The organism is Streptomyces sp. NPDC020490, from assembly GCF_044335305.1.
Classification (GTDB): domain Bacteria; phylum Actinomycetota; class Actinomycetes; order Streptomycetales; family Streptomycetaceae; genus Streptomyces.
The window spans coordinates 55,836-113,506 of record NZ_JBIRUY010000029.1 but is presented as its reverse complement, the minus strand read 5'-3'; the positions used below and the strand labels follow the sequence as shown (position 1 = coordinate 113,506).

41 protein-coding genes, 1 tRNA gene and 1 pseudogene (2 of these 43 cut by a window edge) are annotated in these 57,671 nt (G+C 73.2%); 27 read left to right on the top strand and 16 right to left on the bottom strand.

From position 1 onward, the window contains the following. From ACH4ZX_RS27570 to ACH4ZX_RS27535, 8 genes are all read left to right on the top strand, one after another. Nucleotides 1-843, top strand: the 3' portion of a protein-coding gene (locus ACH4ZX_RS27570; protein WP_398278114.1) for a PfkB family carbohydrate kinase. It extends 72 nt beyond the left edge of the window; only the last 843 of its 915 coding nucleotides appear in the window; the start codon falls outside the window, past its left edge; its stop codon occupies nt 841-843. A 47-nt stretch (nt 844-890) separates the two neighbouring features. After that, nucleotides 891-1,928 carry a nucleoside hydrolase gene (locus ACH4ZX_RS27565; protein ID WP_398278111.1) on the top strand — a complete coding sequence of 346 codons (1,038 nt, stop codon included), beginning with the start codon at nt 891-893 and terminating at the stop codon, nt 1,926-1,928. Between the two features lie 14 nt (nt 1,929-1,942). After that, nucleotides 1,943-2,905 carry an adenosine deaminase gene (gene add / locus ACH4ZX_RS27560; RefSeq protein WP_398278108.1) on the top strand — a complete coding sequence of 321 codons (963 nt, stop codon included), beginning with the start codon at nt 1,943-1,945 and terminating at the stop codon, nt 2,903-2,905. 400 nt (nt 2,906-3,305) lie between these two features. Next, the gene (locus ACH4ZX_RS27555; RefSeq protein ID WP_398278105.1) at nt 3,306-6,383 is read left to right on the top strand and encodes a family 78 glycoside hydrolase catalytic domain; all 3,078 of its coding nucleotides are present in this window, start codon (nt 3,306-3,308) and stop codon (nt 6,381-6,383) included. A gap of 196 nt (nt 6,384-6,579) precedes the next feature. Further along, nucleotides 6,580-8,013 (top strand): hypothetical protein, encoded by a 1,434-nt coding sequence (locus ACH4ZX_RS27550; RefSeq protein ID WP_398278102.1) that lies wholly within the window; start codon nt 6,580-6,582, stop codon nt 8,011-8,013. Between the two features lie 78 nt (nt 8,014-8,091). Next, nucleotides 8,092-8,164: transfer RNA gene (locus ACH4ZX_RS27545), tRNA-Gln, on the top strand. A 417-nt stretch (nt 8,165-8,581) separates the two neighbouring features. Next, nucleotides 8,582-10,735, top strand: coding sequence for a glucose PTS transporter subunit IIA (locus ACH4ZX_RS27540; protein ID WP_398278099.1), 2,154 nt, complete (start codon nt 8,582-8,584; stop codon nt 10,733-10,735). Between the two features lie 122 nt (nt 10,736-10,857). Further along, nucleotides 10,858-11,709, top strand: coding sequence for a PRD domain-containing protein (locus ACH4ZX_RS27535; RefSeq protein ID WP_398278096.1), 852 nt, complete (start codon nt 10,858-10,860; stop codon nt 11,707-11,709). A 210-nt stretch (nt 11,710-11,919) separates the two neighbouring features. Here the strand turns inward: ACH4ZX_RS27535 and ACH4ZX_RS27530 are convergent, their stop codons facing one another. After that, a complete protein-coding gene (locus tag ACH4ZX_RS27530; protein ID WP_398278093.1) occupies nt 11,920-13,509 on the bottom strand; it encodes a cellulose binding domain-containing protein in 1,590 nt (529 codons plus the stop codon). 432 nt (nt 13,510-13,941) lie between these two features. Between ACH4ZX_RS27530 and ACH4ZX_RS27525 the strand changes: the two are divergent. Continuing rightward, nucleotides 13,942-14,628: pseudogene (locus ACH4ZX_RS27525) on the top strand (lytic polysaccharide monooxygenase); the annotation flags it as partial. A gap of 176 nt (nt 14,629-14,804) precedes the next feature. On the opposite strand, the gene ACH4ZX_RS27520 reads toward ACH4ZX_RS27525, so the two are convergent. Next, nucleotides 14,805-15,266 (bottom strand): pyridoxamine 5'-phosphate oxidase family protein, encoded by a 462-nt coding sequence (locus ACH4ZX_RS27520; protein WP_398278090.1) that lies wholly within the window; start codon nt 15,264-15,266, stop codon nt 14,805-14,807. Between the two features lie 337 nt (nt 15,267-15,603). On the opposite strand from ACH4ZX_RS27520, the gene ACH4ZX_RS27515 reads away from it, so the two are divergent. From ACH4ZX_RS27515 to ACH4ZX_RS27490, 6 genes are read left to right on the top strand one after another with little or no spacing between them, the layout of a single operon-like run. Continuing rightward, the gene (locus ACH4ZX_RS27515) at nt 15,604-16,470 is read left to right on the top strand and encodes a DUF4132 domain-containing protein (RefSeq protein WP_398278087.1); all 867 of its coding nucleotides are present in this window, start codon (nt 15,604-15,606) and stop codon (nt 16,468-16,470) included. A gap of 14 nt (nt 16,471-16,484) precedes the next feature. Next, the gene (locus ACH4ZX_RS27510) at nt 16,485-21,377 is read left to right on the top strand and encodes a DNA-binding protein (RefSeq protein WP_398278183.1); all 4,893 of its coding nucleotides are present in this window, start codon (nt 16,485-16,487) and stop codon (nt 21,375-21,377) included. Between the two features lie 13 nt (nt 21,378-21,390). Further along, nucleotides 21,391-21,633, top strand: a complete 243-nt coding sequence (locus ACH4ZX_RS27505; protein WP_398278084.1) for a hypothetical protein — start codon at nt 21,391-21,393, stop codon at nt 21,631-21,633. Between the two features lie 7 nt (nt 21,634-21,640). Next, complete coding sequence (locus tag ACH4ZX_RS27500; RefSeq protein ID WP_398278081.1) at nt 21,641-22,801, top strand: AAA family ATPase; 1,161 nt, start codon at nt 21,641-21,643, stop codon at nt 22,799-22,801. Then, nucleotides 22,798-26,664 carry a DUF5682 family protein gene (locus ACH4ZX_RS27495; RefSeq protein WP_398278078.1) on the top strand — a complete coding sequence of 1,289 codons (3,867 nt, stop codon included), beginning with the start codon at nt 22,798-22,800 and terminating at the stop codon, nt 26,662-26,664. The genes ACH4ZX_RS27500 and ACH4ZX_RS27495 overlap by 4 nt, the downstream gene beginning before the upstream one ends. Beyond that, nucleotides 26,661-28,559: a hypothetical protein gene (locus ACH4ZX_RS27490; protein WP_398278075.1), complete on the top strand. Its 1,899-nt coding sequence runs from the start codon at nt 26,661-26,663 to the stop codon at nt 28,557-28,559. The genes ACH4ZX_RS27495 and ACH4ZX_RS27490 overlap by 4 nt, the downstream gene beginning before the upstream one ends. A gap of 149 nt (nt 28,560-28,708) precedes the next feature. Here the strand turns inward: ACH4ZX_RS27490 and ACH4ZX_RS27485 are convergent, their stop codons facing one another. The 9 genes from ACH4ZX_RS27485 to ACH4ZX_RS27445 all read right to left on the bottom strand — a co-directional run bounded on the left by ACH4ZX_RS27485 (nt 28,709) and on the right by ACH4ZX_RS27445 (nt 38,406). After that, nucleotides 28,709-30,898 carry a SpoIIE family protein phosphatase gene (locus ACH4ZX_RS27485; protein ID WP_398278072.1) on the bottom strand — a complete coding sequence of 730 codons (2,190 nt, stop codon included), beginning with the start codon at nt 30,896-30,898 and terminating at the stop codon, nt 28,709-28,711. A 189-nt stretch (nt 30,899-31,087) separates the two neighbouring features. Continuing rightward, on the bottom strand, nt 31,088-32,011 hold the full coding sequence (locus ACH4ZX_RS27480; RefSeq protein ID WP_398278069.1) for an NAD-dependent epimerase/dehydratase family protein: 924 nt from the start codon (nt 32,009-32,011) through the stop codon (nt 31,088-31,090). Beyond that, nucleotides 32,008-33,186: a cytochrome P450 gene (locus ACH4ZX_RS27475; RefSeq protein ID WP_398278066.1), complete on the bottom strand. Its 1,179-nt coding sequence runs from the start codon at nt 33,184-33,186 to the stop codon at nt 32,008-32,010. Before ACH4ZX_RS27475 ends, ACH4ZX_RS27480 begins: the two co-directional genes overlap by 4 nt. Further along, nucleotides 33,183-33,956 carry a glycosyltransferase gene (locus ACH4ZX_RS27470; RefSeq protein WP_398278063.1) on the bottom strand — a complete coding sequence of 258 codons (774 nt, stop codon included), beginning with the start codon at nt 33,954-33,956 and terminating at the stop codon, nt 33,183-33,185. The genes ACH4ZX_RS27475 and ACH4ZX_RS27470 overlap by 4 nt, the downstream gene beginning before the upstream one ends. Beyond that, nucleotides 33,953-35,446: a class I adenylate-forming enzyme family protein gene (locus tag ACH4ZX_RS27465; RefSeq protein ID WP_398278060.1), complete on the bottom strand. Its 1,494-nt coding sequence runs from the start codon at nt 35,444-35,446 to the stop codon at nt 33,953-33,955. Before ACH4ZX_RS27465 ends, ACH4ZX_RS27470 begins: the two co-directional genes overlap by 4 nt. Continuing rightward, nucleotides 35,446-36,186 carry a glycosyltransferase family A protein gene (locus ACH4ZX_RS27460; protein ID WP_398278058.1) on the bottom strand — a complete coding sequence of 247 codons (741 nt, stop codon included), beginning with the start codon at nt 36,184-36,186 and terminating at the stop codon, nt 35,446-35,448. The genes ACH4ZX_RS27465 and ACH4ZX_RS27460 overlap by 1 nt, the downstream gene beginning before the upstream one ends. Further along, a complete protein-coding gene (locus tag ACH4ZX_RS27455) occupies nt 36,183-37,211 on the bottom strand; it encodes a 3-oxoacyl-ACP synthase III family protein (protein ID WP_398278055.1) in 1,029 nt (342 codons plus the stop codon). The genes ACH4ZX_RS27460 and ACH4ZX_RS27455 overlap by 4 nt, the downstream gene beginning before the upstream one ends. A 266-nt stretch (nt 37,212-37,477) precedes the next feature. Beyond that, on the bottom strand, nt 37,478-38,056 hold the full coding sequence (locus tag ACH4ZX_RS27450; protein WP_398278052.1) for a YceI family protein: 579 nt from the start codon (nt 38,054-38,056) through the stop codon (nt 37,478-37,480). Continuing rightward, nucleotides 38,053-38,406 carry a rhodanese-like domain-containing protein gene (locus tag ACH4ZX_RS27445; protein WP_398278049.1) on the bottom strand — a complete coding sequence of 118 codons (354 nt, stop codon included), beginning with the start codon at nt 38,404-38,406 and terminating at the stop codon, nt 38,053-38,055. The genes ACH4ZX_RS27450 and ACH4ZX_RS27445 overlap by 4 nt, the downstream gene beginning before the upstream one ends. A 127-nt stretch (nt 38,407-38,533) precedes the next feature. Here ACH4ZX_RS27445 and ACH4ZX_RS27440 point away from each other — a divergent pair, with 127 nt between their 5' ends. After that, on the top strand, nt 38,534-38,989 hold the full coding sequence (locus ACH4ZX_RS27440) for a MarR family winged helix-turn-helix transcriptional regulator (protein WP_398278046.1): 456 nt from the start codon (nt 38,534-38,536) through the stop codon (nt 38,987-38,989). Nucleotides 38,990-39,293: 304 nt separating this feature from the next. Here ACH4ZX_RS27440 and ACH4ZX_RS27435 read toward each other — a convergent pair whose 3' ends face one another. After that, nucleotides 39,294-40,130: a hypothetical protein gene (locus ACH4ZX_RS27435; protein ID WP_398278043.1), complete on the bottom strand. Its 837-nt coding sequence runs from the start codon at nt 40,128-40,130 to the stop codon at nt 39,294-39,296. Between the two features lie 157 nt (nt 40,131-40,287). Then, entirely contained in the window at nt 40,288-41,493 is a 1,206-nt protein-coding gene (locus tag ACH4ZX_RS27430; protein ID WP_398278040.1) for a cytochrome P450, read from the bottom strand. 385 nt (nt 41,494-41,878) lie between these two features. On the opposite strand from ACH4ZX_RS27430, the gene ACH4ZX_RS27425 reads away from it, so the two are divergent. From ACH4ZX_RS27425 to ACH4ZX_RS27415, 3 genes are all read left to right on the top strand, one after another. Further along, nucleotides 41,879-42,922 carry a zinc-binding dehydrogenase gene (locus ACH4ZX_RS27425; RefSeq protein ID WP_398278037.1) on the top strand — a complete coding sequence of 348 codons (1,044 nt, stop codon included), beginning with the start codon at nt 41,879-41,881 and terminating at the stop codon, nt 42,920-42,922. 36 nt (nt 42,923-42,958) lie between these two features. Continuing rightward, a complete protein-coding gene (locus ACH4ZX_RS27420; protein ID WP_398278035.1) occupies nt 42,959-43,471 on the top strand; it encodes a hypothetical protein in 513 nt (170 codons plus the stop codon). Between the two features lie 455 nt (nt 43,472-43,926). Then, a complete protein-coding gene (locus tag ACH4ZX_RS27415) occupies nt 43,927-44,664 on the top strand; it encodes a lysophospholipid acyltransferase family protein (RefSeq protein ID WP_398278032.1) in 738 nt (245 codons plus the stop codon). A gap of 843 nt (nt 44,665-45,507) precedes the next feature. On the opposite strand, the gene ACH4ZX_RS27410 is transcribed toward ACH4ZX_RS27415, so the two are convergent. From ACH4ZX_RS27410 to ACH4ZX_RS27400, 3 genes are all read right to left on the bottom strand, one after another. Further along, entirely contained in the window at nt 45,508-46,146 is a 639-nt protein-coding gene (locus tag ACH4ZX_RS27410) for an RICIN domain-containing protein (protein WP_398278030.1), read from the bottom strand. Nucleotides 46,147-46,393: 247 nt separating this feature from the next. Further along, nucleotides 46,394-49,663, bottom strand: coding sequence for a tetratricopeptide repeat protein (locus ACH4ZX_RS27405; protein ID WP_398278027.1), 3,270 nt, complete (start codon nt 49,661-49,663; stop codon nt 46,394-46,396). Then, nucleotides 49,660-51,039 (bottom strand): helix-turn-helix domain-containing protein, encoded by a 1,380-nt coding sequence (locus tag ACH4ZX_RS27400; RefSeq protein ID WP_398278024.1) that lies wholly within the window; start codon nt 51,037-51,039, stop codon nt 49,660-49,662. Before ACH4ZX_RS27400 ends, ACH4ZX_RS27405 begins: the two co-directional genes overlap by 4 nt. Nucleotides 51,040-51,232: 193 nt before the next feature. On the opposite strand from ACH4ZX_RS27400, the gene ACH4ZX_RS27395 reads away from it, so the two are divergent. From ACH4ZX_RS27395 to ACH4ZX_RS27360, 8 genes are all read left to right on the top strand, one after another. Continuing rightward, on the top strand, nt 51,233-52,225 hold the full coding sequence (locus ACH4ZX_RS27395) for a hypothetical protein (RefSeq protein WP_398278021.1): 993 nt from the start codon (nt 51,233-51,235) through the stop codon (nt 52,223-52,225). 80 nt (nt 52,226-52,305) lie between these two features. After that, nucleotides 52,306-52,860: a hypothetical protein gene (locus ACH4ZX_RS27390; RefSeq protein ID WP_398278018.1), complete on the top strand. Its 555-nt coding sequence runs from the start codon at nt 52,306-52,308 to the stop codon at nt 52,858-52,860. A gap of 169 nt (nt 52,861-53,029) precedes the next feature. After that, entirely contained in the window at nt 53,030-53,662 is a 633-nt protein-coding gene (locus ACH4ZX_RS27385) for a hypothetical protein (RefSeq protein WP_398278015.1), read from the top strand. 38 nt (nt 53,663-53,700) lie between these two features. Next, nucleotides 53,701-55,086: a hypothetical protein gene (locus tag ACH4ZX_RS27380; RefSeq protein ID WP_398278012.1), complete on the top strand. Its 1,386-nt coding sequence runs from the start codon at nt 53,701-53,703 to the stop codon at nt 55,084-55,086. Further along, the gene (locus tag ACH4ZX_RS27375) at nt 55,083-55,913 is read left to right on the top strand and encodes a hypothetical protein (protein WP_398278010.1); all 831 of its coding nucleotides are present in this window, start codon (nt 55,083-55,085) and stop codon (nt 55,911-55,913) included. Before ACH4ZX_RS27380 ends, ACH4ZX_RS27375 begins: the two co-directional genes overlap by 4 nt. Next, the gene (locus tag ACH4ZX_RS27370; protein ID WP_398278007.1) at nt 55,910-56,431 is read left to right on the top strand and encodes a Pycsar system effector family protein; all 522 of its coding nucleotides are present in this window, start codon (nt 55,910-55,912) and stop codon (nt 56,429-56,431) included. The genes ACH4ZX_RS27375 and ACH4ZX_RS27370 overlap by 4 nt, the downstream gene beginning before the upstream one ends. Before the next feature lie 636 nt (nt 56,432-57,067). Then, nucleotides 57,068-57,655 carry a restriction endonuclease gene (locus ACH4ZX_RS27365; RefSeq protein ID WP_398278004.1) on the top strand — a complete coding sequence of 196 codons (588 nt, stop codon included), beginning with the start codon at nt 57,068-57,070 and terminating at the stop codon, nt 57,653-57,655. A gap of 13 nt (nt 57,656-57,668) precedes the next feature. Next, a protein-coding gene (locus ACH4ZX_RS27360; protein ID WP_398278001.1) for an isochorismatase family protein crosses the window boundary here: on the top strand, nt 57,669-57,671 show its 5' portion. Its footprint extends 672 nt past the window's final position; 3 of the gene's 675 nt are visible here — the first part of the coding sequence; its start codon is at nt 57,669-57,671; the stop codon falls past the right edge of the window.

Sequence of the window (57,671 nt, the reverse complement as noted above, 5' to 3'; positions counted from 1 at the left end):
GTCCTTCCCTCCGCGGGTGAGACGGTGCTGGTGACCTCCACCGGGGAGGCTTTCGGAGGCAAGGAGGCCAACCAGGCCGTGGCCGCCGCCGCCCTGGGCGTCGTGACCCACTTGGTGGCCAAGGTCGGCGGCGACGCCGAGGGGCTGAAGGCCCTCGCCGACCTGCGGAGTGCCTCGGTCGGGGTCGACACGGTGATCATCGACGTGTCCGCGCCCACCGGCCAGGCGCTGGTCATGGTGGACCCGGACGGCGAGAACAGCATCGCCGTGATCGCCGGCGCCAACGCCCTGCTCTCAAGTGAGGACGTCACCGACGCGCTCACCGTGCTCCAGCCGCGGGCGAACGACGTGATCCTCACCAGCGGTGAGGTCCCCGCGTCCTGCCTGCCGACCGTCGCCGTCTGCCTCCCGCCCGGTGCGCGGTGGGTCCACAACGCCGCGCCGGCCGGGCCGCTGCCCGCATGGCCGGCGGATCGCAGGCCGCTGCTCGTGGTCAACGAAGTCGAGGCCCGGCAACTCACCGGAACGGCCGATGCGCGAGCCGCCGTCCAGGCCCTCGCGGAGGCGGCCGACGGCGCGGTGGTGACCCTGGGAGGCGACGGGGCGCTCGTGGCCGAGGAGGGGCACTGTGTGCACATCCCCGCCCCTGCCGTGACCGTCGTCGACACGACCGGTGCCGGGGACACCTTCTGCGGCACGCTCGCTGCCGAACTCGCCCACGGCCGGCCCCTGACCCTGGCGGCGGCCACCGCCGTCGACGCGGGCGCCTTCGCCGTCACCGCGCTCGGCGCCCGGGGCGCCCTGCCCCGCCCGCGCGATCTCGCCCGTATGCGGACCCGCTGACCCGCCCGCCCCCGCACCCCACACCCACTCATGAACGGATTACGGACATGCCTGCTCTTCCCTTGATCATCGACACCGACACCGGCTCCGACGATGCGGTCGCTCTGCTGCTCGCCGCCGCCAGTGGACTGGGCGACATCAGGGCGGTGACCACCGTGGCGGGCAACGTGCCAGTCGAAACCGGCACCCGCAACGCGCTGATCTCCCTCGAGACCGCCGGCCGCACCGACATCCCCGTCCATCCCGGTTGCAGCCGGCCGATGACGCGGCCCCTCTCCAGCGCCCAGCACGTGCACGGCGAGGACGGCATGGGCGACATCGGGCTGCCCGATCCGACCACCGCCTGCCAGAGCACGCACGCCGTCGAAGCCCTGCTGTCCTACCCCCGCGCGCACCCGGGAGAGCTGACGCTGGTCACACTCGCCCCGCTCACCAACGTCGCCGCCGCCCTGGTACGCGACCCCGAACTGTTCACCCGCTACCGGCACGTGTACTGCATGGCCGGCGCCGCCGACCTGCGCGGCAACATCTCACCCACCGCCGAGTTCAACGTCTGGGCCGACCCCGAGGCCGCCCGGATCGTCGCGCAGGCCGCCACACCGGAGAAGGTCACCTGGATCGGCTGGGACGTCTCCCGCAAGGACGCCGTCATGACCCCGGCCGACCAGCAGCGCCTGGAGCGGCTCGGCACCGCGATGGCGTCGTTCGCGCACCGCATCAACCGCACCGTGGCCGACTGGGCCCGTGACGTCACAGGACTGGCCGGCTACGACCTGCCCGACCCGGTCGCCATGGCCGTGGCACTCAACCCCGACCTGATCACCGAGCGGGAGCAGGCCTACGTCGAGATCTCCGTCGCCGAAGACACCCGCGGCCAGATGGTCATCGACCGACGTGTGTCCGCTCCCGCCCCCAACCTCACCCTGGTACGCCGCGTCGACGAGGCCGGCTTCAAGAAGCTGCTGTTCGACACCGTCGCCACACATGTCGATGCCGCCACACATGTCGATGTCGCCACACGCGGCGATGCGGTCACCCCTGTCGCCGACGGCTCGCCGTTCGCCGACGCGGACGCCGCCGTCTGAGCCGGGCCGACTCCATGACCATCGCCACCCCGCGGATTCCGCGCTACGAACTGCACTGCCACCTCGACGGGTCCGTCCGTCCAGGCACCGTCGCCGACCTCGCCCGCACACAGGGCCTCCTCCTCGACCGGCCGGTCGAGGAACTGGTCGTGGCCCCGGCCCACTGCGGCAGTCTGACCAGGTTCCTGACCTACATCGACCTGCCCCTGCAGGTCCTGCAGACGCCCGACGCCCTGACCCGCACCGCCCGGGAACTGGTCGAGGACTGGAAGGCCGATGGCGTCGTCCACGGCGAAGTACGCTTCGCTCCGCAACTGCACGGACGCCTCGGCATGAGCCTCGACGACGCCGTCGGCGCGGTGGCCGAAGGACTGGCCCAGGGTCGTACCGCCACCGGAGTCGGTACCGGGCTGCTGCTGTGCTGCCTGCGCCACCAGAGCCCGGACGACAGCCTCGCCGTCGCCGAGACCGCGCTGCGGCACCGGGACGTCGTCACCGGGCTCGACCTGGCCGGCGACGAGACCCTGTACACTGCCGAGCCCCATCGGGCCGCGTTCGACCTCGCCCGGAGTGCCGGCCTGCCGTGCACGGTGCACGCCGGAGAGGCCGCGGGTCCCGAGAGCGTGTGGGAGGCGATCGACGTCCTGGGCGCTCGCCGCATCGGCCACGGTGTGCGGTGCACGTCCGACACCGCGCTGCTGAACCGGCTGCGAACCGACAGGATCGCCCTGGAGATGTGCCCGACCAGTAATGTGCAGACCGGCGCCGTGCCCAGCCTCGCCGGTCACCCCGCCTTCCGACTGCTGGCAGCCGGGCTGCCGGTCACCATCAGCACCGACACCCGCACCACCTCCGCCACCACGCTGCAACGCGAGTTCGAGGCGCTGTCGCGGACCCCCGGATGGACCGGCCGGCATGAGGCCCTCGCCCAGCAGAACGCCGCCCAGGCGTACTTCACCCCGCGAAGCGAGCGGTAGGCAGGCACGGTCGCGGTGGGTGCGCGGCGACTCCGACGAGCCCGACCGCCGGAGCCGCCGCGCGTCGTGACGGCGGAGGCCGGGACCCGAGCCGGTGAGGTGCTGCACGGGGCGACCGGGCCGCTCGCCCGGCCAACGACCGCGTCCCGCGCGCCAACAGCGAATTGAACGTTTCAATTATCTGCATCCGCCTTTTCTTTCCCGCTTATTGACTGGCTGAATGTGCGGCCCTAGGCTCCCGGCAATCCAATTGAAACCTTTCATGAACTGCGAGAGCGCCATGGCTCCAGATCTGTCGCGCCGGAGACTTCTTCAGCTGGGCGGTGTCGCAGCCGCTTCGGTCGCCCTGACCCGGCCCTGGCCGGCCGTCGCCGCCCCGGGCGCTGTTGGGAACGCCGCATTGCCCGTACCCACCGGCATGCTGGCTGACCTGCTGCCCCAGGGGCTCGGTGCGAGTGCCGGACGGGACCTGCGTTTCAGCTGGCAGATGCCCGACTTCGGTGCTGGGACCGTGCAACGCGCCTACCAGCTTCAACTGGCCGCCACGCCTGACGGCTTCGACTGCGACCGCTTGGTGTGGGACTCGGGCAGGGTCACGTCCGCCGATTCCACCGCCGTCCCCTACGGCGGGCCGCCGCTCAAGCCCCGTACCGCTTACTGGTGGCGGGTGAGCAGTTGGGGGAAGAAGCGGTCCGCATGGTCACAACCGGCGCTGCTCGCCACGTCGGTGGAGAACGAGTGGGAGGCCGAGCCCATATGGGCCCCCGCCGGCAAGACCCTCACGGACGGCACGTTCACCACCCGGCTCAAGATCACGGCCGTGGCCGCCGGCCTGTGGTTCCGTGCCGCGAGCGTCAATGACAACTACCTGTGGCAGCTGCGGGCCGGAAGCCCCGGCGTACTGCGCAAGCACATCCGCGTGAACGGGACCTACACCGTGCTCGCCGAGGTCCAACTGCCCTTCGCCGTGGCCACGGGGGAGTGGCTGGACCTGGCCGTCACCATGGCCGGCTCCACCTTCACCACCTCCGTGAACGGTACCGTCGTCGACACCACCACCGACACCCGGCACACGGGCGGCAACATCGGACTGCGCAACGGCTCCACCGAGTCCCAGGTCTACGACCGGGTCACCTTCACCGCCGCGGACGGCGTCGTTCTGCTCGACGACGACTTCACGTCCGACAAGGGCACCTTCACCGCCGGCACCGTCGCGAACGGGGTGCTCACCTTCCCCGCCGGAGCCTCCTCTCTCTCCTCCTACAGCGACGACGACACCTGGGCTCTGCTGCGGAACGAGTACCAGCCGGGCGCGAAGAAGGTCGCGGCCGCGATCCTCTACGTCGCCGCCGCCTCACCCACTCCGGCCCGGCAGTACGCCGCCAAGGTGTGGAGCAACGGACACCTGGTGGGCTACGCATCGGCGCGCTCGGGCACCGGAGTCGCCTATCACGTATTCGACATCACCGACACCGTCCGCTCCGGCGAGGCCAACGCCCTGGCCGCGCTCTGCAACACCACCTCGTCCCAGAAGTTCCTGGCCCAACTGGAGATCACCTACGCTGACGGATCCCGCGCGACCATCAGCTCCGGCAGCGGATGGAAGGCCCGCCGGCACGCGGGCATGCTGCCCCCGAAGGGCAACGCGGGCAGCGGCTACTACACCGCCCCACAGGAGTACTGGGACCTGCGCCAGGAACCGGTCGGCTGGACCGAGCCGGGCTTCGACGACAGTGCATGGGAAACGCCGGCGTCCCGCGACGCTGTCGACGAACTCGTACCCGCGCGGATCGAGCCCGTCGGGCTTCACGACGTGGCGCCGGCATCCATCACCAAAACGGCCGAAGGGCGCTGGCTGGTGGACCTCGGCAGGGAGATCGTCGGAGGCCTGTCACTGCGGGTGGCGGGCACCCAGGGAGACACGGTCGAGGTGCGCCTGGGCGAAGAGCTGAACTCCGACGGCTCCGTCAGACATCAGCTGCGCGCCGGCAACACCTACCGCGAGGTCTGGACCCTGCGAGACGGCGCCCAGCACTTCGAGCACTGGGGATACCGCGCCTTCCGCTGGGCCGAACTGCGCACCACACTCGACCTGTCACAGGCCGTCGTGACCGGACGGGCCTGGAAAGCGGACTGGGAGAACGCGCACTCCTCCTTCAGCAGCTCCGACCCCGAACTCGACCGCGTCTGGGACCTGTGCCGCTACTCCATCGAGGCCACCCGCGGCGACCTCTACGTGGACACACCGACCCGGGAACGCGGTCCCTACGAGGGCGACGCGCTGATCAACCAGCTCTCCGAATACGGAGTCCAGCGCTCCTACGCGCTGGCCCGCTGGTCCAACGACTACCTGGTACGCAAAGGCACCTGGCCGACCGAGTACCGCCTCATGTGCGCGATATCCGCGTGGGAGGACTACCTCGTCACCGGCGACGACCGGCAGCTCACCAAGGACTACGATCTCCTCACCGCGAAGAACCTCACCGCCTACCTGGGCACGGACGGCCTGGTGCACAAAGCGCCCGGCTCCAGCAGCCAGGACCTCGGCGATCTCGTCGACTGGCCGACGGCGAGCCGCGACGGGTACGTCTTCACCAGCGTCAACACGGTCGTGAACGCCTTCCAGTACGCGGCCTTCGACGCCCTCGCCAAGATCGCCACGGCTCTCCGGAAGACGGACGACGCCCAACTGCTGCGTCAGCGCGCCGACGCGCTTGCCGCAGCCATGCGAAGCACCCTGCTCGATGCGACGGCCGGCCGTTTCCTCGACGGCGCCGGAACCACCCACAGCGCACAGCACGCCACCGCCTTTCCCGCCGCGCTCGGCGTCGCCGACTCCCTTCCCGACGAGGTGCGGAAAAGGCTGGGGGACACACTGGCCGCCGGCGGGATGAAAGTCAGCGTCTACGGCGCTCAGTTCCTGCTCGACGCACTCTTCACGCTGGGCCGCTCCGACGCGGCCATCAAGCTCCTGACGTCCACGGCCACCAACTCCTGGCTGCACATGCTCGATGACCTGAAGGCCACCATCGTCACCGAGGCCTGGGACCCCGCGCTGAAGTCCAACATGACCTTCTCCCACGCCTGGGCTTCCGCACCCGCCAACGTGGTCGCCCGGCATGTGCTCGGCGTCCGGGTCAGCGAGCCGGGGGCGGAGGAGTTCCTGATCCGGCCCAGGACCGGCGCCCTGACCGATGTCCAGGGAACGGTGCCGTCCATCCGGGGCCCCGTCTCGGTCTCCGTCCACCGCGACGACACCGCCCATGAGACGAAGGTGACGCTGCCGCCGAACTCCCGGGCCGTGATCGAGGTGGAAATCGGAAACGGTGACCCCGACACGTATCAGATCACCGCCGCGCCCTCCGGGGGCGGCGGGGCCGTGAACGTGACATCGGCGAGTGACCTCTCAGGGACCGTGCTGCGCATCGGACCGGTCGGCTCGGGTACCACCACGGTGAGACGCGTACCGAACTCCTGACATCCCGCAGTAGGGCCACGACCGCGGTAACCGTCATGGCGGCGTGTCCGACCTGTACAAGGGCTCTGAGCGCCCCTGGAGCGCAGCGCACTCGTTCCGTAGCTGTCGAATTCCTCGGAACAGCAACGGAACGAGTGCGCTGCGCTCCAGGGGCGCGGCACGGGCAAGCACGAGCGGGCTGTTTCGAACGCGCGGTGTGGCTGCGCAGACGGATAACCAGTGGAGCCCTGGCCGGGGTGATGACAAGGTGACGCTCATGCCGTCGCCCGTGGTCGAACAACTGCTCCGTGAACTGCACGCATCACTGACACTGCGCAAGCGTCCTGAGGATGTGGCCCGGCTCATCCAGGACCTCCACGCCGCACAGGGCACCGCCCTCGACGCGGCGACCGAGGCGGCACTCGCCAACGCTGCCGAGCACTCGCTGCGCAACCTCTGGCACGGCTACACCTCCATGCTGGAAGAGTTCGCGCGTCCCGTCGGCGCGCAACGCCAACTCGCCCGAGCGGCGGACCTGTTCACCTGCGTGCCGGAACTGCCGGGCAGTGCCGGCGACGACCCCGCCCGGATCGAGGCGGTGATCCGGCGTGCGGGCGAGGAGATCGGCCGGTCGTACGGGCAGAACGACTTCGGCACGGACCGCCTCAACCGGGTCGAACGCACGGCGGCGGGCCTCGGCGCGATCTCGAAGCGCCAGTACAACAAGCGCTTCCGGCTGCTGCGCCGGATGGAAGCCAAGCTGGCCCGACTCATCCACGAGCAACAGCGGCGCGAAGTGACGATGACCGGCAAGGGCGCGCTCGCCCACGCCCTGCCGTACGAGCTGTTCGCCGCCGACGTGGACTCGGCAGCCTTCATCGCATACATGACGGCGCGCGGCTACATGCGCAGCGTCTTCACCAACGGCCGGCAACGCCAGGTCTACGACGAGGTCGCGAAGGCCTTGTTCCAGCGCCTGCGGGACGCTCCCGAGCGGACCTGCTGGCACGCGGTCGCGTATGTGCACCCGACGGCCGAAGTGCTGGCCCGTACGCCCGAAGAGGACCTCACACAACTGCTGGTTCGGTGGAACCGATTCCTGCGCCAGGTCGCCGACCTGCTGGAAGACGCCTGGAACCGGCACCCGCTGGAACGCGACACGATGATCGTGCGCCGCGGCGACGACTCGTCGACGTGGAACCAGGCCGCGCAGGCATGGAACACAGCCCGGGCACACTGGTTCGCGCTGCTCGAGGAACTGGGCCGGCACGAGATCCTGGACCGTGTCTGCCCTGGCAAGGTCCCCCGCCTCATGGCAGCCGACGTCGCGTACTGGCACCGCATGAGCGGCGGCGGACTGCACCCGGACACCTACGTGTGGGCGGAGCTTCCTCTGCCCTGGGAAGTCCTCCGGGGCGAGAAGGAATGCCCGCGCTCACTCGTCGAAGCAGCCTGCGCCCGGCATCGGGTGGACCCGGTGGCCGGAGCCTGGACCGCCCCCAGACCGACAGCTGAAGCCGTCCCTTTCCGGCGCACGCCCGAGCTGGTGCACGGAGTCGCCGTGGCGGACCCGCTCATGGCCGGCGCGCTCCGGTCGGCAGGGGTCTTTTCCGGCAAGGACAAGCGTGCCGCTGCACAGGAGTGGTTGTGACCGCAGGCACGGAACTCGCCGAGCCGGGGCTGCAAATCAGTTGACCCGCGCCGCGGCCCCGGCAATGATCACAACGGCGACGAGGAAGCTCTGCGGAGGAGCGCCCGGCTCTGATCCCGGGTGGACGCAGGTTCGAATCCTGCCCTCGTCGCCTCTTCTCGGCTCCGCGGCGGCGGCCTCTTCCACGACTCCGGAGCCAGACCGAGTCCACCGAAGGTCCACAGGCGAAGCAACCAGCCCGTGCAGCGGGGCTCCGTCCCCGGCGGCATCAGATGCCCTCCCCCTGGGGGCGCAGTGGTGTGTCGGAGATTACAGAACGCTCGTATCGAGGGGCCGGTGCGCCGGGTGCTAGGGTGAGGTCGATCGATCTTGATCACAGGATTGTTACTTCCTGAGGTTGTCGTCGTCATCGCGGTGTGCGGTGCCACGGTCGGCATCTGTTTGAGGGAAGGCAAGGCCTGGGTTACGCCGTTGGCGTGACCTGGGCCTTTTTTGTTGCCTGAATCCTGGTGTGAGAGGTCGTGGACCGAAGCAGGACGGCGAGAAAACAGGGATGCAGGGACGCATCATGACTACACCCGTTGCCGGGGCCGCACTGGCGGAGGAGATCCTCCGCGGTGTGGGCGGACCGGAGAATGTCGAGAGCCTCACGCACTGCGCGACGCGGCTGCGTTTCCAGCTTCATGACGGCACGAAGGTCGACCAGGCCGCCCTCGACGCCCTCGACGGCGTGATGGGCACCGTGCCGCAGTCCGGCGACCGCTTCCAGATCGTGATCGGCGGAGCCGTCGCCGGCGTCTACGCGAACATCGTGAACCTGCCCGCGATGAGCAAGGCCGGCGCGCGCCCGCAGTCGGACGCGGAAGTGAAGGCCGCTATCCGCGCGAAGGGCCGCGGCCGGTTCGCATGGCTGGACAACTTCTTCGAGTACCTGTCCGACTCGTTCCGCCCGCTGCTGGGCGTGCTGCTGGGCGCCTCCCTGATCATCGCGATCGCCTCCGTCCTGGACGCGGTGGGCGCGGTCGATTTCCGGGCCGCGGACAAGTCCGCGAGCTGGGTGTTCGTCGACGCGATGTGGCGGTCGGTGCTGTACTTCCTGCCCATCATGGTCGCCTACAACGCGGCGAAGAAGCTGAAGATCGACCCATGGGTGGGCGCGACGGTGATGGCCGCCGTGATGACGCCGAACTTCACCGGCATGATCGGCTCGAAGGTCCCGGGCGTCACCACCACCACCAACAAGACGCTGGGGACCAGCGAGTCCGTGGCGCACGTGTTCGGGCTGCCGATGCAGCTCAACGACTACGGCGGCCAGGTGTTCGTGCCGCTGCTGATGGTCGCCCTGCTCGCGCTGGTCTACAAGCGTCTGCAGCGGATCTTCCCGGAGAACCTGCAACTGGTGTTCGTGCCGTTCTTCAGCATGCTGATCATGATCCCGGTGACCGCGTTCCTCATCGGCCCGCTGGGCGTCTGGGCCGGCAACGGCATCGGCTCGGGCCTGGCCTGGCTGAACAGCAACGCCCCGATCGTCTTCGCGATCATCATCCCGCTGCTGTACCCGTTCCTGGTGCCGCTGGGCCTGCACTGGCCGCTGAACGCGCTCATGCTGCAGAACATCAACACCATCGGCTACGACTTCATCCAGGGCCCGATGGGTGCGTGGAACTTCGCCTGCTTCGGCGCGACCGCCGGTGTGCTGCTGCTCTCCATCCGTCACCGTGAGCCGACCATGCGGCAGACCGCGGTCGGCGCGCTGGCCGCGGGCCTGTTCGGCGGCATCTCCGAGCCCTCCCTCTACGGTATCCACCTGCGCTTCAAGCGGATCTACCCCCGCATGCTGGTCGGCTGCGCCGTCGGCGGTGTGATCGTGGGCGTGCTGGGCGGCGTGGACACCAAGGTCTTCGCCTTCACCTCCCTGCTGACCATCCCGGTCTTCTCCCCGGCGGCCGTCTACCTCATCGCGATCAGCGCGGCCTTCGTCACCGCCATGGTCCTCGTCTACGTCTCCGACTACCGCACCCCCGAGGAGCGCGCCCAGGCCAACGCCGAGCGCGACGCCGCCGAGGCCGCCGCCCGCGCGGAGACCGCGGTTGCCGCCACCGACGGTGAGGCAGCGGCGGCCGACCAGCGCGAACTCGTCACCGTCGGCGCCACCGTCCCGGACGCTGCCGCCGGCTCCGCGGCCGCTGCCGCGCCCGCCGCTGCCGCCGACTCCGCGACCGCGGTCGCCGCCGCCGCCGGCGCTGTCGACGGCCCGACCGCGGGCAAGGGCATCGAGGTCGCGGCGCCCGTCGCGGGCCGTGTCGTCGCCCTCGACGAGGTCGGTGATCCGGTCTTCGCGTCCCGTGCGCTCGGCGAGGGCGTGGGCATCGAGCCGGCCGACGGCCACATCGTCGCCCCCGTCGACGGCGAGCTGGTCACCGTCGCCGCCACCGGCCACGCCTTCGGCATCCGCACCGCGGACGGCATCGAGATCCTCATCCACATCGGCATCGACACCGTCCAGATGAACGGGGAAGGCTTCGACGTCCGCGTCAAGCCCGGCCAGAAGGTCACCGTCGGTGACCTCCTCGCCGAGGTCGACCTGGACGCCGTACGCGCCGCCGAGCACCCGACCGTCACGCTCATGACCATCATCAACACCGCGGACCTCGCCTCCGTCGAGCCCCACACCGGGCACGACGTCACCCCCGGCACCCCTGTGGTGACCGTGCGGCGCTGACACCCGCCACCCATCCGGCGCGTGCGCCCGTCACCACACGTGACAGGTGCACGCGCCGCGCCGTCTTGGGCAGGATGGGGGCCGGACGGAGGACGGGCACGGACAAGAAAGGAGGACCGGCGGTGAAGGCGCTGCGGGTCCTGAACAACAACGTGGTCCTCGCGCGCGAGGAGAACGGCCAGGAGGTGATCCTCACCGGGCGCGCCATCGGCTTCAGCTCCCGCCCGGGCAAACGCGTGGACCCCGCGCTGATCGAGCGCGTCTTCGTCCCCGTCGACGGCCGTGACCCCGACCACCTCGCCGAGGCCCTCGCCCTCATCAGCCAGGACGTCCTGCAGGCCGTCGTGAGCGCCCTGAGCGAGACCGGCATCGAGAAGCCCGACTCCACCCGGCCCACCCTCGCCATCGCGCTCGCCGACCACGTCGCCGGAGCCCTGGACCGCGCCGCCCGCGGCATCACCATCGACTACCCGCTGCGTGCCGAGGTCCAGACCCTGTACGCCACCGAGTACGCCCAGGCCCGGCTCCTGCTGCAGGCCATCAACAAGCACATCCACCCGAAACTGGAGGCCTCCGAGGCGACCGCCCTCGCCCTGCACCTGGTCAACGCCGGCTTCGTCTCCGGTGACCTGTCCTTCACCTACACGATGACCGGCGTCATCCAGCAGATGCTCGCCGTCGTACGGGAACGTTACGGACTGGACGTCTCCCACGACTCCATGAGCGCGGCCCGCTTCATCACCCACGTCCGCTATCTCTTCGTCCGCATCCAGCAGCACCGCCAGCTCAAAGGCCAGGAAGTCGCCCTCGGCGAAGGCATCCGCCGGCACTACCCCGTCGCCACCCACACCGCCCAGCAGCTCGCCACCATCGTCGAGCTGCGCCTGGGGGAACGCCTGACCGAGGACGAGGTCTCCTACCTGGCGCTCCACATCGCCCGCATGACCATGGACGCCGACGGCACCGCCGCGTGAAGACCACGGTCCGCAGTCGGAGCACCGGCCCGCGACCGGCGCCCCGGCCACGGCGGCTCCGCCCTCCCGAGGCGGCTCCTGGCCGTGGCTGAATGCGGCGTGGCTGAATGCGGCGTCCGGCCGCTCGCCGTCCCACCGTGCGGGTGCCCGGGCAGGTCACGGGGCGGGCGCGCGGTCTCACGCGCCCGCCCCTTCCTGGGATCGCGCCGGTCAGCTGAGTGTGCAGACCGCGTTGCCGGGCAGGCCGGAGGAGTCTCCGTCGGCGTTGAAGCCGAACGTCGTGCTGCCGGCAGGCGCGATGGCGCTGTTGTAGTCGACGTTCGAGGCCGTGACCGAGGAACCCGACTGCGTCAGCTTGGTGCTCCAGGCGGTCGTCACCTTCTGGGCGCCGGGCCAGGTCCAGCCGACCTGCCAACCGCTGCTGGTGGAGGTGCCGGTGTTGGTGACCGTCACCTCGGCGGTGAAGCCACCGGACCAGGAGTTGACCAGTTTGGTGGTGGCGGTGCAGCCGGAGCCCGAACCGCTCCCCGAGCTCTGGGTGGTCGCCGAGACGCTGCCCGAGGCGGCCGATGTGCCTCCCGAGCTGTCGTGGGCCTTGACCGTGTAGGTGTACGAGGTCGAGGCGGACAGGCCGCTGTCGGTGAAGGACGTGCCGGCGGTGCTGCCCACCTGCTGCCCGTCGCGGTAGACGTAGTAACCGGCGGCACCGGACGAGGCGCTCCAGGACAGTGAGACGCTGCTGCTGGTGGTGCCGGTCACCGTGAGGTTCGCCGGCGCCTCCGGCGACCCGCTGCCGCTCCCGCCGGTGGTGTAGCTGACGCCGGTGTACGGCCGGGTGCATCCCGAGGAGCAGGAGCCCGGCATGGCGAAGGTGTACGTCCGGCCGTCCTGGACGAGGTTGCCGTCCACGTCACGGACCCGGATGGTGTAGCTCGATCCGCCCGAGGAGTTCGGGCCGATCGTGTACTGCTGTCCCAGGTCGCTGACCATGTCGGCCGACACCCACGCGCTGCCGTCGTTGTACTCCACGCCGTGGATGCCGTTGGGCAGGTGCGTGACGTCGATGGTGGGCCACCATGTCGCCGCGTTCTGGACGAAGCCGATCGAGATGTCGCCGGAGTAGCCGGGCGCCGGGATGAACGACCAGGAGATGTGCCGGTTGTTCCAGCTGTCGGGGTACATGTCCGCCACCGCCTGGCCGTTGAGTTGGAAGGCGTTCAGCGAGTTGGTGGCCAGGTCCAGGTGATACGGGTCGTCCCGGCACCAGGCGTTGGTGTCACCGCAGCTGTCGGCGACCAGCATGTCCAGGGTCGCGCCGTTGTACTTGTCCGACGTCCAGTTCCCGTTCCGGCAGAACGCCTGGCCCGCCGCGCCGTCGTTGGTGCCGGTGCAGTAGTCGCCGATCGTCACCCGCACCCAGCGGCCGCAGTTGTGGCCGTTGTCGAACAGCCCCATCTTGCCGGCGCCGCTGGACGGGACGGGACGCGGGGTGGGCTGCCCGGTGTAGTCGCCCGGTGTGTTCCACACGTTGAGCGCCACGAAGTTCTGTGACTCCAGATCCGCCTGCGGTACCCCGCACCCGCCGTACGGCGATCCGAGACCGTCGAAGTGCGTGGCGTTGCCGGTGTAGTCCGACAAGTCCGCGGCGCCGGCGCGGCCGGCCGACGCGTCGGACGTCGGCGCGGCGGCGGACGGGGACGACAGGCCGCAGAGGAACGACGAGGCGAGCAGCAGTACGGCGAACACCGCCGTGATGAGTAATCGCCGGCCGGTGCCTCGTGCGAGAGGGGCGGTGATCACGGTGACCTCCCTGATGCCGGACCCGATGACCGGCACGTCGACTGGCCCGGCCTCGCGGTCCCCGCGCCCCGCCGGTCGGGTTCATGCCAATAATGCGGTCGGAGCCGGACCTGGTCACCCCCCGTGCAGGAATGTCCGCACAGGGCGTTTACGGCACCACGAGTCAGCGCTATACCGGTATGTGGGAGCGCTCCCAGTGTGCAGCTCCGGTCGGCCCCCAGACCGCTGTGCGCGTGCCGAGGGAGCCTGCCACGCACGGTCGCACCACCCGCGGACGGTCCGCTTCCGGCCCTGCCGGAGGGCACCGGTGTGATGTCCGACCGGTGCCTGACCGGCGCTTGCCGGATGCCTGTCGTCCCCGCCCGCGGTCGGATGACCTCAGAGGAGACCCCCCACATGAAGATTCCACGCACCGGGCGGCACAGCTCCCCGATGCCCGCCTTCCGCGCGCTCAGTCTGCTGGGAGCGGCGCTGCTCGCTCTCGTCCTGAGCCTGCTGCCGTCCCCCGCGTCGGCCCATGGCGTCGCCATGGTGCCGGGCTCGCGCACCTACCTGTGCTACAAGGACCTGGTCGCCCACAGCAGCACCCAGATGCCGGCCAACCCGGCCTGCGCCGACGCGGTCAAGGCGACCGGCACCACGCCGCTGTACAACTGGTTCGCCGTCCTGGAGTCCAACGGCGGCGGGCGGACCAAGGGCTTCATCCCGGACGGGGAGATCTGCAGCGGCGGCCACACCGGTCCGTTCAACTTCTCCTCGTACAACGCGGCCCGCACCGACTGGCCCAAGACGCACCTGACCGCGGGCTCGACCATCCAGGTGCAGTACAGCAACTGGGCGGCCCATCCGGGCACGTTCAACGTCTACATCACCAACGACGGCTGGTCCCCGACCAAGCTCCTGGCCTGGGACGACCTCACCCTCATCAAGTCCGTCACCAACCCGCCGCAGTCCGGCAGTCCCGGCTCGGACGGAGGCCACTACTACTGGGACCTCACGCTGCCGAGCGGCAAGACCGGCCAGCATGAGCTGTTCATCCACTGGATCCGCTCGGACAGCCAGGAGAACTTCTACTCCTGCTCCGACATCGTCTTCGACGGCGGAAACGGCGAGGTGACGTACTGATCCCGATCCCGGCCTGACGCCCCGTTCCGGACCCGCCGGGCACCCCCCGGCGGGTTCCGTCTCCCCGCCGCGCGGTGGCGCGGGGACCTGATCTCACCGTCGCGCCATGCTCAGGCCCCGGACATGCGGCGGGCGGACCTGGTCGCACCGCGTGGACAGCGACAAACGGGCTATGCCAGCCACATTCCGTCGCGCATGATGACTCTTCCGCGTAGCTCGGGCTCGCCGCGCCATGCGCGCACCGTCCTCGGGACCACGCGTACGTACACGAAGGAACCCTCTTCCACGCGTGGATCCCACCCGAACTTGCCGGCGAACGCCTCCGCTGCTCCTCCGGGCACCTCCTGGTCCGGGAAGCACTCCGCCTCACCCTGGAGGAGCACCACGTCGGAGGTGTCCGGCAGCGCCAACCGCACCCGCGGCTCTGTGCGGACGTTCCGCGCAGTCACGGAAGTGGCGCCGGTGCTCATCCACACCGCCCGCCCGTCCCACGAGAACCACAGCGGCACCTGGTGCGGCCCATGATCGGGGTGAGCCGTCGACACCCATACGTCCCGCTCGGTGGCGAGCCGTTCCAGAGTGTCGCGCACACGCTCCGCCGTCTGCCGGTGAACGATTCCCGTGGTCTCCATGAGGACCGACCCTAGCCAGCGGGCGCGGAGCGCGCCTGGGGCGCAGGGCCTACTCCCAGCGACCGATGAACCCTCAGTTTCGACTGGGGAAGAGCGACTTCGGCGCTCAGCGGGCCCGCCGAAGTGCTCGGGCACCGGGCCTTCCCCGGGCATTCGCCCGGCACATGTGGGAGGCTTGCGCCCAGAATGGTCCCTCGGGAGCGGGCCGCCGGGCGGGTACCCGGTGTCCGATTGTCAGTGGTCGCCCCTAACGTTCTCCCCATCGTCGCACTGGCGCCGGGATCACCCCGGTGAACTGTGCTTTCTTCGTGATGTCTTGGTCCGAAGGTGGGGGCTCGTGGGTTGGCTGTCGGCGGGTGACGGGTATGAGGTCGCCCTGGTGGAGGGACGGGTGGCGGCGCGCGCCACACAGGGGAGGGCGGCCGGACGGCAGCTCAAGTCCCTGCCGCGCGCGCTGAAGGACCACCCGGAGGTGGACCGGCTGCGACGGTTCGCCGAATGGCTGGACCGGCACGCCGCGCAGTGCGTGGCGCAGGTCGACGGCTGGATGGTGTCGTCCCTGCCGGTGCCCACGGGCCTGCTGGCCCGGGTGTGGCCGGACGAGGCCTGGCAGTCGGCGCTGCGCGACCTGGTGGTGACCGGCGACGACCCGGACGAGGCCGGGTTCCTGCGCGGGGTGACCGAGTCCGGTGAGCTGAAGGTGGTCGACCTGGACGGGGAGACCGTCCGGCTGTCCGCGGCCACCGTCACCCTGCCGCATCCCGTCACCCTGCCCGACCTCGACGACCTCCGGGAGTTCGCGGCCGAACTGGGCATCGTCCAGCGCGTCGAGCAGATCCACCGAGCCGTCTGGCGCCGGCCCGCCGGCCTCGACCCGAAGGCCACCCAGGTGGGCGACTTCTCCGGCGGCTCCTACCGCTCCCGGTTCGCCCTGGCCGCCCGCGCCACGTCGCTCGGCTACCGCGTCAGCGGCGGCTACGCCACCGCCCGGGTCCGGGACGCGGGCTCCACGATCGAGGCGTCCGTGTGGATCGGAGAGCCCTACTGGGAGGACGCGGTGTCCACCGGCGCCCTGACCTGGCGGGACGGGGACGGCCGTGCCCTGCCGCTGCCGGAGGTGGGCCCGGTGGCGTGGTCGGAGGGGATGCGGATGGCCGCTGCGCTGTACGCCGGCCGTGTGATCGAGGAAGGCAAGAGCGCGTGAGCGGGGGAACGCAGATGGAGTACGAGGAGGCACTCACGGCGGGCGCGGTGCTCCCGCCGGACACGCGGGGCGCCGGAGAGCGGGCCGTGCCGCTGACCGCCCGGACGTACCGCCACCCCGGGCTCGACGACCGGGTGGTGGTGCGGCTGGTGGCCGGTGAACTGGGCGCCGCGGAGGACCTCGCCGCCGAGTACCTCGGCCTGGAACAGGACCGGGAACCGGTCGTCGTGGGACTGGGGCTGCGCCAGTCGCTGGGCTTTCCCGAGTGGGTGCTGGTGCACCACCCGGAGGACGGACACCACGCCCTCGCCGTCGTACCGGACCTCGAGCGCGCGGCCCGGCAGGCCCGGTCGCGCCCCAAGGCGGCCCTGGACGCCTGCCTGCAACTGGGCGAGCAGCTCGCGGCATCCGTACCGCACTTCCTGCCGGTCTTCTACGAACAGGTCGGACGTGTCTTCCTCGCCGAGGAGAACAGCTCCTACGCGGCGCAGATGTTCACACGGGCCCGCAAGGCGGAGGCGCAGCACGGACTGCCCGTCGACGAGGAGCGACTGGACGCCGTCTTCCTGGAGTTCGCGCTGGCGGGCGCGCTCCCGGTGACGGTGCTCACCGGCCACGCCAAGGAACTCGCCGCCCGGCTCCCGGCCGACGAGGCGCTGCGGCGCTTCACCCGCCTGTGCCTGCGCCGGACCGCCGGCGGCATGCCGCCCTCCACCCAGATGGCCAAGAGCCTGCGCAAGCTGGCCCTCGCCGCCGACCGGGACGCGGACCGGGCCGAACAGGACTACCTGGCCGAACTGCTCGGCCACCAGGCCACCCTGTCGGCCCCGGCCGGCTGGTGGAGAGAACACCGCACGGCCCTGGCGGCCCTCGCCACCCGCGAACCGCGGGTCCGCGGCACCCTGCTGAACCTGCTGCCCGCCAAGCGCGACAGCGAACTGCTCGAGATCTGGCTGCGCTTGCTGGAGGATTCCGGCGCCACGGCCGGCCTGTGGGACACGTCGCTGCCCGAGGACCAGCGGCCCGACGACGGCACCGCGGGCTGGGCGGAACGCTTGCTGGCCTTCCACCAGCAGACGACGCACTGGAGAGGCCCCGGCCGTCTGCCCGCGCTCTACGCCCTGGTGGAACGGATCGCCGACCCGCTGCGCGCACAACTGCTGGCCGACGGCAAGGAGCTGAAGGTCAGCCACGACATCGACCTGATCGACCTGTTGCTGTCCCTGGACATCCCCGTCGCCGCCCCCGACGACAGGGCGAGCCTGCCGCTGTCGCACTGGTCCCTGGGGGACGGGCAGCGGGACCTGCTGGCGCTGTCCGCCGACTCCCGGTTCCACGCCGCGTTCCACCGCGGCGCCGACCGCCTCGGGAACAACGAGGACGGAGTCCGTACGTGCCGCCTGCTCGCCGCGTCGCCCGGCGGACGCCCCCTGCTCGCCGAGTGGGTGCGCTCGGTCGCCCGGAACTTCACCGCCGTCGGCCTGCCCCAGCTGCCCGACGCGCTGAGCCGGCTCAAGTGGCTCCCGGCCGCGGCGCTGGCGCTGGCCGAGGAGGACGTGCGCGCCGCCGTCACCACCGACCTCGCGCCCGTCGTCGTACGCACCCTGCGAGCCGGCCTCTTCGACGAACTCGGCTGGCCCGCCTGGGAGGAGGCGACCGCCGCCCTCGTGCCCAAGGCGAACGTCGAGGACATCCTGGTGGCGGACGCCTGGCCCCACCTCGTCGTCGCAGGCGCCGCACAGGCCCGCGTCATCGGCCCCGACGGCACCCTCCTCACCCACGACCTGCGCATCCCGGCGAACGACGCCCTCGGCGACCCGGGCTTCCACCTCGTCGACGGCGAACTCCTGGTCTACTGGCGCACCCGACGGGACGGCCTGCGCGGCTACTGGCACACCCGCGCCGACCACCTCCACCACCTCCAGGGGACCGAGCGGACCCGCAGCACCGAGATGGACTGGTACCGCGGCGCCCTGCCGCACGCCCTGCCCCTGCCCGGCGGCGGCCGGACCACCGGCGCCGGCGTCCTGCACGCCGGGGACACCACGGTGCCCGAGGACCGGCCGCTCCTCTTCGACGGATCCTCGCACTGGGTGTGGCACGCCGGCTCCGACGACCCGCAGACGCACGGCTGGTACGAGTACGACCCGGCCACGGGCGACCTGGGACGCATGAGCCGGCCCGCCTTCCTCGCCGACGCGCTGCGCGACGCCCCCGAGGGCAGCACGTTGCTCACCGGCCGGCTCCTGCCCGCGCCGACGACCGGCCCCGCCCCCGCCTGCGCGCCCGTCGGCGGCCTCGTCGGACTGCGCGTCGTGGAGCTGCCCGGCGGCGCCCTGCGTGCCGAGGACCTCGCCGGACACAGCGTCACCCTGCCCGCCGGCACCGGCGCGCCCTCCGCCCTCGTCGTCTTCCCCGGCGACGAGAGGGCCCGGGCCGTGGTCCGCAACAACTGGCAGCTGGAGATCGTCGACCCCGACGGCATCGTCACCTCCGTCGCCAAGACCGACCGCACCCCCGGCGTCTTCGGCGAAGGCACGCTGCTGCTGCCGCCGGTCCAGTACTGGGAGAGCTGCACCCCCCGCGACCCGGTCGCCTCCAAGGCCCTGCGGAACGTCGACCGGGACACGGCCGCCGCCCTGCTGACGGCCGCCGCCCAGGACGACACCGAGGCCCTGCCCAAGGCCGTCAGCGCCCTGCTGCCCGTCAGCCACCCGGCGCTCGTCGCGGGCATCGCGGGCGTCGTGCGGTACGCCGCCGGCCAGCAGACCGTCCTCGACGCCGTGGCCCAACGGCTCACCCATGCCCTCGAGGACGGCCCCGAGACGGACGGCCCGGCCGGCCCCTCCGACACCGCCCTCCGCGACGCCATGAACGGGCTGGGCGTACGCTCCCGCTACTGGTGGAACCACGACCAGGGCAAGGACACCGCCTTCCGCGCCCTGCGGACCCTCACCCGGGCCGCGGGCCTCACCGGCGACGCCGTGCCCGAGGAGCGCACCAGGAGCCTCCACCTGGACGGTGTCGAAATCGATGTGGCGGACCCGCACCTGGGCACGATCGTCGCCCGCAGCGCCGCGCTGGCCTACCGCACGGCGTCCGCCGTCACCGGCGAGGAGCACCGCGACATCCTCCGCGCACTGCTGACCGGGTTCGACACGCTCGGCCTGACCGCGCCCGACGCGTCCGCGCGCTGGCGCAGGGTGACCGTGCGCCTGCCCAGCGGACTGCTGCGCACCCCGTCGGGCCAGTGGCGCGACGGCGCCTGGAACGGCCTGCTGCCGCTGGGCGGCGGCGCCTTCCTCGCCCTGCTGGGAGACCGCCGGCTGGACGACGCCGACTGCACCTTCCACGGCTTCTTCCACGACCCCACGGGACGCTTCGAGGCACCCGAGCCCTATACCCTCCTCTCCTGCCTCCCGCTGGGCGAGGACGCGCACCCCGGCCGCCTCCGCAGGCTCCTCGCGGAACTGGCCGTCCGCGGGCCCGCGCCCTGGTTCCCCGAGGCCGCCGCCGAGTTCGCCCGGCTCACCGGCGTCACCGACACGGCGGCCCGGCTGATCGTGGCCGGCCTGCCCCACGTCGATGCCTACCAGCGGACGTTCCTGACCGCCGAGGTACGGGCCCTCATCGGCGTCAAGGCAGCCCCGGCCGGCGTGGCCAAGGACGAACTCAGCACGCTCGACGCCGACGTACGGACCGCGGTGGTCGGCGCGCTGCTGCCCGCCGACCCCGCCCGGCTGTGGACCGACGGCCCCGACGTGCGGGCCGCCGCCGACGTCTGGATCAAGGCGGTCGGCCGGCGGACCGCCCTGCCCGAAGACGTCCTCGGCGACGCCGTCCGCTCCCTCAAGCACACCCGGTGGGACGTGCGGCAGGCCCTGGCCGCTCTGCTGGACCCGGCCGGAGACCCCCGCCTGAGCCGCGACCTCGAGTGGGCGGTCAAGGGCGACCGGGTGCAGCCGGTCGGCGACGTGCCCGGATTCACCGAGCAGATCCTCGTCGGCTCCGTGGACATCCTCGCCTGGCTCGCCCACCGGCTGCCCGCGGGCGACCCGCTCCGCGCCGCACTGCCGCCCGCGCTCACCGCCGTCCGCGAGCGGGTCGCCCACCCCGGCCTGGTGCTCGACCTCGGCCGGTACATCAGCCTCCCCGACTTCCGGAAGGCCGCGGGCACCCCCACCGAGACCGGCGAGAACTTCGTCCGCTACGGCGCGGTGATCCTGCCCACGCACGACGACCAGCCCGCCCCCGGACTGCGGGTCGCGCTGCTCGACGCGACCGGCCAGGACCCGTACCTGCCCGCGATCCGGGTCGACGGCCAGCGGCCCTACGCGGCCGAGGTGGCCCTGAGCCTGGTGCGCGACCCGCGTTTCGCCGCGCTCCTCGCCGACCCGGGCGAACCGATCGCGGGGGAGCGCGGCAAGGACGGCACCTGGTGGCCGCAGGACCCCTCCCGCTCGGTGCCGTACCTGGTGACCGAGGCCGCCGGGGAGTACGGCATCGGCGAGGACGCCGCCGCCCTCTACCTGATGCTGCTCGCCCTGCCCGACCCGACCGACCGGATGACGGCGCGCTGGACGGGCTGGAAACCGGCCCGTCTGAAGGCGGCACGCACCGAACTCGCCGCCACCGACCTGGTGATCGGCGCGGACCGGGCCCGCGCGGGCCGCTCGCTGTTCCTGCCCGGCGGCTGGGTGGAGCAGTCGGCCCCGCGCCTCCCCCTGGAACGGTGGAAGCTGCCGCTGTACGAAGCAGTGAACGGCGAGCACACCCCGTTCGCCGCCCTCGTGCCGACCCAACCGGCCGCGGACCTGTTCCGCCGGGCCTGGCAGCGGGTCCGGGACGGTGACGCGCCCCGCTTCGAGGAACTGAAGGTCCGGCGCAGCCGCGGACGCCGCCGCTGAACCCGCCCGGCCGGTGAGCGGGGCGCCGGGCACCCCGCCCGCCTCCCCGCTCACCGGCCCCGGCGGCGCGCCGGCCGGCCTCACCGGCCCCGGCGGCGCGCCGGCCGGCCTCACCGGCCCCGGCGGCGCGCCGGCCGGCCTCACCGGCCCCGGCCGCGCGCCGGCCGGCCTCACCGCACGACGCGCCGAGCGCCTCGCGCGGACCGACCCCGCCGAGCGCTGCCCGGCGACACCCTTCTCACGCACGCCCACCTAGGACACCCATGACGCACACCGACACGGCGCCGACCCTCCCGGCCCGGCAGACACTGCCCGCCGAGGAACGCCACGCCACCGAACTCGCCTTCCTCGCGGCCCATGACGAGGGCCCCCGCCCGCCCGGCTGGCGGCTCACCCCCCGCTCCGTGGTCACGTTCGTCTGCGGCAGCGCGGACCAGCCCCTCACCCTGCCCAAGCCCCATGCCACCCTGCCCGACAAGCTGGTCATCACCCCCAAGTTCATCGGGGAACGGGCCCTGGTCGAGCGGTGCGTCGTCACCCTCGCCGGCGAGCGCGGCCTGCTCCTCGTCGGCGAACCCGGCACCGCCAAGTCGATGCTCTCCGAACTGCTGTCGGCCGCCGTCAGCGGCACCAGCGCGCTGACCGTGCAGGGCACCGCCGGCACCACCGAGGACGCCCTGCGCTACGGCTGGAACTACGCCCTGCTCCTCGCCCAGGGCCCGACCCCGCAGGCCCTGGTCGACTCGCCGGTGCTGGCGGCGATGCGCGCGGGCCGGGTCGCGCGCATCGAGGAGATCACCCGCTGTCTTCCCGAGGTCCAGGACGCACTGGTGTCGATCCTGTCCGACCGCCGGATGAGCGTTCCCGAGCTGTCCGGCACGGACGACGCCCAGGTCGCCGCCGCCCCCGGGTTCACCGTCATCGCCACCGCCAACCTGCGCGACCGGGGTGTGTCGGAGATGTCCGCCGCGCTCAAGCGCCGCTTCAACTTCGAGACCGTGCACCCCATCGGGGACGTGGAGGCCGAGACGGCGCTCGTCCGGCGGCAGGCCACCGCCGCCGTCGAACGGGCCGGCGCGGCATTCGGCGTCGACGACGCCGTCCTCGACGTCCTGGTCACCGCCTTCCGCGACCTGCGGTCAGGCCGGTCCGCGGAGGGCTGGGACGTGGAGCGGCCCGGCACGGTGATGTCCACCGCCGAAGCCGTGCAGGTCGCCGTCTCGCTCGGCGTGGCCACCGCCTACCTGCCCGGCGGCGACGCCCTCGACCTGGTCCCCGGCCACCTCCTCGGCGTGGTCCGCAAGGACGACCCGGCCGACCACGCGCGACTGCTGGGCTACTGGGACGGGCCGGTGCGCCGCCGCGCCGAGGACGGGTCCGCGCTCTGGCGCCGCCTGTGGGACCTGCGGGAGAACCTGCGGTGACGACTGCCCTGGAACCGAGGGCGGCCGTCGCCGCCCTCGCCGATCACACCGAGCCGTACCTGCTCGGCGTCCGCCACCACAGCCCGGCGCTGGCCGCCGCGGTGCCCGCCCTGCTGGACGCCTGCCGCGCCGAGGTCGTGTGCGTGGAACTGCCCGCCGAGTTCCAGCCGTGGCTGGCGCACCTGGCCGCCCCGGGCACCGTCGCGCCCGTCGCGCTGGCCGGCACCGGCGAGGGCGGGCGGCTCGGGTTCTACCCGTTCGCCGACTTCTCGCCCGAACTCGCCGCCGTGCGCTGGGCCCGGGAACACGGCGCCGACGTCGTCTGCTGCGACCTGCCGATGTCCGACCCGCGCTGGCACACCGAGGCGGCCCTGCCGACGGGCGACACCCGCACCGCGGTCACCGCGGCGGAAACCGGACCCGGAGCCGGAACCGGAGTCACCCCCTTCGCGGACGCCCTCGCCGCCGCCGGCACCGGCCGCGACGGCGACGACCTGTGGGACCGCTGCGTGGAGGTGCTCGCCCCCGGCTGCACGCCGGAGGCGATCCGCCGGGCCGCCCTCGGAGTCGGCTGGGCGCTGCGCCGCGACGCGGAGTCGGCCGGCGGCGTCCCCGAGGCCGACCTGGCCCGGGAGGCCCATATGCGCGAGACCATCGCCCGCGCGGGGGAGGGCGGACGCCGGGTCGCGGCCGTCGTGGGCGCTTTCCACGCCCCGGCGCTGACCGCCACGGACGTCGCCGGGTCGGCAGCCGCGGACACTGCGGGGCTGACGGCTACGGACGTCGCCGGGGCGGCAGCCGCGGACACTGCGGGGCTGACGGCTACGGACGTCGCCGGGCCGGCAGCCGCGGACACGACAGGGCCGACCGCCACAGACATCGCCGGGCCGGCAGCCGCGGGGACTGCGGGGCCGACCGCCACGGACGTCCCCACGTCGACGGTTGCGGACACCGCCGGGCCGACGGCCGCAGGTGCCCCCGCGTCGACCGCTCCGCAGGCTCCTGCGCCGGACACCCCCGGTCGGAGCACCGCCGACCGGCCGGTTGCCGTCGGCGAAGGGCCGGCCGTCGTCACCTCACTCGTCCCGTACGCCTTCGACCTGCTGGACTCCCGCTCCGGATATCCGGCCGGAATCCGCGACCCGCGCTGGCAGCAGGCGGTGTTCACCGCCGCCGGCGACCCCGAGGAACTGCGCCGGGCCGCAGCGCGCGCCATCACCGACGTATGCCGGGAACTGCGTGCGGCCGGGCACACCGCGGGCACCGGCGAGGCCGCGGAGACCCTGCGGGTCGCCTGCGACCTGGCCGCGCTGCGCGGCCTCGCCGCCCCCGGACGCAGCGAGATCCTCGAAGCACTCACCGCCGTCATGGGCCAGGGGGAACCCCTCGGCCGCGGCCGGGCCCTCGCACGGGCCCTGGAGACCGTCCTGGTCGGCACCGACCGCGGCCGGACCGCGCCGGGCACCCCCCGCTCCGGCCTCGGCCCCTCCGTGGAGGCGGAACTCGCCGCCCTCCGGCTGCCCCACCCCGACGACCCCGCCCCCCGCGAGATACGCCTCGACCCGCTCCGCTCCGCCCTCGACGGCCGCCGCGAGATCCTGCTCCAGCGCCTCGCCGTGTGCGCGGCCGGATACGGCGAGCCCGTGCGCGTGACAGGCACCGGCGACGGCACCGCCCTCACCACCCGCTGGCGGCTGTCCTGGTCCCCGTCCGTCCCGGTACGGCTGGACCTGGCCGGCACCCGGGGGGTGACCGCGGCCCTGGCCGCCGAAGGCACCCTGCGCGAGACGTTCCGCAAGGAGGCGGCGGACGGGGGGCCCACCTCCGCCCTGGTCCTCGCCGGCCTGGAGGCGGCCGCCCGGTGCGACCTGCCCGCCCTGCTCGCCGAGCGCCTGGCGGACGCCGCCGAGGTGCTTCCCGCCACGGCCACCCTCCCCGAACTGCTCACCGCGCTCGACCTGATGGAGGCGCTGCGGCGCGAGCACCTCCCCGGCACCACCCCACAGGCCCGCCGGACCGCCGCCCAGCTGGCCACGGAGCTGCTGGACGCGGCGGTACGGGCGCTGCCCGGACTCGCGGGCAGCGACGATCCGCAGGACGCCGCCGCCCTCGTGACACTGTCCGCGCGGGCCGGCGAACACCGCCTGGGGCTGCGCATGGACGACGCCCTGCGAACCCTCGCCCGCGACGGTTCGCCCCTCATCCAGGGCGCCGCCCTGGCCTCCCGGGCCCTGCTCGACCTGGACCCCGTCGCCGACCTCGGCGCACGCGCCGCCGGATGGACCGACACGGCCACCACCCCCGACGGACGCCGTGCGCTGGCCCGCCGCCTCACCGGGCTGCTGAGCGGCGCCGCCCCACTGCTCCAGTCGGCGCCCGCCGCTCTCGACCCGCTCCTCGAACGCATCGACACGCTGTCCGACCAGGAATTCCTGGACCGGCTCCCGGCCCTGCGCGGCGGCTTCGACACCCTCACGCCCACCGGCCGCGACCGGCTGCTGCACACGGTGACCGAACGCCTCGGCCACCGCGTCGACCTGTCGCTGAACGCCCCGCCCCACCTGCTCGCCCTGTGGACGGCCGCGGACACCGCGGGCCGCACCGCGCTCACCGCACTGGGCCTCCCGCTCAGCACGGAGCAGCCGACCCACCCCGCCGCCCAGAAGACCCACCCCGTCACCCCACTCGCCCCGGAACACCCCGCACCCCGGCCCGGGCACGCGCCGCAGGCCGCCCGCGACCTCCCGCCCACCGACCGCTGGCGTCTCCTGCTCGGCCGGGAGACCGACAAGCTGCCGCAGCACGCCCGCCGCTACGCCCACGCCCTGGACGAGCTGTACGGCGCGGGCCGCGGCGAAGGCTCCGCGGACCTCGGCCGGGGCGACGGCCAAGGCCAGGGCGGCGGCCAGGAGGCGTCCTTCCCCACGGCCAGGGAATGGGCCGAGGAACTGGAGGCGCTGTTCGGCACGGAGGTCCGCGAGGAGGTCCTGGCCCGCGCCGCCGACCAGGGCCGTACCGATGTGCTCGCGGAGCTGGACCCGGACGCGGTCCGCCCCTCGATCGACCTGCTGACCTCCGTGCTGTCACTCGCCGGCGGACTGCCCGAACACCACCTCGCCCGGCTGCGCCCGCTGGTGCGCCGCCTGGTGGAGGAACTGGCCAGGGAACTGGCCACCCGGATGCGCCCCGCGCTGACCGGACTGGCCACCCCGCGTCCCACCCGCCGCCCCGGCGGCCGACTCGACCTGCAGCGCACCCTGCGCGCCAACCTGGCCCACACCCGCCGCACCTCCGACGGCCGCACGCTGGTCGTCCCGCAGCAACCCGTGTTCTCCACCCGCTCCCGCGCGGAGGCGGACTGGCGCCTGATCCTGGTCGTCGACGTGTCCGCGTCGATGGAGGCGTCCGTCGTGTGGTCGGCGCTGACCGCGGCGGTCCTGGGCGGCGTACCCACCCTGTCGACGCACTTCCTGGCGTTCTCCACCCAGGTGATCGACTTCACCGACCGGGTCGACGACCCGCTGTCGCTGTTGCTGGAGGTCCGGGTCGGCGGCGGCACCCACATCGCCGCCGGACTGGCCCACGCCCGGACGCTCGTGACCGTCCCCAGCCGGACCCTCGTGGTCGTGGTGAGCGACTTCGAGGAGGGCGCCCCGCTGGGCGGACTCCTGGGCGAGGTACGGTCCCTGGCCGGCTCCGGGGTGCATCTGCTGGGCTGCGCCGCCCTGGACGACACCGGCGCGTCCCGCTACTCGGTGCCCGTCGCCCGGCAACTCGTCGCGGCCGGGATGCCCGTGGCCGCCCTCAGTCCCCAAGCCCTCGCCCGCTGGGTGGGCGACCGTCTGCGCGGAGAGAACCGATGAATCCCGAACTGCCCCCGGCGGCGCCCGACGTCGTGGCGGCCGCCGTGGAGGTCCTGACCGCCCGGCTGCGCAAGAGGCTGGACGCCGCCGTGGAGACGTACACCGCCGCGCCGGTCGTCGACGACGGCACCGCGCGCAGGGTCCGCTGCGGTGAGGACGCCGAGGTCGTTCTCGTGCCCGGCCCGTCGGGCGCGGTCACGGAGGCGGCGCAGGTGACGTGCACCTGCCTGCTGGCGCCGCGCTGTCTGCATCGCGCGGCCGTACTCGGCGCCTGCCCGGTGGCGGACACCACGGCCCCGCCGGAACCGGCCGAGGCAGCGGCGGACAGCGCACCGCAACCCGCAGGCCCGGCGGCGGCGGTCCAGGCCCCCGGACCCGCGGGTCCGGCGGCCGACGCCGCACCCGGACCCGCCGGCCCGGTGGCGGCCCCGGCACCCGCGCGCACGCCTCCCACCGCCGCCCAGGTGGCCGCCGCCCGCGGGCTCTGGTCGGCGGCCGCGGCCGTCCTCACCGGCGGAGTGCCGGCGACGGGCGCGGTGCCGCAGGCGGAGCTGCTGCGCGCCGCGCACACCGCGCGGCTCGCCGGCCTGCACCGTGCCGAGGCGGCGGCCCTGCGGGTGGTGCGCCAGGTGCGCGGCGCCCGCGCCCGCCACGACGGCCACCGCCTGGCGGACCTGGTCGCGGGCCTGCGCGAGGTGCTCCTCATCGCGCACCGGCTGACGGCACAGGATCCCGACCCCGCCCTGATCGGCATCGCCCGCCGCGCTTACCGGCCGGGCGGCGGCCTCCGCGTCCACGGCGTGTGCCGCGAACCGGTCGTCACCGCCACCGGCTACGGCGGTGTCGTCACCCATCTCTTGGGGGACGACGGGCAGTGGTTCTCCGTGTCCGACGTGAAGCCCGGCGGAGCCGCCCGGGCCCGGGGCGCCGACACCGCCACCGTCGCCCTCGGTTCGCACACCCTCGACCACGCGGGACTCGCCCGCGGCGGTCTGCTGGTCTCCGGGGCGACGCTCTCCCCGGACGGCCGTCTGGGAGCAGGCAAGGGGGTACGCGCGACTCCGCTGACGGGACAGCCCTGGACGGACGGGCCCTTGGCCGCCCTGTTCGCCCGCCCCCTGGACGAGGCGGTCGCCGAGAGTCTGAGCGCACCGGCCGACGCCGACCCGGAGCAGGAGGGCACGACGAACCGTGCACTGATCGGCTGCGACCTGGTCCTGACCGGCGCCGCGGGCGACCAGATCTTCGCGCGGGAACTGCGCCCCCGCGGTGCGGACGGCCTGCTGGTCCGGCTCACCCCGGCCAACAGCCACCCCGGTCTGGCCCACACGGCGAACTTCCGCCGCCTCGCGTCCCGCCCCGGACTGCGTCTGCGCGTCATCGGCCGACTGGACCCCGACCGAGCCGCCACCCTCCGCCCGCTCGCCGTGGCGCCCGTGCCCGGCACCGAGGCGACCCTCCGGCTGCCCGCCGACTGGGGCGGCCACGCCGACCTCGGCTACGACCGTCTGGAGGCGGCCCACTTCCCACCCGCCGACACCCTCGACCGGCCCCACGGATCCACCGACGTCCCCCCGGACCCCCTGACCGAGGCACCTCTGTGGCGGCTGCGCCGGCTGGTGGAGATCGCCGTCTCGGGAGGCCGCAGGACCGTCGCCGAAGCGCCGGGCGACGGCGTCACGGCACGGCTGCGCCGCAGCGGTTTCGCGACGGCCGCCGACCTCGCCGCGCAGCTGACCGGCGAGGCCGCTCGCCGCACCCGCGACGCGTTCGGCCGCCTGGAGGACACCGACCCGGACGCGTACGCCCGCGCGTGGCTGGCGGCGGCCGTCTACCTGACCGGCACGGAACGGGCGTTGGTCCAGGCCACCTGGCACCTGGCGTCCACCGCCTGACCGATCCAGGCCGCACGGACGAGCGGGCCGCGAGCCGGCCGCGCGAAAACAGGCGAGTGCCCTGTAGCCCGGTGAGCCCGGCCCGGCCCGGCTTGCCACGGCGCGGGTGCGGCCCGGCCCGCAGGCGCCGTGCGTTCGTCAGGTTCGTCTCAGTGGACGCGCGGGATGTCCAGTTCCGCCCAGACGGCCTTGCCGGTGTCGGTCCACCGCACTCCCCACCGTGTGGTGAGTTTGTGGACCACCAGCAGGCCGCGTCCCTGGTCGTCGAGTACGTCGCTGCGGCGCAGGCGCGGCCGGCTGTTGCCGGTGTCGCCGACCTCGCATGTCAGGCGCCTTCCCGCCCTCACCAGTCGCAGGGTGACGGGTCCGGTACCGAAGAGGACGGCGTTGGTGACCAGTTCGCTGATCACCAGACCGGCGTCGTCCCGGGTCCGGTCGCCGGTGCGCCATCGCCGCAGGAGGGAAGAGGCCAGGGTGCGGGCGCGAGCCGGGGTGTCGTCGCGCGCGGGCAGCTGCCAGGTCGCGGTGTCCCGGCTGTGGCGGCCGGTCATACGGGCGAGCAGCAGGGTCACGTCGTCGCGCAGGCGCCCCTGCGGGGCGAGACCGGCGACCACGCGGCGCGCCGCCTGCTGCAGATCGTCCCAGGGGTGCACCTCACGCACCACGTCCTTGAGGCGGCTGATGCCGTCGTCGATGGAGGCCACCGGATCCTCGACCAGACCGTCGGTGTAGAGGGCGAGAAGCGAGCCGGGCGGCGCGGTGAACTCGTGCACGTCGAACGGCTCCCGTACGGCGAACTCGGCTCCCAGGCCCGGGTGAGGCTGCGCCGTGATGGTTGCGGCGGAGCCGTCGGGGCGGACCAGGACGGGCGGCAGGTGTCCCGCGTTGGACATCACCACCCGGTGGTCGACCGGATCGTAGACCGCGATGCAGCAGGTCGAGCCCAGCGCGCTGTAGCCGGCCGCCAGGCCCGCGTCCGTGTCGTCCAGGAGCGTGACCGTCTCGTCGAGACGCTCCAGTACCTCCCCGGGGCCCAGCCCCGCCGACAACAGCGCGCGGGCCTCCATGCTCAGCTGGCCCATGGCCGCCGCGGCCCCCAGGCCATGCCCTATGACGTCGCCGACCACCAGGGCGGTACGGTCACCGGGCAGCGGAAAGCTGTTCACCCAGTCACCGCCGACGCCCGCGCTGTCGGGGGTGGTGGGCTGGTAGACGGTGGCGACCTCGATGGTGTCGCTGCCGGCCCGCGGCAGCAGCCGGCGCTGCAACGCCAGGACCTGTGCGTGCTCACGCTGATGCTGGCGGGCCAGGTCCACGTGACGGGCGGTCTTGGCCACGAGTTCCTCCAGGTCGAGCAGTTCGCTGTCGCGGAAGGGGCGCTCCTGCCGCCGCCAGACTTCCGCCACGCCCAGCACGACGGGCCCTGGTGTGCCTTCCGGTCCTTCGACCACCAACGGCATGCACGCCACGTTCGCCGACAGGTCGCCAGGCACCAGAGCGCGCACCAGCCGCGGATCGCCGAGGGCCCGCGCGATCGCCTCACCGTCGGTGAGGACGACGGCCTGCGGCACGTCGTCGCGCATGACCGCGCCGACCAGCAGACGGCTCGCTTCGCGGGGCAGGTTGTCCCCGCACGTCACATATCCCTCGGGCCAGGCCCGGTCCGGCGCCAGGGCCGCCCGGCGCAGCCGGATGCGCTCGTGCGCCTGCTCGGTGACGGCCTCACCCGTCCACACGGCGAAGTCGAAGTCGACGGCGGCCACGTCTCCCCAGGCCAGCAGGGACTGGGCCAGGGACTGGGCGGTCTCGCCGATGTCCAGCGACGTCCCGATCGCGGCCGCGGCCGCGTACAGGTGCAGTCGCTTGGCCATGGCGATCAGGGAGACCGTCAGGCCTCCCTGCGGCGCCGCGGCCGGGAGGATGCTCATCGAGACCACCATCTCCGTCCCGTCGTACCGCCGCAGGCGCTGGACCCGGGCGACGTGCGCCTCCTGCGTCTCGATGACGTTCCGCAGCCGCTGCGTGACCGTCGCCACGTCCTCCGGTGGCAGCAGTTCGGCGAATGCGGCCCCTGCCGTGACGCTCACCCCGGCGAAAGGAGCGGCGCTCAGGTTGAAGCTGGTGATCCGGAGTTTCGTGTTGAGATTGACCACCCCGAGGATCTGTTCCTGACCTCCGGCCTCCGCGCTGTCATCCGCGGGCCGACGGGCACGGGGGTCGCTCCGGGGAGCGGCAGGACCCGGGTCCTCGGTGGTTCCGGCCCGGTGGATGTAATCCGACAGGGCTCCGCTGACCATGTCGAACGGCGGCCGGGACGACGAAGAAGGGGTGGGGTCCATGCAGGCTCGCTCAGCTCGCTGCCTCCGGCTGGCGCCGGAGTGACATTCCCGAGTCCGTGCGATCGGGCCCCGAGATCCCTCATCGCACATCTCCTGAATAGCACAATCGCCGTCTTCACCGTAGGGGCGGAAGCGAGTGACGCAACACGAGCACCGCTTCCGGCGTCCATGTCACCGGTGTGCCGTGCCTCAGCCGTTCGCCGCGCTCGGTGCGAGCCGTGTCGTGTAGTGGGCGAGGGTGTGCTGCGGGGCCCAGCCCCGGGCTCGGGCTCTGGTGGTGTCCAGGGTGAGGGAGCCGGTCAGCTGGTGCACGGCGTAGGGGGTGAGGAGCGGCTGCGTGTGCGGGCGTAGCCGGGCGAGTGTGTGGGCGGCGTGCGCCGCGGCGCGGGCGGCCGCCACCGGGACGTGGCGGATCCGCGCGCTCGAACCGTGGGCGTGCAGGACGTCGAGGATGGCTTCGTCGCGGTCGTAGGGTGCCGGGTCGGCGATGTTGTAGGGGCCCGGCGGCCAGTCGGCGGCGGCCAGGCATGCTTCGGTGAGGTTCTCCACGGCGGTCAGGCTGAGCGGGGCGCTGGGCCCGGGCAGCAGAAGCACGCCGCGGCGGACGCGGGACAGCAGCCGGGGTACGAGGTGCGGGTCCCCGGTGCCGTAAACGGCGCGTGGGCGCAGCACGACGGCGCCTGCGGCGAGCGCCAGCGTCTCGCCGGCCGCTTTGGTGCGGCCGTAGGCGTTGAGGTGGTCCCGTACGGGGTGGTCTTCGGTGAGGGGGGTGCGGTCGGGGTTGGGCGCGTAGACGCTGGCGCTGCTGACCCATACCACCGGCCGGCCGGCGGCGGCCCGCAGCAGCCGGGCCGTGCCGTCGACGTTGACGGCGTGCATCGCGGCCTCGGCGGCGGAGCCGGGTGGCGGGTCGCCGACCGCCGCGGCGCAGTGCACCACGATGTCGGCGCCGGACAGGTCGGGCACTTCGCGGGCGGCGTCCCAGGGGATGTGCCGGCCGGCCGGACCGGGGCGGCGTCCCACGCACAGTACGTCGGCGCCCCGGGCGGCTGCCGTGGCGGCGACGTGGGAGCCGCAGAAGCCGCTTGCTCCGGTGACGGCGATCGTGGTCATCGGTCCTGCCCGGGAGGGAGAGCGGCGCGGACGGTGAGGGAGCGCCAGCCGGGCAGGGCCGAGGCGCGGTCGGCGCGGGCGCGTACCACGGTGGGCCGGTGAGGGGCGAGCGCGGCGAGGAGGTCGTCGAGCTGGGCGTGGGCCAGCCGGGCGCCGGGGCAGGTGTGGGCGCCGGCGCCGAAGACGAGGTGTGCCACGGTGGGTGGCGCGGGGCTGAGGGCGTCAGGCGGAGCCGAGTGGGCCAGGGCCGCGTGCCGGGCCACGAGAATCAGCCGGTCGCCGGCCCGGACCGGGCACCCGCCGAGGTCGGCGTCGGCTGCCGCCACGCGCGGCAGCAGCGGGGAGGGTGCGAGCACGCGGAGCAGTTCCTGCACCAGCGCCGGCCGCAGCCGGTCGTCGGCGGCCTGGTCCCACAGTGCCGCGTCGGCGCACCAGGCCGCGGCGCGGGGGAGAGCGGCCACGGTGGTGGTGACGGCGGCGACCGCGAGCATCGCCCGAAGGCCCGTCTCCTCGGCTTCGCCGGGTGTGAGCGCGGGCTGTGGCCGGTGACGGCCCGCGGTCCCGGTCCGGCCGGGCGCGAGCAGGGCGTGCAACTGCGCTGCGGGCTCGGCCGCTCCGTGTGTCGTGCCGGGCCGTCGCGGCCCGGGGAGGTGGTCGCGGACGGCGGCGGCCGCGGTACGGGCGGCGGCGTCGGCGATGTGCCGCGGGTCCGCGCGGGCGTCGAGGAGCGCGCGGACGGTGGCCCCGGCCACCTCGCGGGCCACCGGGACCAGGTCGACGGCGCGGCCGGCGGCGAGCGGGGCCAGCCGGCGTTCCAGTACCTCCTGCCACACCGGCCGCAGCCGTTCCACGCCGGCCGCGCCGAGACGGTCGGCGACGGCGCGGCGGGTGTCGCGGTGGCCGGTGCCGTCCTGGTCGAACAGGACGGTGCCGGTGGACAGTTCCCGTGCCGCGCCCGCCGTGGTGCCGGCGGCGGTGCGGTCCAGCGGTATGCGGGTGAGGGCGTGGCGGTACGGGTCGCTGCCGTGTATCAGCAGTGTTCCGCCGATCCGGGTCACCGGCCGGCGGCGGGCGGCGGCGAGCAGGGCGAACAGGAGGGGGTGGGAGCGGGTGTACACGCGCCGGTCGCGGCGGCGTGCCGCTCGGACGGCGGCCGGGCGGGGCGGCGGGGTCATCGGACGTGCACCTTTCTTTCGTCGGCGGGGCGGTAGCGGCGGTCCCAGCACCACAGCAGCGTCCGGCGGGCGCCCCACGCCCGCAGGCGGCGCAGGCTGGAGTGGACCACCATCCGCTCGGCCCGCGCGATGCGGTCGCTGTGCTCGCGCGCCCGGTTGAGGAGGACGACGTCCTCGGGCGGCCCGGCCAGCGGGACGCGGGGCGCGCCTCCGCAGCGCAGGTAGAGGGCGGCCGTGACGGCGATGTTGTGCCCGTGGCACAGCACGTACGGGGCGCGGTAGCGCGGGTGGCGGTGTTCCCGCCGCCAACGGCCGTACAGTGCCGTCGCCCGGATCACCGCCGGCAGCAGGTACCGCTCGGCGGGCGAGGGCCGCTCGTCGGCGCGGGGGACGCTGCGGCCGCAGGCCAGTTCTGTGCCGCGCCCGAGTTCCGCGCGTACCTCGGTGATCCAGTCGGCGGCGGGCAGACAGTCGGCGTCGGTCCGGGCGAGCAGCGCGGCGCCGCGTTCGATGGCGTAGCGGAATCCGGTGTCGGCGGCTGCCCCGGTGCCCGGCTCGTCCTCGCGGACCACATGCACGGGGAAGGGCGCGCGGGCGGCGAAGCGGCGTACGACGTCCGCGGTGGTGTCCGTGGAGGCGTTGTCGACGACGACCAGGGTGAAGCGGGTGTCGGTCTGGGCGGCGAGCGCGGACAGGGTGGCGCCGATCCCGGCCTCCTCGTTGAACGCCGGCACCACCACCCACAGGGGCGCGTCGTCCCGGGCGTTCATCCGCGGCCGCCGGCGGTGGGACGGGCGGCGGCGAGCCGGGCGGCGGCCAGGCGTGCGGCGGCGGCGCGGTCCGGTTTGCGGGAGCGCCCGGACAGCGGGATCTCGGCCAGCAGGACCGCGTCCGGGCGTGCGGACCCCATCCGCTGCAGCGGCCCGGCCAGCGCGGCCCGCAGTGCGGCCGGGTCGGTGCCCGGAACGGGCTGTACGACGGCGACCAGGCGTTCGTCGCCGTCGGCGGCCGGCACTCCCACCAGCAGTGCGGATTCCACGCCGGGTATGTGCAGGGAGGGTTCGTACAGGCCGGGGTAGATGTTCTCGGCACGCCTGAGCACCATGTCCTTGCAGCGGCCCTCGAGCACGATCCGGCCGCCGTCCAGGTGCGCCCGGTCCCCGGTGGCGATCCAGCGGTCCGGGTCCTCGCCCAGGTAGCGGTCGCGGGCGGCGGGCCCGGACAGCAGCAGCTGGCCTGTGGCGTCCGTCATGGCGGTCACTCCGGGCAGCGGGGCGCCCACCAGGTCGCCCCGCCCGGTGAAGGCGGCCTTGTCGGCCTGTTCCACGGCGGCGGCGGGGAACAGCTCGGTCAGCGCGTACACCCCCCACGCCTCGTCTGCGCCCGCCTGCTTGACGCGGGTGAGCAGGCCGGCGCTGACCGGCGCGGACCCGGTCCACACCCGTCCCGTGAAACGGGCCCGCTGGGCGAGCAGGCGGCGCAGCTGCGGCGGTGTCAGGTAGGTGAGCTGCGGGTCCAGCCCGGCCAGCTGCCGGGCCAGCAGGCGCGGCGGGCGGGCGGGCAGTGCGACCGGCGCGCCGACGGCGAGGGAGGGGACGAGGACGAAGAACGTGCCGCCCAGGACGGGCCGGCCGGCCGCGGGCCGGGCCAGCGCGGCGACCGCGGTCATGCCGGCGGCGAGCGAGGAGCGGGTGTGCACCACCGCGCGCGGCCGGGAGGTGGTGCCGGAGGTGAAGACGATGACCGCGTCGCCGTCCTCGTCCACCGGGCGCGGCAGGGCCGCCGGTGCGGCATCGCTGTCCAGAGCGGGTGCGCAGCCGGGCAGCCGCGGCCCGACGGTGGCCACCGGGCCCAGGTCCTCGAGATCGGGCAGGGCCAGGCGGGCGTGCTGGGCGAGCCGCCGGCCCCATCCGGCCACGGCCTGGGCGGCGGCGTCGGCGAGGACGGCTTCGGGCCGGGCGAGGGCGAGCCGGGCCCGCAGCACGTCCGGTCCGGCGCCGGGGTCGAGGACCGCGGCCCGTGCGCCGAGCCGGTGCACGGCGAGCATCACGGCCAGCGCCCGGGCGCCGGGCCGTACGGCGACGCCGACGGTGCTGCCGCGGGTGATGCCGCGCCGGTGCAGAGCGGCGGCGTAGCGGTCGGTGAGGTCGGCGAGGTCTCCGCAGGTGGCCTTGACGCGTACGGCGCCGGTGCGGGCGGTGCCGAGGACGGCGGGCCGGTCGGGGGCGGCGCGCAGGGCATGATGGAGTGCGTCGAGCATCAGCGGGGGTCCTCCGTGTGACGGCCCGGCCCTCTGTCGAGGTACCAGCGGGCGGTGCCGAGCAGGCCGTAGGCGCGCAGCCGCCGGGTGGAGTTCTCCACGACCATGTCGCGGGCATGGACCACGGCGGTGGTGTGGCGGCGGACCCGGTTCAGGAACAGGCGGTCGGTGGGGGAGGGGCGGCGCGGCATGCCGCCGACGGCTTCGTACAGGCCGGCCGTGACGGCCATGTTGTTGCCCGCGTGCATCCGGTAAGGGGTGAGGTAGCCGTGCCGGCGCCGGTGCGCGGGGCGGATGCGGCCGAAGAACGCGGCGATGCGGACCAGCGTGCGGAAGGCGGCGCGCCCGAGCGGTCCGTGCTCGTCGCGGCGCGCGTCGATGCGCCCGCACACCAGGCCCGCGCCCTGCCCCAGGGCTTCGCGGGCCGCGGCCGTCCAGCCGGGGCGCGGCAGGCAGTCCGCGTCGGTGCGGGCCAGCATCGTGGCGCCGTTGCCGATGGCGTAGCGGAAGCCGGTGTCCACCGCGCAGCCGGTGCCCTTCTCCGGCTCGCTGAGGACGTGGACGGGGAAGGGGGCCCAGCGGCCGAAGTCGTGGACGACCGCTGCGGTGCCGTCGCTGGAGGCGTTGTCCACGACGACGAGGGTGAAGTCGCGGTCGTGCTGCGCGGCGAGCGCGTGCAGTGTGGCGCCGATGCGCCTGGCCTCCTGGTGCGCGGGGACGACCACCCACAGGGCGCTCACGACTTCTCCCAGACCATCGTCATCATGCTCACGCCGCCGCCCAGGCCCACGAACAGCACCCGGTCGCCGGGGCGCAGCCGTTCGTGGACCAGGTCCAGTTGCACGCCCAGGGTGGCGCTGGCCATGTTGCCGAGCCGGGGGAGGGTGACCACGAGCCGCTCGCGCGGGACACCGGTGAGTTCCACGAAACGTTCCAGGTAGGGCATGGTGACCTGGTGCACCAGGATGTGACGGAAGTCGTCCCAGTCCAGGCCGGTGCGCTCCTTCATGCGGTCCAGCACGGCGGTGCCGGCCTTCTCGAACACCGTGCGCAGCCCGGCCCCGTCGCCGGTGAAGTACGTGTGCTCCGCACTGCGGGGGTGGCGGGATCCGCCGCCGAAGATGCCGCCCACGTCCCAGTGCTCGGAGTGCGTCTCGGTGCCCACGTCGACTATGCCGCCCCGGTCCACCGCCTCGAGCACGACCGCGGCCCCGGCATCCCCGAAGGTGTAGCCGGCGAAGCCGTCCCGGAACTGGCCCAGGCCGCGGGGGGCGTACCGGACGGCCCGGCTCGGTGTCTCCCCGGTCACGACGAGAGCCCGGCGGGCGCGTCCGGCCAGGATCATCGACCGGGCCGTGTCGATGCCGTTGACGAAGCTGTTGCACGCGTTCGTCACGTCCAGCGCGTGTGCGGCCGAGCCCAGCTCGGCCTGGACGACGTGGGCGGTCGCCGGTTCCGCCATGTCCCGGCTGGCGGAGGCGAACACCAGCAGGTCCACGTCGTAGGGTGCGAGTCCGGCCCGGCTGAGCGCCCTGCGGGCCGCCCGCACCGCGAGCGTCGAGGCGTACTCGTCCTGTGCCGCGGTCCGGCGTGAGGTGATGCCGGTGACGCGTTCGAGCATCCGGTCCGGCAGCCGGAGGCCGGACTCTTCGGTGATCCGCTGCTGCAGGTCCTGGGAGGTCACCTCGTGCCCGGGCAGGCAGGAGGCGACGGCTGTGATGCCCGCCAGGAGGCCGGGACCGCGAACCAAGTGGTCTTCGTGCATGTGACGGAGGTTAGGAGCCGGACAGGACGGCGCGCCTGAGCACGCGTACTCATCCGGCTTAGGTGATCGACCGGCGTGGAGGCGGGATCCCCGGCGGTGAAACGGGCGCGCCCGCCGGGCGCCGTCAGGGCGGCCGGCGCCCGCAGGGACGCACACGCCGCCGCCCGCGGAACGCCCTTCGTCCGCCTCCCGGGCCGGCCTGGACGCCTCCCGGGCCTGGACGCCTCCCGGGCCCGGACGGGTGCCGGGCCCGGGGCGTCGAGGGTTCAGACCTGCCGGATCGCCTCGATCTCCAGTGACAGTTCGATCTCCTTGGAGACGAGGATGCCGCCGGTCTCGAGGGCCATGTTCCAGGTCAGTCCCCAGTCTTCCCGGTTGACCCGTCCTGCGGCCGAGAAGACCGTGCGGTCGCCGCCCCACGGGTCGCGGACGTGGCCCAGGTAGTCGACATCGAGCGTGACCGGGTGGGTCACACCCTTGATCGTCAGGTCTCCGACGAGCTTTCCGGCCGTGCCGTCCCAGGTCACCGAGGTGGACTGGAAGGTGGCCCGCGGGTGGTTCTCCACGTCGAAGAGGTCGCCGGAGCGCAGGTGGTCGTCGCGCGTCCGGTCGCCGCTGTCGACACTGGCCATGTCGATCACCGCGGTCACCACGGTGTCCTCGGGCCGATCGCCGATGTGGACGGTGGCGTCCACCGAGGTGAAGCGCCCACGCACCTTCGTCAGCATCAGGTGGCGTCCCATGAAGCCGACCTCGGCATGGCCCGGGTCGACCTTCCAGATGCCCGGCGCCGGCAGTTCCACACCGCCGACCGAGCGGGTCGGCGTGATCGTGTTCTCGGTCATCGGTCGTCTCCGCTTCCCTGTGCCTGCTTCGCGGACTCGGTCGGCAGTCCGGCGCCGATCCAGTCCTCCTTGCCGTCCTTGTAGGTGTAGACCCGCTCATAGCCGAGCTGGGCCAGCCGTGCGGCGGCCTGGGCGGAGTTCGGGCAGGTCACGCCGGTGCAGTAGACGATCACTTCGGACTGCTTGTCGGGCACCAGCTCCGGAGCGAGGGTGTCCACCCGGTCGAGCGGCAGGCAGTGCGCGCCCGGCAGATGGGCGTCCTCCCAGTACTGCTCCGGCAGGGCCTCAAGGACCGTCGCGCCGGCGCCGATCTTCTGCTTGACCTCGTCACGGGTCAGGTTCTGCACCATGTGGTACCTCCGATGAGACACGGGCTGGGTGGGGACGCACGCGACCACACCAGCCGGGATTTTTGTGCGTGCGCACACACTTTAACGTTTGTGTGCGCACGCACGCAACCCTGAATACAATGGCCTGATGGCTGACCGCGACTACGGACTAGAGGCATGGCGGGCGATGTTGCTCGCCCACAAGGCCGCACTGCAGGCGATCGAGAGCGACGTCCAGCGAGACGGTCGCGTCCCGCTCACGTGGTACGACGTACTGCTCGAACTCAAGGCGGCCGGCGCGGAGGGACTGCGCATGCGGGAGGTCGCTGACCGCGTCGTACTGAGTCGCACCCGGGTGAGCCGTCTGGTGGACGACATGGTGCGCGCGGGGCTGGTGCACAAGACGCCCGATCCGTATGACGGCCGGGTGTCCTGGGCGGCGATCACCGAGGAGGGCGCTGCCATGCTGCGCGCCACCGCTCCGGTGTACCTGCGCAGCATCCACCGCCGCTTCTCCGTGTACCTCAGCGACGAGGACGCTCAGGTCGTCGCCGAGGCCCTGCGGAAGGTGGCGCAGCAGGACCACGGCGTGGACGGCGACTGACCGGAACCGGTCTGCGTCCTGCCGGCCGTGCGTCGGCGGGGCACCGTGCCGCTGATGCCGCTCTCACGGTGCCGCTCCCGTCGTCGTGCGGCGGCGGTCTGTGACGCTGCGACGCGGGCCTGGCCGGTGGCGGCGCGGGCCTGGCCGCCCTGCCGTGTCCCTCGGGCGTTCGGCGGCGGGGCGGCGACGGCCGCGGGCCTCGGGCCTCACCTGCCCTCAGCCGTCGTGCTCCGCCCGGGGGTTTCGTCTGTCTGTGCCGGTACCGCCGCCGGCCTGGTGCACAGGCCTTTCAGGTCCCTTTGTCCTAACCGGGGGTGAGCCGCCAATATCCGTAGGGGTTGAAGAGGAATGAGTCTGAGGAGTAACGCTCACATTCCAGTCGATGCATGACCCATCGGGGTGCGTCCGGAGAGACCCGGAACCCTTCACCGTCCTGGATCCCCTGTTCGGGCTGTTCGGTGATCAGGTAGTGCGCCACGGTGTCCATGGTGATCAACCACTCGTCCTGCACTTCCAGCTCTTCCGCGGTCGGACGCCCAGGTGCGAGTTCCACGTCGGCTTCGCCGAGCAGATGCATGCCGCGGCTGTACAGCACGCCGTCGCGCCGGCTCGGGAGAGCCGGCACCACCCACGCCCGGCTCAGCACGGTCGCCAGGTCGTACTCGTCCTCAGCAGCCGCAGCCATGTCCGCCAGGGCAAGCCACCGCTCACGCCCGCAGGTCACTCCGCTGGACTCGTTCTTCACCGCGGTGGCACCGCAGTTCAACAGCGCGGCCGTCACAGCCAACGCCCGCTCGGAGACATCGAGGGCGGTGAGCTGCGAGGTAAGCGGTGAGAGTACGTAGGCAGCGGAGTCGTGGGCATCCACCGCGGCCCAGTCGTCGTCGGTGAACTCGTCATCGAGGGTGGACCGGCGGGCGTCCAGCGCGGCGTCGAACGCTGCGCGCATGCGAGGATCCGGTCCCTGCCGCAACTCCGCGAGCCTGAACTCTCCCTCACCGGCCTCGTCGATTGCCGCGCTGAGTGCGCCGGCATCCAAGCCCACCCCGACCGCGCACAGCACATGCCTCGGCTTCACACCCGACGCCGGAACCACGAATCGGGAGCCGTACATGACTGTCCCTTGCCACACCTTGCTCATCCGTCTCATATTCCCTGTTGAGCGGCACACTGTGACCAGTAATGACTACTCCAAAGGGTCGGATCCGAGATGCGTCCGCCCAGCGGTTGCCGCGATCGTTCGCTGCTCTACGAGCCGGCCGGGTCGCAGGCGTCGGCGGCGGTGCCATCGCGCGAGCTCAAGGGCGCTTCCACCGCACCGGCAGCTGACGGGGGCCCCGGATGAGCATGCCGTGGCGCCAGGCCAGGGCGGCCGGGTGGGCGTCGAGTGCGAGGTCCGGGCAGCGCTCCAGCAGGGCGCGGATCGCGACCCGCGCCTCCAGGCGGGCGAGCGGCGCGCCGAGGCAGTAGTGGATGCCGTGACCGAAGGCGACATGACCGCCCGCGGCCCGCCGGATGTCGAAGCGGTCGGGTTCGGGGAAGCGCGCCGGGTCGTGGTTCGAGTCCGCCAGGGCGACGAGGACCAGCTCACCACCGCCGGGGATGACGGTACCGCCGATCTCGACCGGCTCCGTGGTGAACCTGAACGTCGGCGTCTCCACCGGCCCGTCGTAGCGCAGCATCTCCTCCACCGCGTTGTCGATGAGCGTCATGTCCTCACGCAGTGCGGCGAGTTGATCGGGATGGGTCAGCAGGGCCAGTACGCCGTTGGAGATCAGATTGACCGTGGTCTCATGCCCAGCGACCAGCAGCAGCCAGGCGGTACCGCGCAGTTCGTCCGCGGACAGCCGGTCACCGTCCTCGTCGGTGGTACGGATCAGAGCGCTCATCAGGTCCTCGTCCGGGGCCAGGCGCTTGCGCTCCAGCAGGTCGACGAGGTACGCGGACGTCTCAGCCGTCGCCGCCGACCGCGCCTCCGGGTCCGGGTCGGTGAGGATCGTGCCGGTCCAGGCCCGGAAAGCGGCCCGGTCCAGCATCGGCACACCGAGCAGATGGCAGATCACCGAGATCGGCAGCGGGAACGAGAGCGCCTCGACGAGATCGGCCCGCCCTTCCGGAAGCGCCACCATCGTGTCGAGCAATTCGTCGGTGATCTGCTGCACACGCGGCGCGAGCTGTTCGACCCGGCGCGGTGTGAACTCGCGGACGACCAGCCTGCGCAGCCGCTCGTGGTCCGGCGGATCGGAGTTGAGCATGTGCGGCCCCGCGGAGGGACTGGGGATCGGAAAGGAGGGCGAGGCGTTCTTCCACTGCTTGGACAGCCGCGGATCCACGAGCGCGGCCCGGCCGGCCTCGTACCCGACAACGAGCCAGGCCTCCGTACCCTCTGGAATCCGCACCTTGTGCACGGGGCCGCGTTCCCGCAGCGCCGCGTAGACCGGATAGGGATCGCGGACGAAGTCCTCGCCCAGCGCGACCAGATCGATCACCTCGGCAGCTGCCATGGCCCGCCCCCGTCACCCGCCCCCGTATTCGCCCCGTCTCGCACTCCGCCCGACGCTAGCAGTGAGCGGTTGCCCCGGCGAAGGACGCATTCAGCCGAACCGGGCTGGACGGAACCGGCGCTCCGGGCGCGTGTGGGCGAGGAGGGCGGGTGGGCACAGCCGAGGGCCCGGAGAGAGGGACGGCGGGACGAGGGACAGCGGCGAAGAAGTCCGCCCGAGTCCCTGCGGCAACGTCTCCACCGGCGGCTGAACGTTCCTGCCGACCGGCACTGGCCGCGGCTGCCCGGGGCCCGGATCCGCTGCCGGGCTGGATCGCCCAGAAGATTAAATATCGGGCATTTGGTCACACGGTGATCGTGTCAACCCGTTCACCGGAGGTGAGCTGATGACGACGCCGACCATGCGTGCGGCGCGCTTCTTCCGGGCCGACCGCCAGTTGCGGGTGGCGGAGGTGCCGGTGCCGCAGCCGGGACCGTCCGACGTGCTGGTCCGCGTCGAGGCCTGCGGGATCTGCCTGTCGGACGTGCACATGATCGACGGCACCCTCGACTGCCCGCTGGAAGAGGTCACCCCGGGCCACGAGCCGGCGGGCACCATCGCCCGGGTGGGCGCCGACGTCCCCTACTGGCAGCCGGGCCGGCGGGTGGTCATCGCGCCGGGCAGGGCCTGCGGCTCCTGCCGCCACTGCGGTGACGTACAGGGCTGCCTCGCCCCGCAGACGATGGGGCAGAACTGGGACGGCGCCTGGGCGCAGTACGTCGTCACACCGTTCCAGACCCTGGTGGAGGTGCCCGACGGGGTGCCCATCGAGCAGGCGGCGATCTGCGCCGACGCGGTCGCCACACCGTTCTCGGGAATCGTCGAACGCGGTGGGCTGCGGCCGGGGGAGCGGGCCGGCGTATGGGGTGTCGGCGGCCTCGGCGTGCACGCCGTCCAGATCGCCCGCCTGGCCGGGGCGAGCCTCGTCGTCGCCGTCGACCCCCTCGACTCCGCCCGCCGGCGGGCGCTGGAGGCCGGAGCCGACCACGCCTTCGACCCGACGACGACCGACGTCCCCGAGCAGGTGCGGCGGCTCACCGACGGCGAGGGGCTGGACCTGACGGCCGAACTCTCCGGCGCCGGCCGCGCCCTCGCCCAGGCGGTCTCCTGTCTCGGCCGGTACGGACGGGCCGTCGTGATCGGCATGTCGCCGCAACCGGTCCACCTCGCCGAGAACACCATCCTCTTCGCCTACTACAACCACTCCGTCCTCGGCCACGACGGCTACACCCGCCGCCACCTCACCCAGCTCATGCGCCTGCTGGCGGCCGGCCGCCTCGACCTGTCCCGCTCGGTCTCCGAGGTGCTGCCCCTGGAGGAAATCGCCCGGGGTGTGGAGCGGCTGCGGACGAAAGAGAGCGATCCGGTGCGCCTCGTGGTCAGGCCGTAGCCGGGAGCGGACCCGGCCGTGCAACGGAGGACTCGTATGCCGGTGACCTCCTACCTGCGCAGGCAGGCGACGGCCGCCGCGCTCATCAACGTAGTGGTCAACGCGCTGATCACCTGGCTCGGCCATCGCCGCACGGACTTCGTCCCGCTCGCCGGGAGCAACGGCATCACCACCGACGTCTTCGTGACCTCGGTCCTGCTGTCGCTGCTGGTGTCGCTGTTCATCACGAAGGGAGTACGGCATGAGCTCACCGCCGGACGCCTGGTGGCGACGGACGAACCCCCCAGGGCGGGGCCCCTGCTCGCGCGGATGCCCGCCCGGTGGTGGACGCTCGGCCTGCTGATCGGGGTGGCGGCGGGCGTCGTCGCCGCCGTCGCGCTGCGGCTGCTCGGTGCGCTGGGGCTGTCCGGCCTCGGCCTGGGGGCCTTCGTGGCGTTCATGGCCGCATACACCGGTCTGCTCGGATACGCCGTGACCCGCTGGGTGATCCTCCGGCAACTGGCGGAGCACCGGACGGGCCGGCAGGACACAGGCGGCCCAGGCGGCTGACCGCGCGCCGACGGCAGCCGTCGGCTCCACGGCTCGATGGCCCTTGCCCCCGCCAGAGTTGGCGGGGCGGGGAGCATGTGAGGCCACCGCTGGAGTCTGCCGTCTGCGCTGCGGGATGGCCACCCCCGTGAGACGGAGTCTGGGCAACAGAGGGGAGACTGGCGGCAGAGCCGCAGTGACCCGAAGACGGCGCGGCCCGGTCCGTCGACGTTCGGACCGCTGCGGCGCTGTGCGGCAGCCCGCCGGACTCACCTCCCTCCGAGGCAGGCTGACATGGCGCGGCGACAGCCGTACGGGCCCCGGGAGACGCGGCGCGGGCATCAGCACGGACGTCGGCTGCGGCGGGGCTGAGCTGAGCACCAGCAGGCGGGGAAGATGAGTACGGCAACTCAGGCCGACGGTCGCCCTGCCGCCGACGATGAAGACCGACATCGTCGAGATCTGGAGACCGCTCCGTGCTCAGCCGCATCGCCGACACCTTGGTGCCCGCCTTCGGCCGCCTGTCGGTGACCACCGACCCCGGCGCCGACCTGGCACCGGGCAGCATCATCGCCGCCAACCACACCTCGCTCGCCGACCCCGCCATCGTGATCGCGGCCCTGCACCGCCTGGGTATCGAACCGGTCATCATGGCCACCGCCGGCCTGTGGCGCATGCCCGTACTCGGCCGCTCCCTCACCCGCGAGGGACACATCCCTGTGCACCGCGGCGACCGACGGGCCCCGGCCGCGCTCGACCTGGCCGCCCGCGCCCTCGAGCAGGGCCGGTACCTGCTCATCTACGCCGAGGGCGGCCTGCCCCGCCGCAGGGACGCCGCGGAAGCGGCCCCGGGTGACTTCCGCACCGGCCTGGCCCGCCTCTCCGAGCGCACCGGTGCCCCTGTCGTGCCCGTCGGCCAGGCGGGTGCCCGCCGCGTCACATCGGGCAGCGTGATCAAGCAGATCGCCGGTATCGCCACAGCCCCGCTGCGCCGGCCCGCCCTGCATGTCCATATCGGCGCTCCGATCGTTCTGACCGGCGACAGCACGGTACGCACGGCGCAGGCCCGCGCGGCGGTGACCAGCGCGTGGCGTACGGCGGCCGCGCACCTCGCTGAGGCTGCCGCGCTCGTCCGGTCTGGCTCGCCGGCCTGCGCAGGGAATCGGGGCGGGGGTGAGGTACGTCCAGCCGATGACGGGGAGGCTGCGGCTTGATCCTTGACCTGTGCGGCGGGGCCGCGGGGCGGTCGGCCTCTTCGTCCGTTGCTTCGCGGGATCTGCTGTTCGGAGTGCGTACGTCGTGGCGTGGGGCGGGCCGGGTGTTCTTGCGCCCTGGTGGCGGTCCGGGGCGGGGGTTGGAGGGTTTCGGCGCCCGGGCCGGACAGGCGACGGAGGGCGGATGCGCTGAGTTTGGGGCGCAGCCGGTCCGAGGAGCGGGGCGGTGGCTTGGCCGCAGAGCCGGGTTTCGGGTGTCTGGGCACCCCGGGTGGCGGGCTGCCCGAGAACGAATTCACCGCCGTGGCGAGGCGGACTTCCGGGCGTGTGCGACTGCCGGGGTGGGACGGCTCCGCGCAGGACGCGGTCCGAGCGCGTCCGGGGCAGTACCCGCACCGGCAGGCCCTCCGGCAGAAAGGCCAGGCGGGGTGCGTCGTATCCGGCGTCCGCGACGATGAGGGCGTCCGGGGCACCCGGCTGCCACTGACCTGTACTGATCAGCTGCCGGAGCGGCTCGCGCAGTTGGCGGGCGGTGACGGTGGCGGTGCCGTACAGAGTCCGCTGCGGTGTGGCGGGCGTCCCTGCTGCGGTCGGCAGGTGACGTCGACGGCCGGCACCAGCCGCCCGTCGGCCGCGCGCGGCAGCGGCACCGCGGGCCAGTGCCCGCCGTATCCGGCCACGTCGGTCGGGCTGACGCCCACGGCCGAGCACCGGCGTGGGCACGGGGCCGACGTACGGCGCAGCCGCCGCGGCCTGCTGGAGCGTGCCGCCCGCGGCGGCTGCGCCCGTTTCACCCGGGGCTGGGCGCAGGGTTCGATCCGTCCCCTGCGCCCAGCCTGCGCATCAGTAGAAGCGCTGGTTCCTCCCGTTGCTGCAGGACCAGGTCTGAAGGACGGTGCCGTCCGTGGAGCCGAAGTCCTTGCCGTCCAGGCAGTAGCCCTGGCCATTGGCCAGGCTCCTGAACTCATAGGCGGTCTTCGAGCCTTCCGGTGTGGAGTACGAACCCTTGTTCGTGATCCACCACAGCTGGCTGTACTTGGACAGGCTGCAGTCCTGCTGCTTGACCAGGGTGCCGTAGCCGGTGGCGCCCGAGTCCAGGCACTTGCCCGAGTAGTAGTTGCGGACCCCGTAGAAGGTGCCGCCAGAGCTCCCGTTCTGGACCGGCGCCAGACACCAGTACTGGCTCTGGCCGTTGTACCAGCTCCACATGTGAGCCTGCGTACCGGCAGTGGTCCACGGACCCTGGATGTCCATGACCATGCGCTTGCCCGCACGAATACTGGCGTCGACGCCGGCGTAGAAGTACGGTCCGCGACTGTACGAGCCGCTGCAGCCCACCGCCGCGGCGGCGACGGACGCACTCGAGCCCGACTGAGCTGCGGCAGGCGCCGCGACGGCCGACGCGCCGGCGGCGGCCGTCAGCCCGCTGGACATCAAAGCACCGGCCGCCAGGAACCTGACGGCACGTGACCGGGTACTCATACTCCCCCCACCTCCTGAAGCACACGAATTCGCACGTCGCTCCCTCCTGTGTGCGGGCAGCCCTGAGGTCCCCCCTCGGCTCCCTCGGCGACCACGCCGCGGGCCACCAGGCTGCGCCGATCAGGCCTGCCACCGCGACGTTCCGTGCCAGGATTCGAGCAGGTTCGAAGGGACGCCGCGCGGCCCGGCGGCACCGGACAGTGGCAGGGCCTCGAGCCGACCGCGGACGCTGCCGGACCATGAGCGCTCAGGGCGCGGGCCTCTGGAGATCGTCCCGGCGCTTCGTCGCCTCGGCGTGGATCGCGGGGGCGTCGGGCAGGCCGGCCCGTTCGTGCAGGACCGCCTGGGCGAACAGGGCACTGGTCAGCACCGCTTCGTGGCGGCCCCCGAGCGTCGCGGCCTGCGCGCGCCGCAGCTCCACGGAGGCGTCGATGGCCTCGATCATGCGGTCGGTGGCCCCCTCCACGTGGCTCGCCGCCGCGGCACGGGTGTGCAGCGCCCCCGCCAGCGCCTCGGCGTGCGCCTGCTCGTCGAGATCCCCGAGCGAGCGGTAGACCGCCACGGCCTCGGCGGCGGTCTGCTCGGCGTACGGCCACTGCTTCGCCCGCGCGAGCAGCGCCGCGAGGTTGCCCAACGCGTGCGCGAGGTCCGCCGGACGGCCCTCCGGGTCGGACCGGCGGATGCGGACCGCCTCGACGGCCGCCGCCAGCGCCTCCTCGAGATTGCCGGCCGCGCCGTGCCGGGCGGCCAGCGTGGTGAGCGCGACGGCCAGGCGCGGCCGGTAGACCCCGTGCAGGGCCTCGGCCAGGCGCCGGTGGGCCTCCACCGCCTCCACCGCCGAGGCGAGCGCCTCGGTGTGCAGGCCGTTCGCGGACTGCACGATCGACAGGTTGACGAGCGCCGAGGCCAGCCGGACGCTCGGGTTGGAGGCGTCCTCGGCGAGACCCGGGTCCGTCTCGACGAGGACGCGCAGCAGTTCCACCGCCTCCACGACGGGGGCGAGCGCCTCCGCGCGCCGGCCCGCCCTGGCCAGCGCGGACGCGTGGTGGTTCAGGGCCTCGGCGTACTTGAGCAGGTGCGCGTCGGGGTTCTGGTCGGACAGGCGGCGCAGCACGTCCACGCAGCGCGCGGAGACCGCGCATGCCTCGCCGGGATCGCCGAAGCGTTCCCACTGGAGCGCCAGGTTGCCGAGGGCGGTGGCCAGTTGCGCCTCGTACAGCACCGGACGGTCGGCGGCGAGCCCTTCGAAGATCCGTACGGCCTCCTGGCCGGCCGTGAGACCCTCGGCCCGGTGGCCCCGCTCGGCGAGGTCGGCGCCGAGGACGTCGAGCGAGAGCGCCAGCTCGGGCAGGTAGACATCGCTCTGCTCGCACAGCTCCTTGCGCACCTCGACGGCGCGGCGGATCGTGCGCAGGCCCCGCTCCCGCTCGCCCGTCTCGTCGAGCATGACGGCGAGGCTGTGCAGGGCGCGGCCGAGGTCGGCCAGATGCGTCTGGCGGCTGTCCGCCGCGAGCTGCTCGAAGAGCCCGGCCGCCTCCTCGGCCGCGAGCAGGCCCTCCCGGCGGCGCCCGCTGCTCTTGAGGTGGTAGGTGTAGCGCAGCAGCAGGCGGGCGGTGGCGGCCGGGTTGACGGACGCGTGCTGTTTGGCGTTGTCCAGGGTGAGTTCGCTGGCGAGCACCGCCAGGTCGGCGAGGGCGACGCTCTCGTCGGGCAGATGGGTGAGGACCAGACGCACGGTGTGGTCGTCGTCGTGCGCCTGGAGGGCGTCCAGCAGAGTCCGGGCGAAGACGCGCGGATTCTCCAGCTGGGGCGCGACCTCCATGCCCAGGGGGAGCATGCGGTCGATGTCGTGGGTGAGCAGCGCGGTGACGGTGCGGGCGGCGACCGGGTGGCGTACGGCGGCGCGGCCGAGGACGGTCAGCGCCCGGCGGGCCTGGCCGTCGTCCAGCCCCGGCAGGGGGGCGGTGGCCACCTCGGGGAGGGAGGCCAGGACGCGCGAGACGTGTTCCTCACCGAGCCGGTCGGGGCGCAGGGGGTGCAGTCCGGGGCCACCCTGGAGGACGGCCGAGGCCCAGCGCAGATGGCGGCGCCGGAGCGGCACGGACGCGTCCTCGAAGGTGGGGGTGTCCGACAGCAGGGCGAGCGCCCCCTCCTCGGTACCGGCCCCGAAGAGGGTCGCGACCGCGATCAGCGCGTCCGCGTGCAGCGAGGTGTCCTCGGGGAGCCCGTGGACCGCCAGCAGCCGTCTCCAGTAACGGCGTTCGTGGGCGAGCACCCGGGCCACCGGGTCGGGTGAAGCCGAAGGAACGCTGCCCAGCGGCTCGTCCTGTTCGAGCAGCGCGACCATGGCGGCGGCGTGCACGTCCAGGATCCGGTCGTAGCGGGCGGCGCACAGGTCTGCGGGGACCACGGCGGCCTCGGGGCGGGTGCCGGCCAGGTGGGCCGAGAACTCCTGGGCCGCGCCGACGAACTCGGCCTGCCGCTGCGCCGCGGACGGCACCAGCGGGGCGAGCCGGCGTTCCGTCATGACCGCGAACAGGACGGCGATCCGGTCGTCGGCGTGCTCGGCGAGCGGGCGCTGCCACTCCCCGCCGGCCCGGCTGAGCAGCAGCAGACGCACCGGCCCGGCGCCGGCGTCGCGGCGTACGCACTCGGCGGCTAGCACGAGCAACTGCTCGGCGCGGGCCTCGGCGTAGTCGAGGACCAGCAGGAGGGGCGCGGTGCAGCGGGCCAGCACGGCGAGGTCGTCCGGTGCGCAGGACTCGTCGACGAACCCCGCCAACCAGCCCCGCTCGGCGGCCTGTCGGCACAGGTGCAGGGCGAGGCGGGTCTTGCCCTGGCCGCCGGGCCCGGTGATCAGGCGTACGGCCGATCCCGCCGGTTCCTCGCACCAGGCGTGGAACTCCTCCTGCTCGGTCTCCCGGCCGTGGAAGGGTACGACGCCGTACTCGGCGCGCAGCAGCATGCTGGGGACGGGCTCGGGGGGCAGTTCCTCGGCGGGCAGCAGGACGCGGTGGGCGAAGGTCTGCGGGGTCAGCACCGCGAGTTCCGCGAAGAGGCGATCCAGTCGCAGGTCCTGGTAGTGCATCCGCAGGTACTGGCAGCGTTCCAGTCTGGCGAGGTCGTCGGGCAGTTCGGCGGCCGAGGGCATCCGGATGCGCCGCCCCCGGTCGACCAGGACGGGGACGACGGGGATCCCGTGCTGGAAGGCGTGGGCGAGTTCGCGGCGGACCCAGTCCTTCTCCAGATGGATCCGCGGGGTGCCGTGGGCGTCGGTGACGGTCAACCACTCCGGTCCGATCAGGGCGATCAGGACGGAGGAGCGGGTGAGGCCCTCGGGGAGGGCTTCGGTGAAGTCCTCGGACAGACGGATGGAGCTGCTGGCGAAGAACACCTGCTCGTCGCCGAACCGGTCGGCCAGCAGGCGGTGCAGCAGCGCCGCCTCCGTCTCACAGTCGCCCACCCGGTAGTTGACGAAGATGCCGGTGGGCACGGGCGCGGGCACGGGCGCGGTCATGCGGCCGTACGGCGGGACGCCTGGCGGCTGACGACGGGCAGCAGCTCCGCGACGGCCGGGTGCCGGCGGTGCCGCGACAGGGCCCGGACACAGCCGCGCAGGTCGGTGCGAAGGGTGGCGGAGTCGAGGCCCGGCGCGACCGTGAGGACGTCGCGCAGCGTGGCGCAGGCCCGGTCGACGTCGTTGGCGCCGAGCGCGGCGAGCGCGACCCTGACCTCGAACCGGGCCCGCGCCCGGTGCGCGTGGGCCGGGATGCGGCGCGCCTCGGCGCCCAGCAGGCCGAGCGCCTCCTCGTGGTGGCCGAGCACCTGCAGGCACCAGCCCCTCGCCATGGCGGCGGGATCGGCGACGTGCCGGGTGCCGTAGTGACCGCTCCCGTGACCGGCGGCGTAAGCGGCGCCGGACGCGGCGGCGAGGGCGGCCCCGTCGGGAACCGGACCCGCGGCCGGACCCGGAAGCGAGCCTTGGACCGGACCCGCGACCCCATCCACGGCCGTGCCCGAAAGCGCCGTGCCGGAAAGCGCCTTGCCGGAAAGCGCTGTGCCCGAAAGCGCCGTGCCGGACAGCAGGCTGTACGCGTCGTCGAGCGCGCGGCGGCAGCGGAGGTCGTCGCCGCTGAGGGCGTGGCCCTGGGCCAGGCGCAGCAGCGCCCGCACCCGGGTGGCCGGGGAGGCCCTGAAGCCGGCCGCGGCGGAGGCGAGTTCGACGGTGGCGGCGCCGTCGTCGCAGTAGAGGGCGAGCAGGGAGCGCCGCAGGACGGCGTTGGCCTCCATGTCCGGTGAGCCGACGTGCCGGGCGAGGGAGGCCGTGGTGCGCGCCCAGCCGAGGGCGGACCGTTCGTCGTCGGCCTCCTGGCACATCCACGCGATGAACTCCGCGTAGCGGCCGGCCAGGGACAGCAGGTGCCCGGCCTCGGGGCCGCGGGCGTGCGCCGCCATGCCGCGCAGGGCCCGCACCTGTGCGGCCGCGCTCTCCAGCACGGCTCCCGGGCCGGCGCTTTGCGCGGTGGTCCGCAGGCCGTCCAGGACGGTGGTAAGCGCCGCGACGACCGGGGTGGCCGCGCCGGCGGACAGCGTGGCGGGCAGTGCGGGCAGGGCGGCCTCGTCGGGTAACGCCGCCGCGGGCGCCGACCCTGCGGGCCCGCCCGCGCCTCGCGCCGCGTCGTCGGTCCGGCCCGCGCCCAGCGCCGCGAGGAGGCTGCCCCGGGCGTCCAGCGCCGCGTCACAACTCGCCGCCAGTTCCCGGGTCGGTGTGCGCAGGCCGTTCTCCACCTTGCTCAGGTGCCCCGGAGAGTAGTGCGTCCGCGCGGCGAGATCCGACAGGGACCACTGCCGTTCGCCCCGGTACCGGCGCAGTCGCGTGCCGAAGGATTCCACGGTGCGCTCCAAGGTCTTGCCTGTTGCCGGACCACCAGGCTAGCGGGCAACCCCTGGGCACGCGTGCGGTATCGGCCCATCCTGGGAGGACTGTCGATCACGGCCGCAGGGTCGCGCGGGCGGGAGCCCGCGGGACGCCGGGAATCGGCCATCGGCGTTGATCACCTCCGATACGGCGAAAGGCGGAGCCGGCATGCGAGCGGGAGCACGGACCCCGGCACCGCGGCGCCCGGACGGCGCTGAAGGGAACAGGACGCCCATCCGGGACCAGGACTACGTCCTGCTGAAGGACGGCCGGATCCTGGCGGTGCACGGCCACTGCCACCCGCCCGGACACCTGGTCGGGGAACTGGCCTTCGTGCCGTCCACGACGGGCGGGTACGCGCTGTTCGGGTCCCGGTACCGCAAGGCGTACGTGGTGGACGGGCGGGGGATGTCCGAGCGGGAGCGGGAGCTGGTCCGCTTCCCGACGGGCACCTGCTTCGACCACGCGCACCCCTTCTCGGCGAAGTCGATCGTGCCGCTCTCCCAGGTCGACCTGCACCTGTCCGCCGCCGTCGACCCGCGCACCGACACGGTGCCCGGCTCCTTCCTGCGCCGCTACGCCGAGTCCCATCTCGCCGAGCTGGCCCGCGTCCTGGGGGACGCGCTGCCCGCCGGCCCGCTCGGACTCACGGGATCGGCCCGCCTGCTGCTCGGGGACCCCGCCGTGTCGAGCATGCACGACTACGACGTGGTGTTCGACGTGGGCCCGGAGGCGGCCGTCCGTATCACCCGGCGCCTGTCGGCCCACGGCCGCGCCCATCCCGAGGCCCGTCTGCGTGAGCACGGCAAGGACTGGCGGATCCGGCTGCGCACCGGCGCGGGCATCCTGTGCCCCTTCTTCCGCTACGAGGACCCCGCCGACGCACCCCTCACCGGCCTCACCGCCGCCCGCACGCTGCTGCGGAACGTGACGGTGAGCGGCCGGGTGGTGGCGGACGCGCACAGCGCGTATCTGCCGACCCTGCTCGGCCTCGTACCCGAACAGGTGTCGGCCGCGCTGCCCGGTGAGGTGGCCCGCCGACTCCCGGTGCTCGTCAGTCACATGCGTGACCGCGGCGACTTCCAACGGGGCGACCGGGGCACGTTCACCGGGGACCTCTGCCATCTCGGCACCCCGGCAGGCGACTTGGTGGCCCTGTAGGTGGTGGACGGGGCGGACTCACGGCTGGACGACCCGCCCTGGCGGCTTCCCGGCAGCCCCGCGCCGACGGCGGCCCGCCGATGACCCCGCTCTCCCCGGACCTGGCCGCGCGGGCCTGGCGGCAGGCGGTGGCCGACAGCTGGGGCGACCGCTTCGGGGCGGTGGAGGTGACGTGCGAACGGGTCGGCCTCCGTTCGCTCAGCAGCGTGATCGAGCTGGTCGCGTTCGACCCCTACACGTCGGCCCAGGCACTGCTACGTGCGTTCACCCGCGCCGGGATCGCCCCGTACCGGCCCGTCATCACCGGGCCGCCGCCGGACGGCACGCTGCTGCTCGGCCCGCTGGTCGAGCGTCACCCGAACGGGTTGCTGATCCTCGACGGGGTCCACCGCTGCCTGGCCGCCCTCCGGCAGGGTCTGGGCACCGTGTGGGTCTCGGTGCTCACCGCCGAGACCCATCCGCCTCCGGCAGGATCGCCCGTGCCGCTCACCGAGGTCACGCCCTCCGGCTCGGTACGCACCCGCACCCCCTTGTTCCGGCACAGCGGCAACCCCGACTTCCGGCCGACCGACGTCTTCCTGTCCCGGGCGCAATCCCGCGCCCGGCGGGAGATCGAACGCCTCCGCGGACCCTAGAGTGCGACCGCAGACCGCAGACCGCAGACCGCAGACCGCAGACCGCAGACCGCGAACCGCGAACCGCAGACCGCGGATTGCAGGCTGCGGACCGCAGACCGGGAATCGCAGAACGCGAACGCCCTCGCGGACCGCGGAGACCATCGAACAGAAAGCAGAGAGTGACCCCATGACCAACGCTGACTACTCCTGGGACCGGGACTCGGACCTCAACGACGAACGCCTGGACGCCGCCGTCGTCCCCCAGCGGTACGCGCTGACCGCCCCCCAGGTGGTCGTCAACAGTGCCAAGGAAATCCTCGTGGTGGACCCGCACCCGGCCGGCACCTGGGACACCTGGATGTTCCCCTACGCGTCGCTCATTCTGACGCGCGACGAACTGGCCGCCGCCCCGGACGGCCCGGACGACGGCAGCCGCCCGATCCTGGCCCTCACCGAGGGATCCACGTTCCGCGCCCTCTCCGACGCGTTGGAGCAGCTGCGCGTCGGCCGTCAGGACGCCTACGTATCGGCCATCCAGACCGGGGTGAACAACGTCATCGCCGACCTGAACGGCACCTGGAACGGGACGCCGTTCTACACGAACTACTCCCTCAAGTTCTCCAAGACGTCCAACAGTTACACCGCCTACGAGTTCAGCTACTTCCTCAACCGCGTCGCCGCGCTCGATCCGGAGCTGCCGCACGTGTGGATCGAGCCGTCCCGGCTGGCGGAGGAACTCGCCCGGTCCGAGACGCCGTTCGGCCGCAAGGTGTCGTCCAACGTGGCGGACGCGCTGCCTGCCATCCGGTCGAGCATCTGACCCCCGGCGGGCCGTGAGGGTGAACAGAGAGTGAGTAGATGACCTACCAGGTCCTGACCGACGAGAGCCCGGGGAAGATGCCGCTCCCGGTGCCCCCGTCACAGGTGTGGATCATCTCGACGCTGGAGATCGCCGTCTCCTGGCAGGACGACCACCACCTGATGCTCGTCCACCCGAGCTATCCGCTCGCCGGACAGCGCAACAGCCCGCCGCACGACGATGGGTACTGGGCGCCGCCGTTCGTCGCCTACCCGGTCCCGATCGAGTTCTCGCCGCCCACGACGGCCGGATCCCTGCTGCAGCTCGCCACCGATGCGGCGGGCCGCATCGACATCGAGCGGGACCTCAACCACCTCGCCTACCAGATGGGCCTGCGGGACACCCAGCTCCGGCGCCGCAGCCCCTTCATGGAGTTGAAGGTGTCCCCGCGCTCCCCGAGCACGGTGAAGGCGTACTACATCCTCCGGCACGGCCTGGTGGGCGTGGACGCCTCCAGTTCCCGCAACCTCGCCGACCCCGAGCAGCGGCGCGGCTACGTCTTCCTGCCCCTGCGCGGGTACCTGACGGCGACGGAGGTGCGTCCCGGCGAGGAGCACGGCCGCAGCGAGCGCTGGTTCCTCGGCAAGCCGCTGATGAGCAACGTCGAGTACGTCCTCCAGGAGGAGATGCGCCGGCTCGTCATCAGCGAGGAGGGCCTCGACGTACCGCCGGAGCTGTTCCACCGCAAGGAGCGCGGGGTGCTGTGCGTGGTGGACCTCGCCGGATACGGGACCGCGCTGCGGTACGCGTTCGAGTACATGCACACCTTCTCCACCACCGCGGACCGGGCGCAGGACGAGTTCCGCAGGCAGGTCGCGCACGAACTGCACACCATGCTCGGCGACCTCGGCACCACCCAGGCCCAGTTCGCGGGCGACGGGTTCGTGGCCGCCTTCCCCGAGCGGGCGTTCACGAACACCACCGCGCTGATCTCGAACATCGTCACCCGCTGGGAGGCCCTCGTGGGCCTCATCGAGCGGCTCAACGGCTCCATACGCGCGCCCGAGAAGCGCGTGGGCACCCGCATGGTGCTCCACCAGGGCGACTACAGCTACGGCCGGATCGCCGGCACCCGCAGTTTCGCCGCCGCCTTCGACGGCACCGCGGTGATCGAGGCGGTCCGGCTGGAACAGGGGCTGGCGACGGCCTCGAAGGAGAGGAGTGCACCCATGTTCGCGTCCCTTCCACGGCGATCGCATCTGGTCGCGGTGAGCGGGCAGCTCGCGGAGCAGGTGAAACCGTCGGAGTCGGGGTCGCCGTTCGGTGACTGGACGGCACTCGGCGAAACGTCCCTGACCGCCAAGGAGTACGAGGGCGACGCCTTCGTGTACCAGGTGCGGACGGCGGAGACCGAGCGGCCGTCCCCGGCGGGGGAGACGCGGTGACCCCGACCCCGGTCGGCGACCCCGCGGCCGTACCCGTACCCGGACCCGGACCGGGCCCCGTCCCCGTGTCCATACCCGGACCGGGCCGTGAGCCCGCGCACCTGCGCTTCCTCGACGAGGCCGCCGCCGCGACCGGGGACCTGCTGGCCGGCACGGTGGCCGCGATCCGGGCGGGCCGGCTGGGCCGCGGGCTGTGGCACCCCACCGGCTTCGCGACCTTCGAGATCGCTCAGGTCCCCGCGCTGGGCCTCGTCCGGGTCCACTTCTGGCCGGACGGGCTCCGCCGGGGCCTGCCCGGCCACCCGTCCATCCACCAGCACTGCTTCCGCCTGTACTCCCGCGTCCTGGCGGGCGAGTACCGGGAGTCGCAGTACGGGCCCGTCGACCCGGGCCCGCACGACCCGCGCGAGGTGCCGCCCGGCGCGCGGCGCCTGCGCGTCTACGAGGTCCGGCCGACGGGGGTGACGGGCAGGGACGAGCTGCACGAGACCGGCGAGGACCTCGACGTGGTCCCCACCCTGCGCGCCGCCCGCTTCCCGGCCGGGACCTGGCACGAGGTCCCGGTGCGCACGTTCCACGCGACGCCGATCGCGCGCAACCGGTTCTGCGCCACACTGGCGGTGCTCAGCCTGCCGGTCCCCGGGGCCGCCGACGTCCTGCTCGGCCAGCCGGGCGGGGGTTCCTCGGTCAGTATGAGGCGCGTGGTGACCGACGGTGAACTGGAGCTGATGCGCCGCCAGTTCATCGCCGCCACAGACTCGGCCGCGCCTGTCCCCGCCTCCCCGGACCCCGCCTCCCCGGACCTCACCTCGCTGGACTCGCGGTGACCGGCCCGGGACCGGACAGCGCGGAGTTCCGCGCCTACGCGGACCGGCTGCTGGCCGACGCCCGCAACGAGGTCCGGCAGGCCGACGCCAAGGCGTCCCTGCTGCTGGCCGGGGCGGGGGTCGCCCTCGGGGCGGCTCTCTCCGCGGCGCTCAGGGGCCGGGTGTACGCCCGGCCCATGACCGACGCTGTCGCCTGGCTGTGGTGGGCGGGCCTGTGCGCTGCGGTGGCGGGGGTGACGCTCCTCGGCTGGGCCGTCTGCCCCCGCACCCGCCGCACCACAGCGGCCCCGGCGCACCTGGTGAGCTACTTCGGCGATGTCGTCACCCGTCCGAAGGAGACGCTGGAGGACCGGCTCGTACGGACGCTGCGGACCCCGGGCGCCTCCGTCGTCGACCAGATCTACGAGGTGTCGAAGATCGCCGCCACCAAGTACGCCCTCATCCGGCGCGCGCTGCTCCTGTTCGGCACGGCGGCCGTCCTCTGCGCCACCGCCCTTCTGGTGGGCCTGACCGGATAGACGGCGTGATCCGCCCCCCCTGCTACTGCCGTACCTGTCCCAGACCCTGACACCGGACGGCGAGCCCTGTGACCTCTTCACCGAGGTCCTCGAGGTCCTGGCCGAGGGTGGCATGCACGTCACCCTGGAGTGAGGAGCGGTTCGGTAGCCGGGCGGTCCCGGCGGCGGGCTGCGCACCCGGACCTGGGCACCGGGAATGGTGGGTGCTGCCCGGGCTGCTGGCTGCGGGCCCTGGCCCAACCAGCTCCGCTGGGGCCTCACCGCCACCACACCGAAGGATTCTCACGGCTACGCGCGGCCCCGACCGCGTTCCTCAACTGGTGACATGTGGGGCCTGTTCCCTCCCTGGCTGGGGAGCGGACAGGCCCCTTGCCGTTGCGACGGTGCGTGCCAGGCTTACCGAGGTCAAGCCGTCATGGGGTCGGTCGTGATCTGTTCGAGCGGGGGAGCAGTGCGTCGGGGTCGTCGCGTCTCGGGCTCCGGCGCTCGGCATGTCCTCAACCAGTGCAGGGGTAGCCCTGGCGGGAGGAACCGGGAGAGACGACGCGCCGGGACAGCCGGCCGTCATGGCGCTGGATGGGCGGCCCGACGGTTGGGGAGCAACAGGTCAGCAGACCGCAGAAGGGGGACCCGCTCATGGGGACAGTGCTACTCGCTGTGGCAGCCGTGGCGGCCGTGGCAGCCGTCGGGATCGTCGTCGCCAAGTTGGTGAGCGCCGGACGGCACGAGGCGCAGGCGGAGCAGGCCCGACTGGCCGAGGACGCGCGCCGCCGAGCCCGCCGGTCATTGGACGCCGTCTGGTCAATGGACGACCGGCAGTTCGAGGAGTACGTCGCCGATCTGTGCCGCCGGGACGGCTGCACCGACGTGAAACGAGTCGGCGGCGCCGGCGACCTCGGGACCGACGTCACCGGCCTCCTGCCCGACGGCCGCCGCTTCGTCATCCAGTGCAAGCGCTACGCCAAGCACCGCACGGTCGGCAGCCGTGACATCCAGACGTTCAACGGCACCGCCCGTGCCGAACACGGCGCCGACACCCCCGTCTTCGTGGCGTCGTGCGTCTTCACCAAACCCGCCCGTGACTTCGCCGCCAAGCACCGACTGGTACTCATCGACGTCAACCTGCTCGGCTTCTGGAACAGCGGCACCGCGCTGACATCGTTCCTGGACCTGGACATCGGCAGGTCCGGCACCAACCGAAAACTCCGCCCGGACCACGAATGACAGGAATCCCGTCGTG

Coding starts and splice junctions, on each gene's coding strand:
- ACH4ZX_RS27565 (WP_398278111.1), top strand. CDS start 891: ATGCCTGCTCTTCCCTTGATCATCGACACCGACACCGGCTCCGACGAT.
- add (WP_398278108.1), top strand. CDS start 1,943: ATGACCATCGCCACCCCGCGGATTCCGCGCTACGAACTGCACTGCCAC.
- ACH4ZX_RS27540 (WP_398278099.1), top strand. CDS start 8,582: ATGACTACACCCGTTGCCGGGGCCGCACTGGCGGAGGAGATCCTCCGC.
- ACH4ZX_RS27520 (WP_398278090.1), bottom strand. CDS start 15,266: ATGGAGACCACGGGAATCGTTCACCGGCAGACGGCGGAGCGTGTGCGC.
- ACH4ZX_RS27510 (WP_398278183.1), top strand. CDS start 16,485: ATGGAGTACGAGGAGGCACTCACGGCGGGCGCGGTGCTCCCGCCGGAC.
- ACH4ZX_RS27500 (WP_398278081.1), top strand. CDS start 21,641: ATGACGCACACCGACACGGCGCCGACCCTCCCGGCCCGGCAGACACTG.
- ACH4ZX_RS27490 (WP_398278075.1), top strand. CDS start 26,661: ATGAATCCCGAACTGCCCCCGGCGGCGCCCGACGTCGTGGCGGCCGCC.
- ACH4ZX_RS27485 (WP_398278072.1), bottom strand. CDS start 30,898: ATGGACCCCACCCCTTCTTCGTCGTCCCGGCCGCCGTTCGACATGGTC.
- ACH4ZX_RS27480 (WP_398278069.1), bottom strand. CDS start 32,011: ATGACCACGATCGCCGTCACCGGAGCAAGCGGCTTCTGCGGCTCCCAC.
- ACH4ZX_RS27475 (WP_398278066.1), bottom strand. CDS start 33,186: ATGACCCCGCCGCCCCGCCCGGCCGCCGTCCGAGCGGCACGCCGCCGC.
- ACH4ZX_RS27470 (WP_398278063.1), bottom strand. CDS start 33,956: ATGAACGCCCGGGACGACGCGCCCCTGTGGGTGGTGGTGCCGGCGTTC.
- ACH4ZX_RS27465 (WP_398278060.1), bottom strand. CDS start 35,446: ATGCTCGACGCACTCCATCATGCCCTGCGCGCCGCCCCCGACCGGCCC.
- ACH4ZX_RS27455 (WP_398278055.1), bottom strand. CDS start 37,211: ATGCACGAAGACCACTTGGTTCGCGGTCCCGGCCTCCTGGCGGGCATC.
- ACH4ZX_RS27450 (WP_398278052.1), bottom strand. CDS start 38,056: ATGACCGAGAACACGATCACGCCGACCCGCTCGGTCGGCGGTGTGGAA.
- ACH4ZX_RS27445 (WP_398278049.1), bottom strand. CDS start 38,406: ATGGTGCAGAACCTGACCCGTGACGAGGTCAAGCAGAAGATCGGCGCC.
- ACH4ZX_RS27440 (WP_398278046.1), top strand. CDS start 38,534: ATGGCTGACCGCGACTACGGACTAGAGGCATGGCGGGCGATGTTGCTC.
- ACH4ZX_RS27435 (WP_398278043.1), bottom strand. CDS start 40,130: ATGAGCAAGGTGTGGCAAGGGACAGTCATGTACGGCTCCCGATTCGTG.
- ACH4ZX_RS27430 (WP_398278040.1), bottom strand. CDS start 41,493: ATGGCAGCTGCCGAGGTGATCGATCTGGTCGCGCTGGGCGAGGACTTC.
- ACH4ZX_RS27425 (WP_398278037.1), top strand. CDS start 41,879: ATGACGACGCCGACCATGCGTGCGGCGCGCTTCTTCCGGGCCGACCGC.
- ACH4ZX_RS27420 (WP_398278035.1), top strand. CDS start 42,959: ATGCCGGTGACCTCCTACCTGCGCAGGCAGGCGACGGCCGCCGCGCTC.
- ACH4ZX_RS27410 (WP_398278030.1), bottom strand. CDS start 46,146: ATGAGTACCCGGTCACGTGCCGTCAGGTTCCTGGCGGCCGGTGCTTTG.
- ACH4ZX_RS27405 (WP_398278027.1), bottom strand. CDS start 49,663: ATGACCGCGCCCGTGCCCGCGCCCGTGCCCACCGGCATCTTCGTCAAC.
- ACH4ZX_RS27395 (WP_398278021.1), top strand. CDS start 51,233: ATGCGAGCGGGAGCACGGACCCCGGCACCGCGGCGCCCGGACGGCGCT.
- ACH4ZX_RS27390 (WP_398278018.1), top strand. CDS start 52,306: ATGACCCCGCTCTCCCCGGACCTGGCCGCGCGGGCCTGGCGGCAGGCG.
- ACH4ZX_RS27385 (WP_398278015.1), top strand. CDS start 53,030: ATGACCAACGCTGACTACTCCTGGGACCGGGACTCGGACCTCAACGAC.
- ACH4ZX_RS27380 (WP_398278012.1), top strand. CDS start 53,701: ATGACCTACCAGGTCCTGACCGACGAGAGCCCGGGGAAGATGCCGCTC.
- ACH4ZX_RS27365 (WP_398278004.1), top strand. CDS start 57,068: ATGGGGACAGTGCTACTCGCTGTGGCAGCCGTGGCGGCCGTGGCAGCC.